Here is a 54,082-nt window from a genome sequence, read left to right on the forward strand (position 1 = left end):
GAGCGGGCAGAATGTCACGGTGCAGCAGGTGACCACTTGACCCGCCCCCTTCCCCCCCGCGAGGGCCGCGACGCCCTGACGCCCCGGCCCCTCAGCGTGCAGCGCGCCGTCAATCCGCACGCGCCCGGCAGCGCCCACCTCAAGCTGGGCCGCACCGAGATTCTCGCCACCGTCAGCGTGGAGGACAAACCCGCCCCGCACATGCGCGGCAAGAAGGAAGGCTGGCTGACCGCCGAGTACGCCATGCTCCCGCGCGCCACCACCGACCGGCAGGCCCGCGAGCGCAACCTCCAGAATGGCCGCCGCCACGAGATTCAGCGCCTGCTGGGCCGGGCGCTGCGGGCCAGTATCGACCTGCGGCACTTTCGCAACCAGACGCTGTACGTGGACTGCGACGTGCTGGTCGCGGACGGCGGCACGCGCGTCGCCAGCATCCTGGCCGGGTACGCCGCGCTGCACGACCTCGCCGACCGGCTGATCCACGCGGGTAAGCTCACCGAGTGGCCGCTGACGCACGTGGTGGGGGCCGTCAGCGTCGGTCTGGTCGGCGACGAACTGCGCGTGGACCTCGACTACGCCGAGGACAAGGTCGCCCGCGCCGACCTGAACGTGGTCGCCACCGACGCGGGCCTGCTGATCGAGGTTCAGGGCGGCGCGGAGGAAGGCCCCATCACCCACGCCGAGTATGTGCGGCTGCTCACGGTGGGCGTGGAGGCGACCGGGGGCCTGCTGCGCGAGTTGAACCGGCAGTTGTAGGCGCGTGGAAACGGGCAGAGGCGGCGGGAGACGCGCTAGTCTTTTCAGGCCGCCCCGGCCCGCCTCATTCCGTGAGGTACACTTCCCCCACCCAAAGGAGGCAGGCATGAGCGTGACGGGATTCATTGGACGGGCGCTGCTCGCGAGCATCTTCATCAGAAGTGGACTGAATCACCTTCAGGACCCTGACCCCATCGTGCGGGCGGCCAAGGGTGCGGAGATTCCCGAACCCGAACTCGCCGTGAAGGTCAACAGCGCCGTGATGCTGGGCGCGGGCGCCATGCTCGCCCTGGGGGTCGCGCCGCGCCTGGCCAGCACCGCGCTGGCGGTGAGTCTGGTGCCCACCACCGTGATCGGCCACCCGTTCTGGGACAAGCAGGGGCAGGAACGGCACCATCAGCAGACCCACTTCATGAAGAATCTGGCGCTGTTCGGGGCATTGCTGGCGCTCGGCAGCCGGAAGTAAACCCGCAGCGCCTCTGGACCCCCGGCCCCCACCGGGGGCTTTTTTGGTCTGGGCCTGGGAACGGTCCCGCTGTGCCGGAGGTTACTGCGCCGGAGGTTAAAGGCAGATGGGGAAGGGCAGGCCGTCCGCCTCACGCGGGACGGGGAAGATGGGGCATGTCTGATCCCAAACGCGAGGAACACCTGGAGCAGCCTGACCTCGACCAGCACGACGTGATCGAGGAAGGGATGCAGGGCGGCACGGGCGACATGGACGCCAACGGCCTGGAAAAGAACTTCGACCGGGAGGAGAAGCTGGGCGAGCTGCGGGACAACCTGGCGGACGTGACGGCTCCGGGGGAAGGCCGTCAGGACAGCCCCTAACCCGTTTCTCCGCACCGCCACACAGCGCCGTCACGCCGGGTTCCGCTTCCAGGGTGTGGCGGCGCTTCTCTGGAGAGGGCCGCCCTCCCTCAACGCTCCAGCCCTCAAAGCTCCAGGCCGCCCGGCGTGGTCAGGCTCGCCGGAATCGCCGTGACCAGCACCTCGTATTTGCCCGTCACGAAGACCTTGAAGCCGTGTTTCTGGAGACCCCGGCGGGCGGCGCTCACGTCGGCCATCAGCAGGCTGAGGTCGGGGCGGGCGAAATTGCGCATGCGGGCGCCGTAGCTCAGGTGCCCGCCCAGATAGCGGGCGTTCGGGAAGCCGAGAATCAGGCCCCCCGCAGGTGTCAGATGCTCGCGGCGCAGGGCGCGCAGCAGCAGATCCTGGCGGACTCCGGGGCTTTGCAGCAGGCTGAGCGCCAGCACCAGATCGAAACGGCCCAGGTCGGGGGCGGGCAACGTGTTCACGTCCAGCGCGAGAAACGTCGCTTCCGCATGGCGGGCGCGGGCTGCGGCCAGGGCCGTCTCGTCCAGGTCGAGGCCCACCACCCCGAACGTCCTGTGCGGAAAGGCGAGCGGCAGTGCCCCCAGTTCCCGGCCCGTGTTCACCCCCAGCGCCAGCACACGCCCGCCCGCCGGGGGGTTCACACGGCGCAATGCCTCGACCAGCGTGACCAGGAAGACGGGGTCTTCGAGCTTGTCCACCCGCGCCCAGTCGCCGCCCGCGCCGTACCCGCCGGCATCGGGGGCAGGCGCAGGCGCGTAGGACCGCAGGCGCACGGTGACGCGTCCTTCCCCGGCCCGTTCCGGCGTGAGCAGGTGCGCGCCCAGCAGGTCCGCGAGGTCGGCCCAGGCCTGCCAGGGGCGGTGAAGGCCCTGCGGGGTGCTTTCGCCCGCGTAGAGGCCCAGCCCCAGGTCGGGGTCGGGCACCGTGAAGGCGACCTCGCCCACTTCGGTGAGGGCGGCGCGCACGGCGGCGAGGATCACGCTGAGGGGTTCGTGGGTGAAGTGGAGGGGGGTTGGCGGCATGGAAGGGGAACAGCGCGGGAGTCAGTAACCCCGGTGCGTGACCTGTGCCCCCTGGCCCGCCAGCCAGTCGGTGACTGCGCCGACCGCCGCCTTCACCCCCGGCGTGATGATCGGGCCGCCGAAGCGCGAGAGCCGGACGAGGTGGCGGCCGTCTTCCCGCGCGGTGATGCCGATCAGGACTTCCTGCGTGAGTTCGCCCTCCACCACATGCGCCAGCATCACCCAGCCGTCTTGCTTGAGGCTGCGGCACAGGTCCAGCAGGACAACCGTCCAGCCCGCCGCATCTTCGCGGGTCTGGCCGCCGCGTGCCGTCTGTTTGTGAAAGGCGGTGGGGTCGAAATGGGGGGGCAGGGTCAGGATGGCGTGGGGCACGGCGGGGGAATCCTCCGGGTCAGGGTAACGGGCGATGGTGCCGTGCGGCACGTGGGGGTGCCGGGTAGGCACGAAGCGGGCATGGTTGGCGCCCAGGCCGAGGTCGCGCCACTTCAGGGCGTACTTGGTTTCGAGCGCGGCGGGCGGGGTGCCGGTGCGTTCGGTGCGCATGACCCCGCTGGCCTCCGCCTCCCGGCAGGCGAACTCGAAATATTCGTCGTGGTCGGTGGTGAGCAGCACGGCCCCGCCGGGTTTCAGGCGGCTGGCGGCCAGCCGGAAGAAGGGCGCGCGCAGCAGGCGGTGTTCCTCGTGCCCGGCCTTGGGCCAGGGGTCGGGAAAGTTCACCACAAGGGCGTCCAGGGCACCTTCCGGCACCACCTCCCGGATCAGGGGCAGGGCGGGCAGTTTGGTCAGCACGGCGTTGGCCAGCCCCGCCGCGCGCAGCCGCCGTTCCGCCTTCAGCAGCGAGACGCCGCTGAGTTCCACGCCCAGGTAATTCGGCGCTTCCGGGAAGGTCGCCGCGTGGTGCGGCCAGAAGCGGCCGTCGCCAAAGCCCACCTCCAGCACCCAGGGCCGCCCGGGTGTAGCGGGGTACAGGCGCGCGGCGCTGTCGGGAAAGTGGAAGTCCGAGAGGCGGAAGATCACGCGCCCCCTCCGCACAGTTCGTCCGCGAGGCGCGCGGCGTCGGTCAGCACCGAGGCGTAGGTGTGGTCGCCGGGCGTGCAGCGGCCCAGGGCATACACCCGGTCGAAGCGCAGCAGGCGAAAGCCGCCGAGTTCCGCGGGCGCGGGCGTCAGGAAACGCACGTCGTACGGCGGTGCCCCCTCCACGCCGGCCGCCGTCTGTTCGCCGCCGATCAGCCATACGCCCGCACGGGCCAGGTCGTCGGCCAGGAAATCGTAGGCGACTTCCGAGAGCCGTCCGGCGTCCTCCAGGGTGTCCCCGATCAGGAGGCGGCCTTTCAGGAAGGCACCGACCGCCAGCACGGCTGCGCGGGCGTGCAGCGCCGGTCCCTCCCAGGTCGCCAGGGTCACCTGGCCGTCCGCCTCGTCGAGGGCCGTGACGGTGCTTTGCAGCAGGTGAATGCCCGCCGCCCCCTCCAGGGCCGCTTTCAGGTGCCGGTGAAAGGTCCAGCCGTCGGTGTCGGGCGCGATCTGCCGGGCGACCTGCGCGAACATGCTGCCCGCCGGAAACGCCGTCTCCCGGAGGGTCGGCTGATACAGGTTGCCGAGGTGATCGAGCGCCTGGGACACCAGCAGCACGTCCCGCCCGGCCCGGGCGAGCCGCCACGCGAGTTCCGTGCCGCCGAGGCCCGCGCCGATCACCGCCACGTCGTACAGGTGCCCCGGCTGCGGCTGGCTGCGGGGCTGGAGAGGTCCGAACATCAGAGGCGAAGTTTAGAGCATTTGTCCGAATGACACCGCCCTGGGGAAAGCGCCTCCAACGGTTCCCCAACTCTCCTTCGGAGCTTGGCAAGTCCCAAACGCTCTCCCTCTTGCACTCGCTGTCTTGGGCATCGTCGTGAACGGACGCGCAGGAGCACGCCACGCCTCCAGAACGGACGGTCGGTCAGAACGGACGCGCTTGAGCCAGCCTGCCCTCCCCTTGAGGACGCCTTCTTGGGCAAAACGGCACCCGGATGGGGCCTGCCCGCTGCCCGCCCGCTCGGTCAACAAGAAGCTCTCTTTTTGACAAATGCTCTAACGCAGAAGAACGTCGGCGCAGGGCCGTCAGGACGCCGCGGCGTCCTGAAGCAGGTCTTCCAGGGCGGCCACCACCCGGGGATCGAACTGCGCGCCGGCCTGCGCCCGAATCTCCTGAAGCGCTTCGGCCAGGGTCCAGGCCCGCTTGTAGGGCCGTTCGCTGGTCAGGGCGTCCAGCACGTCCGCGACGGCCACGATGCGCCCACTCAGGGGAATGGCCTCGCCCGCCAGGCCCCGGGGGTAGCCCTGGCCGTCCCAGCGTTCGTGGTGGGTCAGGGCGATCTCCTGCGCTGCCCGGACCAGCCGGGAAGCCCCTTTGGCCAGCAGGCTGGCCCCCAGTTCCGTGTGGGCCTGGACCACCCGGAATTCCTCCGCCGTCAGGCGGCCCGGCTTCAGCAGGACGGCGTCGGGCACGCCGATCTTGCCCACGTCGTGCAGGGGCGCGGCCCGCTCGATCAGCGTGACCTCGTCCTCGGCCAGCCCCAGCCGCCGGGCGAGGCCCGCCGCGGTTGTGGCCACCCGCTGCACGTGCTCGCCGGTGTTGTCGTCGCGCAGTTCCCCCGCGCGGGCCAGGCGCGCCAGCACTTCCAGCTGCGCCTCCTCGACCTCCTGGGTGCGCTGCCGGACCAGGGCTTCGAGCGCCGCGTTCTGTTCCCGGATGGTGGCTTCCGCCGCCTTGCGGTCGGTGATGTCCAGCACGGCGCCGATCAGTCCCTGAATCTGGCCCTGACTGTCGCGGTACACGCTCTTGGCCGACAGGAACGTCCGGTGGCTCCCGTCGGGCAGCAGGTCCGTGACCTCGTAGCTGAGCGTTTCCCCGGTGGTCAGGACGTGTGTGTCACGCCTCAGGGACGTCTGGGCCGTCATCGCCGGAAAGAGTGCCGCGTCGTCCTGCCCCAGGATCTCCTGAACCGGTCGGCCAATGCGCGCGGCCCCGGCGGCGTTGATCATCACGTAGCGGCCCGCCGTGTCCTTGACGAAGATGCTTTCCGGCACCCCGTCCACCACGGCCTGCAAGAGGTTATGGCTGGTGATGAGGGCTTCCTGGGCCGCCTTCTGCGCCGTCAGGTCCCGCAGGTAGGCCGTGAACAGGCGGTCCCCCTCCAGCCGGAAGGGCGTGATCGCCAGCTCGCAGGGAAATTCCTCGCCGCTGCGCCGCCGCGCGGGCACCTCCAGCCGCTGTCCCAGGACCGGCCCCTCTCCGGTGCGGAGATAACGCGCCAGCCCCTGCCGGTGGCCGGTTCTCAGGCGTTCGGGGATAATCAGGTCGCTGAGGTCGCGGCCCAGCACCTCGTCCCGGGTGTACCCGAACAGCCGCTCGGCGGCCGGGTTCCACTCCTCGATCAGCCCCCGGACGTTCATGGTGATCACCGCGTCCAGCGCCGAGGTCAGCACGGCTTCCCGGAGCTGTTCGCTGCGGCGGCGTTCGTTCAGGGCGCGCCGCAGTTCGAGTTCACTCACCACCCCAGCCGCCAGGTCGCACAGGATGCCGCATTCCTCCGGCGTGAGGGGCGGGCGGGGCAGGGTGTCCATCACGCACAGGGTGCCGAGCGCGTACCCGTCCGGCGTCAGCAGGGGCGCGCCCGCATAGAAGCGCAGGTGGTGCGGTCCCGTGACCAGGGGATTTTCCGCGAAACGCGGGTCGCGCGAGGCGTCCGGAACCACCAGCACCTCGCCCAGGGCGACGGTATGGGGACAAAAGGACACCGAGCGGTCTGCCTCACGCAGATCGGTGCCGATGCAGGCCTTGAACCACTGCCGGTCCTCGTCCGTCAGGGACACCATGGCGATGGGGGCACGCAGCAGCTGGGCCGCCAGCCGCACAACGCGGTCGAAGGCCGCTTCGGGAGGCGTGTCGAGGACCGCGTAGCGCCTCAGCGCCTGGAGCCGCCCGGCCTCCCGGATGTCCCCGGGTGCACTCGCCGTGAATGGGCTTGAGGGAGAGCCAGCCATGCTGCCGTTAGCCTACGGGGCCTCTTCTTGCCGAACCCTGACAGGCGTCCGGTCCCGGACTGGCCGGGCTGCCGGACAGAGAAGGGCAGGTAAAGACGGGGGAAGGCGGGTTGCGCGCTCCGGGAAAGCCGGTTCACCGGTCCGTCGTCACCGTGTAGGTCCCGTCCGCGCTGCCCGTAAAGGTCACGGTGCCCTGCCGGTCGGTGCGGTAGATGCGGACGCCGTTGTGCTTGTAGAGGTCCAGGGCCGTCTGCGTGGGGTGGCCGTAGTTGTTCTCGCCCACGCTGATGACCACATTCTCGGGGCGCACGGCGGCGAGCCAGGCCGGATGGTCCCCGTTCGCGGCCCCGTGGTGGATGCTCTTGTAGACCTGGAACGGTCCCTCGACCTCGGGACGGCGCTCGGCCAGCCAGGCCTGGGTTTCGGGCTTCTCGCTGTCGCCGGTCATCAGGGCGCGGAAATCGCCGAACTCGATCCGCACGCCGACGCTGTTGTCGTTCTGGTCGTCCCCCATTCCCGCAGGCGGCGCGATCACGCGGACCTTCACGCTGCCCAGCTTGATGACCTGATTGTTGGCCTTCTGGAAGGTGGTCCCGGCGTCCTTGAGCGCCGTCACCAGCCGGTCCCAGGTCTGGGTGGTCCCGGCCAGGCCGTTGTTGATGAAGAGCCTGGGCCGGGCCTGCTGCGCGGCGGGAACCAGGCCCGCGATGTGGTCCGCGTCGGCGTGGCTGGCGATCATCAGGTCGAGCCGGTCCACGCCGTAGGTCTGGAGGTAGCCTGCCAGCCTGGAGGGGCTGCGGCCCCCGTCGTACAGCAGCGTCTTGCCCTCGGGGCTGCGGACCAGGACCGCGTCGCCCTGCCCCACGTCCAGAAAGCGGATGACGACCTGCCCGGCGGGGACCTCGGTCTTCCCGTCCCCGCCTTTCTTGTCCCCCCCACCGAAGAGGCCGCCCCCGGCGCAGGCCGCGAGGCCGGTGGTCAGCGCCAGCACCAGCAGCCCCAGCAGGTCCGAGGGGCTGGGGCCGCCCCGGCGCGCATTCCCCCCGGCCTGTGCCCCCCTGGCCCGGGACCCTTTGGAGGCAGGGGCTTTGGACGGGGAGCTTTTGGACCCCCTGGCGGAGGCCGCGCGGGGGCGGGCCGCAGTCTGGCGTGCGGGGGCCTTGCGGGAGGAAGGCTTTTTCTCACTCATAGATTGATCTCCTCACCGTCCTCGGGGAGCCGGTTCAGGGCCTCCAGACGTTGCTGGGCACGCTCGCGGCGGGCGCGGGTCTCGGCGGGCAGCACCTGGACCGTCACGCTGCCAGGGCCGTCCAGAAGGGCCAGCACGTCCCCCTCCCGCACCCCTGGCGGCAGGACGTGCAGCGGCAGGTCGAAGGTGAGGCCGCCCTCCCGTTCTATGCGCGCCACCCGGCCCTGTGGGCCGTCCTCGATGCCGTCCACCGTCCAGCGTTCCCGCGGTCCTTGCTCGCCGTCCTTCACGCCCCCAGCGTAGCGCGCTGCCGGCCCAGCTGCTGCCGTGCCACACTGCGCCCATGCGGCACGACCTGACCCTGCAAGACGGTGACCTGACCCTGCGGCCCCTGACGGAAGCGGACATTCCGGCCCTCTGCGCGCTGGCCGGGACCTGTGCGGACGAGCTGCGCCTGATGGGATCGCCCCCGCACCAGGCGGCCTACTACTGGGCGGCGCTGGACGCCCCCGACCAGTTGCCCTTCGTGGTGGAGGTGGGCGGCGAGCTGGCCGGCAGCACCCGTTATGGCGACATCCGCACCGCGCACAGCGGCCTGGAAATCGGGTGGACCTGGCTGCACCCGCGCTGGCACGGCTCGGGCGTGAACCGGCGGATGAAACGGCTGCTGCTGCAACACGCCTTCGGGGACCTGGGGATGGCGCGCGTGCAGATCAAGACCGACAGCCTCAATGTTCGCAGCCAGCGGGCCATCGAGAAGCTGGGCGCGGTGCGGGAAGGCGTGCTGCGCGCGCACATGCGCCGCCCGGACGGCAGCCTGCGCGACACGGTGATGTACTCGGTCACGCGGGAGGACTGGCCGGAAGTTCAGCGCCACCTCGGCGGGGACGGAGACGCTGGGGACGGCGGGGAACGCTGAGGGCGGCCCTCAGGGCAGGGGCGGCACATGTTCTTGCAGCAGGGCCGTGATGACCCGGCAGAACTCGGCGAACCTCACGGGTTTCATCAGGTAGGCGGCGGCGCCCAGGGCCAGCGCGCGCCGCCGGTCGCCGTCGTCGCCGGAGCTGGTGAAGATCACGGCGGGGACCTCCAGCCGCTCCGCGCGCAGCGCCGCCAGCACCTCCAGCCCGCTCAGGCGCGGCATGTTCAGGTCGAGAATCACCAGCCGGGGCTGAGGCGCGTCCGCGTGCAGCCCCTCGCGGCGCAGGAACAACAGGGCCTCCTCGCCGTCGCGCACGAAATGCAGGTGGTGCAGCAGCCCGCAGTCCTCCACCGAGGCGCGGACCAGTTCCACGTCGGCGGGGTTGTCCTCGACGATCAGGACGTGGCCGGAGCGGTTCAAGCGTCCGCCCCGGCAGGTTGCCGGTCGCTGGGCACGGGGGCCGACGGCAACGTGAAGTGGAAAGTGCTGCCCACGCCGGGGGCACTCTCCACCCACATCCGCCCCCCGTGCTGCGCCACGATCTTCTGGCAGATGGCGAGGCCCAGCCCGCTGCCCTCGTAGCGGTCGCGGCCATACAGCCGCTGGAACATCTCGAAGATGCGCCCGAAGTACGCCTCCTCGATGCCGATGCCGTTGTCGCTGACCGTGAAGTGCTGCCAGTCCCCCTCGCGCACGGCGCCGACGGTCACCTCGGGCGCGACCCCCTCGCGGCGGAACTTCACGGCGTTGGCGATCAGGTTCTGGAACAGCTGCACCAGCCGGGGGGCATCGCCCTGCACGGTGGGCAGCTCCCCGACCACGACCCGCGCGCCCGCCTCCTGCAACGCCGAGTCCAGCCGCGCCAGGGCCTCCCTCAGAGGCGCGCCCATCTCCACCGGCTGCAGGGGCGCGAGGGCGGCATTCAGGCGCGAGAACACCAACAGGTCGTCCACCAGCGTCTTCATCCGCAGCGCGCCCAGTTCCACCGTGTGCAGGTACTGTTGCCCGCGTTCGTCCAGCACGTCGCCGTAGCGGCGGCCCAGCAGCCCCGCGAACGAGCCGACCGTGCGGATCGGTTCTTGCAGGTCGTGCGACGCGATGTACGCAAACCGCTCCAGTTCGGCGTTGCTGCGCTGCAACTCCTCGTTGGCCCGCCGCAGGGCGTCTTCTGCCCGCCGGCGCTCGGTCACGTCGCGCACAAAGCCGACCATCCGCAGGACGCGGCCCGCTTCGTCGCGGGTGAAGTAGCCGTCGTCCTCGACCTCCAGCACGCTGCCGTCCTGGCGCACCACCCGGAATCCCAGCCCGAAGGCCTCGCCGGTGTCCAGCACGCGCCCGATCTCGCGCGCGAAGGCGGCGCGGTCGTCGGGGTGGATCAGCCGTTCGGTCCAGTCCTCCAGGCGGCCCAGGAGTTCGCCCGCGCGGTAGCCGGTGATGTGTTCCAGCGCCCCGCCGTACAGGATCTCGTTCGTCGCGGGGTTCCAGTCGTAGATCAGCGCCCCGGCCCCCTGCACCGCCACCTCGTAGCGGTCGCGCCACTGCACCACCTCGCGGGCACGCTCGGCCACCCGCGTTTCCAGTTCCGCCGAGTACGCCTGTTCGCGTTCCAGGGCCGCGCGCCGCATCCGCGAGAGCGCCAGGTTCGCGCCCACCTTCGCCAGCAGTTCGCGGGCGCTGAAAGGCTTGACCAGGTAATCGTCCGCGCCCGCCGTCAGCCCCTGCACCCGCGCCTCCTCGCCCGCGCGGGCCGAGAGCATGATGACCGGCAGCTCGCGCGTGCGGGGGTCTTCGCGCAGCGCCCGCAGCAGCCCGAAGCCGTCCAGCCGGGGCATCATCACGTCGGTGATGATCAGGTCGGGGAGGCTCTCCGCCAGGGCCTCCAGCGCCGCCTGGCCGTCGGGCACCACCTGGACGTCGTGCCCCGGCGCGAGCAGCCGGGCGATGTACTCGCGCAGGTCGGCATTATCGTCCACCAGCAGCACCCGGCCCCGCTCGCCGGGAAGCGGCGCACGGTCCGGCCCGGCCAGCCCCTCGTCCGCCACGTCACGGTCGGGCGGGTCGGGCAGCCAGCGCAGGGCCTCTTCCACATACGGCAGGGCACCCACGGCGGTGGAGGTCTGCGAGCGCTCCGCCCCCAGCCGTTCACCCGGCAGGTGCGCCGTACCCAGCGGCAGGCGCACGGTGAAGGTGGTGCCCTGGCCTTCCACGCTCTGGGCCTCCACCCGCCCGCCGTGCAGTTCCACGATTTCCCGGACCAGCGCCAGGCCGATACCGGTGCCCTCGAAGGAGCGGCCCCGCTGGCCCTCCACGCGGTGGAAACGCTCGAAAAGCCGGGGCACCTCGCCCGCCGGGATGCCCACGCCGCTGTCACGCACCCGCAGCACCGCCTCACGGCCCTCCTGGGCCAGCGTCACGCGGATGTGGCCCGAGAGGGTGAACTTGAAGGCGTTGGACAGCAGGTTCAGCACCACCTTTTCCCACAGCTCCGGGTCCAGGTAGACGGGTTCGGCCAGGGGCGACACCTCGACCGTGTAGCCCAGCCCGGCCCGCTCCACCGCCGAGCGGAAGCTGCTCGCCAGGTCCGCCGTGACGGTGGCGAGGTCGGTGGGCACGTAGCTCGCCTGCGCGCGCCCGGCCTCCAGCCGCGAGAAGTCGAGCAGGGTATTGACCAGCCTCAGCAGGCGCAGGCTGTTGCGGTGCGCCATGTCCAGCACGCCGCGTTGCGCACCTGTCAGCGGCCCCGCGTCCCCGGTCAGCAGGTCTTCGAGCGGCCCCAGCATCAGCGTGAGGGGTGTGCGCAGTTCGTGGCTGGCGTTGGCGAAAAAGGCGGTCTTGGCGCGGTCGAGTTCGGCCAGGGCCTCGGCGCGCCGCCGCTCTTCCTCGTAGGCGTTGGCGTTGGCGAGGGCCGCCGCGATCTGTCCCACGAACAGGTCCAGAAACCCCCGGTAGCCCTCGTCCAGTGGCCGGTAGGGATTCAGGGCCGCGACAAACACGCCTGCCGGGCGCGTCTGCCCCGCCTGCGCGAGCGGCAGCACCAGCGCCTGAGTGGGGGGCCGGTCCCAGGGGCCGGGCGGCAGGGCGTCCGGGGCCGCGAGGTCCGTCAGGCGCGGCGTCAGGTCCAGAAACACGTCACACGCGGGGCAGGTGCCGCCCTGCTCCTCCAGGTTCAACACGCCGGGCGTGTGGCCCGTGCCCTCCCTGAAGCCGGGTGCGGCGGCCAGGCGCAGCGTCCCTTCCTCCCCCGGCAGGTAGACGAGCGCGAAGGGCAGGTCGTGGGTCCCCGGTCCCAGGCTGGTGCTCAGGGCGGCCAGCACCTCGTCCGGGGTCCGCGCCTCGCCGGTCCCGGCGGCCAGGTCGCGCAGCACGCGCAACCTCCGCTCGCCCACCACCCGCTCGCTTTCCTCGGTGACCACGCACAGCATGCCGGTCACCCGGCCGCTGTCGTCCGCCAGCGGACTGTAGGAGAAGGTGTGGTAGGTCTCTTCCGGATAGCCGCTGCGTTCCAGAATCAGGCGCAGGCCCTCGTCCCAGGTGGCCTCGCCGGTGTCCAGCACGTGCTCGATGCGCGGCCAGATGTCCTTCCAGATCTCGGCCCAGACCTGATCCGACGGGCTGCCCAGCGCCCAGGCGTCCTTGACGCCCAGCGTGGGGCGGTAGGCGTCGTTGTAGAAGAAGGTGAGGTCGTCGCCCCACAGCATCCACATCGCGAAGCGCGAGGTGAGCATGATGCGGACGGTGGTCTTGAGACTTTGCGGCCAGGTGTCCGGCGAGCCGAGGGGCGTGGCGGACCAGTCGAAGGTCCGCATCCGGGCGCTCATCTCGCCTGTTCCTGCAAAAATCTCGCGCGCGGCGTCCTGATCGGCTTGGGCAGGGTGCGACATTCCCCGCCAGAATAACGGGTCCGGGCGCGGCCTCCCCCAATGGGGGCAAGCGGGCACGGCACCTCAGCGAAATGGCCTACCCGCAGGCATTCCCCGCTCTTTTTCACCCTGAGCGCTTCCCTTTGAAAGGGGCGCGCGTCACAGTAGAGAGAAGAGAACCGTAGAGAGAGACGCCCCCATGCCCTTTGTGGTCCGCCGCTTCCCCCTCTCCCCGCTGGGCGATCCAGACCCGCCGCTGCCCAGACTGGCCGCTGCTCGGGGACACCCAGCCGAAAGGCCCACCCATGCTGAATGAAACGTTGGCCGCCGAAGTTCTCTCCCTCGCCCGCAGGGGCGGGGCCGACTTCGCCGAACTGTTCGTGGAAGACGCCGTCTCGACCACCCTGCGGCTGCACCAGGGCGAGGTGAAGGACGCCGGGGGCGGCAACCTGTTCGGCGCGGGGTTGCGGCTGCTGTACGGCCCCCGCGTGGTGTACGCCTACACCAACGACGTGACCCCGGCGGGCCTGCGCGACCTGGCGGATCAGGTGGCCCGTGCCCGCAGCGGCGCCGGCGAGGTGGGCCGCGAGGGAACCGGGGGCCTGGATTTCCGCCGGGTGGACGCCCCGCCGCTCTACGTGGCCCGTGAGCATCCGTTGCACACGGCCAAACGCGACAAGCTCGCCCTGATGCGCCGGGCGCACGGCGGCGCGGCGGGCGTCGGCTTTGTCGCGACGGTGGACGTGAACTACCTCGACCGGGTGCAGCGCGTGTTGATCGCCAACTCGGACGGCGTGTGGGCCGAAGATGAGCGGGTCTGGTCCCGGATCACGGTCAGCGCCATCGCCCAGGACGGCACGCTGCGCGAGACGGGCTTCTACGGGCCGGGGGCGGGGCAGGGCCTGGAGTTTTTCGATACCGTGACGCCCGAGAGCATCGGCGCGGAGGCGGCCCGCATCGCCAACGCGATGTTGCACGCGGGCTACGCACCCGCCGGAAAACTTCCGGTCGTGATCGGCAACGAGTTCGGCGGCGTGATCTTCCACGAGGCCTGCGGACACATCCTGGAGACGACCGCCGTCGAGAAGAACGCCAGTGTGTTCGCGGACAAGCTGGGCGAGAGCATCGCGCACGAGTCCGTCACCGCCATCGACGACGGCACCCTTCCCGGTGCCTGGGGCATGGTCACGGTGGACGACGAGGGCATGCCCGGCGAGCGCACCGTGCTGATCGAACGCGGCGTGCTGAAGGCCTTCATGGTGGACCGGGTGGGCGAACTCAAGACCGGCTACGCCCGCACCGGCAGCGGGCGGCGGCAGAACTACACCTTTGCCCCCGCCAGCCGCATGAGAAGCACCTTTATCGACAACGGCCAGGAGACGCCCGAGAGCCTGATTTCCAGCGTGGGGCACGGCATCTACGCCCGCAAGATGGGCGGCGGCAGCGTCACGCCCGGGACCGGCGACTACAACTTCGCCGTGCAGGAGGCGTACCTGATCCGGGGCGGGCAGATCGCTGAACCGTTGAAGGGGGCCTCGCTGGTCGGCAACGGCGCGCAGGACCTCAAGAACATCGTGGGTGTGGCGGGCGACCTCTCGCTGGGGCAGGGCATGTGCGGCAGCGTGTCCGGCTCCATCCCCACCGACGTGGGCCAGCCGCACATCCTGATTTCGGAAATCACCGTGGGAGGCCGCGCATGACCGAGATGACCGACACGCAACTCAGCCTCGAAGGCGCCCGCGCCTACCTGCTGGACCGTGCCCGTGAGCGCGGCGTGACGCTGGAGGTGTATGGCGAACGCCGCACCGCCACCGAGGTCGAGGCCTTTGGCGGCGAGGTGAGTGAATTCAAGCTCTCGGCGCGGCAGGGCGTGGCGCTGCGGGCGCTGGTGGGCGGGGCCTGGGGCCACAGCTTCACCGAGAACCTGTCCACGCCTGCGCTCGACCGGGCGCTGGACAGCGCGGTGGAAAACGCGGGGCTGGTCGCGCCGGAGCCGGGCGCGGGCCTGCACCACTGGCCCGCACCGCCCGCACTCGACCTGTACGGCGAGGGCCTCAGCGGCGTGACCGTCGAGCAGAAGGTGCAGGTGGCCCTCGACCTCGACCGCGCCGCGCGGGAGGCCGATCCCCGCGTGGTCAGCGTGCCCTACGGCGGCTACCAGGACGCCGACATGCAGGGCCTGGTGGGCAACACCGAGGGCCTGGACCGCGAGGCCCGCCAGCTCTACGCCCTGCACTACACCGCCCCCCTGGTCAGCGAGGACGGCCAGAACAAGATGAAGCCCGACTGGCAGTTCACCCGCGAATTCACCGAACTCGATCCCACCCGCACGGCCAGGGCGGCGGTCGAGAAGTCGCTGGCCCTGCTCGGCGCGAAACCGGCACCCAGCGGCACCTTTCCGGCCCTCATCGGCGGCGAGTGCCTGGGCGAACTGCTGGCCCTCTTTTCCGGCATCTTCAGCGGCAAGATGGTCGAGGAGGGCAAGAGTCCGCTGGCGGGCCGCCTGGGCGAGCAGGTCGCCAGCCCCCTCGTGACCCTGACCGACGACCCCACCCTGGTGCGCGGCCTGAACTCGCGCGCCTTCGACGCGGAAGGCTGCCCCAGCGTGCCCCTCACCCTGATCGCGGGGGGCCGACTGGCCGCCTTCATGCACAACGCGCAGACCGCCGCCCGCGCCGGGACGGTCAGCACCGGCCACGCCTCCCGCCAGGGTCTTCAGGGCACCGTCGGCGTGGCCCCCAGCAACCTGCGGCTGGAAGCGGGCGGGACGGACGCGGCGGCGCTCGCGGCAGGCCTCACGGGTCTGCACCTGACCGGTGTCTCGGGTGGGCACGCGGGCGCGAACCCCATCACCGGCGACTTCTCCCTTCAGGCCGAGGGCTTCTGGCTGGAGAACGGCGAAACTGCGCACCCGCTCGACGTGTTCACGGTCGCCGGAAATATCCTCGACCTGCTCGCGGGCATCGAGGCGGTGGGCAGCCACCTCCATGAAACGATGTACGCGGTGAGTGCGCCGGACGTGCGGGTGGGGGCGCTGGCGATGGGCGGGGCGTAGTGGCAACGCTCCAAAGTGAACGCCGCGCCCAGTCCGGGGGCGCGGCGTTGCTCTGCCGGTGTGGGATTCAGCCGCGCGTGTCTGCCCCGTCCCGCTGGGGCACCGCGCACTGCCCGTCCTCGCAGCCCTCGGCGGGGGTGCTCTGGCCCAGCAGGGTCAGGGGGGCGGGGTGGGTTTCGTTCCAGACCTGCTCCAGCGCGCCGCGCAGCACCTCGGCGGGCTGCGCGCCGCTCACGCCGTACTTGCCGCCCAGCACGAAGAACGGCACGCCGCTGATCCCCAGAGCCTGCGCCTGCGCCTCGTCCTGCCGCACGGCGTCGGCGTATTTGCCCGAGTCCAGCGCCGCCCGCACCTCGTCCGCGTCCAGGCCCACGTCCGCTCCCAGCCGCACCAGCACCTCAGGGTCGCCCAGGAACTCGCCTTCGGAGAGGTAGGCGCGCAGCAGGCGTTCTTTCATCGCGTCACCCAGGCCCCGCTGGGCCGCGAAGTGAATCAGCTGATGTGCCGCAAAGGTATTCGTCAGCTTCAGGTTCTCGAAGTGGTAGTCCAGGCCGTCCGCTGCCGCCACCCCGGTCATGTGGTCCATCATCTCCTGCGCCTGGGCCGCGCTGCGCCCGTACTTGCGGGCCAGACCGTCGCGCATCGTGACTGGACTCTGCACCGGGGCCGAGGGGTCCAGCTCGAACGAATGCCACACGACCTCCACCTGATCGCGCTGGGGAAAGGACGCGAGCGCCTGCTCGAAGTGCCGCTTGCCGATGTAGCACCACGGGCACGCGATATCCGACCAGATGTCCACGCGCAGCTTACCGGGGGCTGAAGGATCGAAAAGGGTCATGACGTTATTCTAAACCGGTTTAGAAAATAAAGCAAAACGGAAGCACATTTGCCGGGGAGGGGGCGAGGTCCCATTCCGCCGCCCCGCCGCCGCCTACACTTCCCGCATGACCCGCCACTTTGTCAAGCCCAGCGACGCCGAACTGCGCCAGAAGCTCACGCCCGAGCAGTACCGCGTGACCCAGCACGAGGGGACCGAACGCGCCTTTACCGGCAAATACTGGGACCACGGCGGGGAAGGCATCTACGTGGACGTGGTGTCCGGCGAACCGCTGTTCAGCTCCCTCGACAAGTACGACGCGGGCTGCGGCTGGCCCAGCTTCACCCGCCCTATTCCCGACGTGAACCTCACCGAGAACACCGACTACAAGATCGGCTACGCCCGCACCGAGGTCCGCTCCGGTCAGGCCGACTCGCACCTCGGCCACGTCTTCCCCGACGGCCCGCAGGAACACGGCGGCCTGCGCTACTGCATCAACTCGGCGGCGCTGCGCTTCGTGCCGCTGGAAAAGCTGGAAGAGGAAGGGTACGGCGAGTACCGGGGGCTGTTTAAGGGGGTCTGACGGTCAAAAGGTCCAACCGTCTAACGGCGCAACCCCCTGTCCTGCTTGGATGATCGAGCGGTCAGACAGTGAGACGGTCAGACCCTCTTCAGCGCCCCGGCGTGTGCTGGTCGTCGGGGATCGGGGAAGGAGCGACCTGATCGCCCTCGTCGGGAATCGCCGCGCCCGCTTCCTCGTTGCCGGGGGTGCCCGTCTGCCCCGCCCCGCCCGCGCCGGTGATGCCCGTCTCCTGCCAGCGCTCCTGCTGCTCGATGTAGCCTTCCTGCATCTGCTCGGCCTCGTTGCCGCCCTTCCGGTTGTCGGTCATAGGCCGAGGGTAGGGGAGAGCCGCGCGGGGTGGGTGTGCCGCCTGTCAAGCCGGCCTTTATCCGGGTCAGGCTTTTGCCGCCGAGGAATGCCGGACAATCGCGGGACGAGGTGACACCCATGACGGAAAGACGCGGAAGGGAGAACGCGGACCGCCTCACCGCGCGGCCCCGCCCACTGGAGCAGGTTCCGGGTGAACGCGGCCTGCATTCCCTCAACTTCGGGGGGCAGCGGGACGGCCTGCTGTACGTGCCCGATGCCGACCTGTCCCGTCCCCTGCCCCTGGTCGTGATGCTGCACGGCGCGGGGGGGAATGCCCAGCACAGCCTCGCGCCGCTGCTGGAGCGCGCCGACGCGCACGGCCTGCTCCTGCTCGCGCCCGAATCGCGCTCATCCACCTGGGACGTGATTCACGGCGGCTTCGGCCCGGACGTGGCCTTTATCGACCAGGCCCTTGACCTGGTGTTTGGGCACTACCCGGTGGACCCTGCCCGCATCGTGCTGGAGGGCTTCTCGGATGGGGCCTCCTACGCGCTCTCGCTGGGACTGGGCAATGGCGACCTGTTCACGCACATCCTGGCCTTCTCGCCCGGATTCATGGCCCCCGCCGGGCAGGTTGGCGCCCCGCGCATCTTCATCTCGCACGGCACCCACGACCGCGTTCTGCCCATTGACCGTTGCAGCCGCGTCATCGTGCCCCAGCTCCGGCGGGCCGGGTACGACGTGACGTATCTGGAGTTCGACGGGCCGCATACGGTGCCGGGGGAGATGGTGGAGGCGGCTCTGGGATGGCTGGAGGGTGGGGAATAGAAAGCTTTTGTTTTCTGCTGTATCTATGCGTAGACTCTCCACATGACCATCCCTTCACCCGCCCCGCGCTCCATGCGTCGCGGGCTGGCAGCCTGAACCGCCCCACCAGATAATTAGGGGTCTGTCCAGCCCAACTTCACCCGCGACGCGTGGGGTGAATCCATCAAGAGGAAACGGCATTCGAGGGCCAGCATCCGGCACCAACGCCAGCGCGTGATTCGGCGCCGATTGCAACGGGCTTATGTGGATGGGCGTCCTGCCAACCCGATTTGGGGCTGGGTCTACAAGGCCCGCGGGCAGGCCAGCAAGAACAACACCGTCTGTAGCTGCGGCCTGTGCCGCGCCGAGAAGTACCGCGACAGGCCGAGAAAACGGCGGTGGGGCGAGGAGTAAGGGAGAGGGGAGGGCGCGGAAATGGCTGCACCCTCCCCTCGTCACGGAGCTTCAGCTTTCCACGGTTTCCCGCGCCTGCCACTCCTGCAAGCTCTTGACCCCCAACTCTTCCCCCTGCGCCGCCGCAATCGCCTTCGCCGTCCACTCCGCGCCTTCGCGGGTGCTGACGATGGGCTTGCCGCGTTCCAGGGCGAGGCGGAGGAGGGGCGAGCCGGTCACGTCAATCAACAAGTCGGGCAACTCTTCGCCGTCCTGCTCCCGAATCACCTTCAGGCCCGCGCCGTCCAGCGTGGCCGCCACGTCGTCCAGCCCATCACCGAGGAGGAGCGCCGTGCCCGAGAGCGGCAAGTTGCTCTTGGCCCCGAGTTCCGCACGGTAGAAGGCCAGATACGGATCGGTGTCGATGCCCATGCTTTCGCCTGTGCTTTTCATCTCCGGGCCGAGGATGGGGGAGACGCCCGCGAATTTCAGGAAGGGCAGGTGGACTTCTTTCACGCTGTACATGCCCGGCATGGGCGTCTCGGTGAAGCCGATCTGCTCCAGCGTCTGCCCCACGGCGATGCGGGCGGCACTCTTGGCGAGCGGGTGGTTCACGGCCTTGCTGACGAAAGGCACCGTGCGGCTGGCGCGCGGGTTCGCTTCGAGGATGTACGCCACACCGTCCTTCACGGCCCACTGCACGTTCATCAGGCCCTTCACGCCCAGTTCCAGCGCGAGGCGTTCCGTGTCGGCCTTCACGCGGGCGAGCAGTTCGGGCGAGAGGGTGACCGGGGGCAGCACGCAGGCGCTGTCGCCGCTGTGAACTCCGGCGGCCTCGACGTGTTCCATGATGCCCGCCACCACCGCCGTTTCGCCGTCACAGAGGGTGTCCACGTCCAGTTCCAGCGCCCCTTCGAGGAACTGATCGAGCAGGATGCTCGGTTGCCCTTCGACGGCGGCATACACCTCGTCCAGATAGGTGGTCAGCTCCTCCATGCTCCGCACCGTCCGCATGGCGCGGCCCCCCAGCACGTAGGAGGGGCGGGCCATCAGCGGGAAGCCGAGTTCGGCGGCGAGTTGCACGGCCTGCTCGGGCGTCTCCGCCACCTTGCCCTTCGGCTGCGGCAGACCCAGGCGTTCGCACAGCGCGTTGAAGGAGGCGCGGTCTTCGGCCTCGTGAATCGTCTCCGGGCTGGTGCCGATGATGGGCGCCCCCGCGTCCGCCAGCCGCTTTGCCAGCTTCAGCGGCGTCTGACCGCCGAGCTGCACGATCACCCCGACGGGTTTCTCGTGTTCGACGATGTTCATCACGTCCTCGAAGGTCAGCGGCTCGAAGTACAGGCGGTCGGCGGTGTCGTAGTCGGTGCTGACCGTCTCTGGGTTCGAGTTGACCATGATCGTCTCGTACCCAGCCTCTTGCAGCGCCCAGACCGCGTGAACCGTCGCGTAGTCGAACTCTACCCCCTGCCCGATGCGGTTGGGGCCGCTGCCCAGAATCACGACCTTGGGTTTGTCAGTGGGCGTCACCTCGTCTTCCCACTCGTAGGTCGAGTAGTGGTAGGGCGTGTAGGCCTCGAACTCGGCGGCGCAGGTGTCCACCGTCTTGTAGACGGGGGTGGCCTTCGCGGCCTTGCGAAGCGCGCGCACTTCCGGTTCCGGCAGGCCCACCAGTTCGCCCAGCCGCGCGTCGCTGAAGCCCAGCCGCTTGACCTCGCGCCAGAGTTCGTACTTCCACTCTGCGATGGGGCCGAGTTCGAGGATTTCCTTCTCGGCGTCCACGATCTCCTGAATCTGCGACAGGAACCAGGGGTCGATCTTCGTCGCGTCGTGGACGGCGGCCACACCCTCGCCCCGGCGCAGCAGTTCGATGACGGCCTCGATGCGGCGGGGGTTGCCGTACAGCAGGCCGCGCAACTCCTCGTCACTCATCTCGGCAAACGCGCCGCGCACGTCCGCCTCGATGCTCCGCAGGGCCTTTTGCAAACTTTCCTTGAAGGTGCGGCCAATCGCCATCACCTCGCCCACACTGCGCATCTGGGTGCCCAGCGCATCCGGTGTGCCGGGGAACTTCTCGAAGGCGAAGCGCGGAATCTTCGTCACCACGTAGTCGATGCTCGGCTCGAACGAGGCGGGCGTGCTGCGGGTGATGTCGTTCGCCAGCTCGTCGAGGTGGTAGCCCACCGCCAGCAGCGCGGCGATCTTGGCAATCGGGAAGCCCGTCGCCTTGCTCGCCAGCGCCGAGGAGCGGCTGACGCGCGGGTTCATCTCGATCACGATGACGCGCCCGTCTTTAGGATTCACCGCGAACTGAATGTTGCTGCCGCCCGTATCCACCCCGATCTCGCGGATGATGGCGAGCGACTGGTCACGCAGACGCTGATACTCCACGTCGCTGAGGGTCTGCGCCGGGGCGACCGTGATGCTGTCCCCGGTATGCACGCCCATCGGGTCGAAGTTCTCGATGCTGGTGATGATGACCACCGTGTCGGCGTGGTCGCGCATCACTTCCAGCTCGTATTCCTTCCAGCCCAGGATGCTTTCTTCGAGCAGCACGCTGGTCACGGGGCTGTCGCGCAGGCCGCCTTCCGTGATCTTCAGGAAGTCCTCGTAGGTGTGCGCGATGCCGCCGCCCGTGCCGCCGAGGGTAAACGATGGACGGATCACGATGGGCAGGCCGATTTCCTTCTGGTACTCCACGGCCTCTTCCATGCTGTGGACCATCTGGCCGCGCGCCGTCTCCACGCCGATCTTCTTCATCGCAGCCTGGAAGGCTTCGCGGTCCTCGCCCTTATGGATGGCTTCCGCATTCGCGCCGATCAGCTCCACGCCGAATTCCTTCAGCGTGCCGTTGGCGTTGAGTTCCATCGCCAGGTTGAGCGCGGTCTGACCGCCCAGGGTGGGCAGCAGGGCGTCGGGGCGCTCCTTCTCGATCACCTTGCGCACGAACTCGGGCGTGAGGGGTTCCAGGTACGTGGCGTCGGCCAGGTCGGGGTCGGTCATGATCGTCGCCGGGTTGCTGTTGACCAGTACGGCGCGGTACCCCTCCTTTTTCAGTGCCTTCAAGGCCTGCGTGCCCGAATAGTCGAACTCGGCTGCCTGCCCGATCTGGATGGGGCCGCTGCCGAGGATGAGGATCGTCTGGAGGTCGGTACGCTTGGGCATTCCGAGTCCTGAGCCTATCACGTGGGGATGGGGGGAACGTGACGGCGGCCTGCAAGGTTATGCAGACGAGTGGTCCATCGGAAGGGCGCAGATGTCCCACGTCACTCCCAGCCGCGTCCCTCAGGGTGATGTGGCGCGGCCTTCAGCAGGTGCGGTCACTTCTTCTTGCAGGTCAGGTCGGATTCCATGTTGTAGACCTTGGCGAGGGGCAACTGGGCGTCCCGGAGTTCCTTGATAAAGCTGGCACCGGGGCGGATGAGCAGGCGCGTGAAGTCCCTGATGTTGGTGTTGCCGGTCGAGGGCCTAACCGTCACATGGGTGCCCGGCAGCAGCCTGTCGAACCAGGGGCCGTCGTAGTTGTTGGTTTCCACGGCATTTCCGGCCCTGTTCACGGCTTTCACGTCGGCGGGATAAAACAGCATGAAGTTTTGCAATTCTTTCTTGCTGGCGTTGGAAACCTTGAGGACGGCCCCGAAGCGCTCGCCGTTCTGGGCCACGCTCAGGAGTTGTACGGTGTAGACGCCGTTGAACAGGGTATCGCCCACACAGCCCTTGACGGCCTCGATGTTCGGCGTGACGCCCCCGGCTGTGATGGCGCCGACCCGTTTCAGGTCACTGGCCCTGAGCTGGTAGTACGTTTCGCCGTTCTTCTGCACGGGCGTGGCTGGCAGGGCGACCCCGTTGATAAACACCGTCCGGGTCTGGGCACCGACCGTTCCAGTCAGCAGGGCTGTCAGCAAGAGGAACTTGTTCACAATTGGCGCTACGCAGGAAAGGTGGGGCAGGTTCCCTGTTGTCAGGAGAACCCCGGGCAACCGGAGCGGGAGGCGGCGGCCTGGCCCTGCCGGTGGAAGGTTTTGAGGGGGCGCTGACGGAGGAAGCGAAAAGCCTACTAAGGCCGCACCATTCCCCTCACCAGCCCCGCCGCCACTGCCCACATGGTCAGCCCCACCAGTACGTCCAGCACCTGCCACGCCCGGGGCGAGCGCATCAGCGGGGCAAGCTGCCGCCCGGCGAGCGAGAGGCCGAAGAACCACACCCATGAGGCCAGAATCGTCCCCAGCAGAAAGGCGCGGCGGCCCTCCCCGCTCAGGCCCGCGCTGGAACCGCCGATCAGCACCACCGTGTCCAGCAGCGCATGTGGATTCAGGAGACTGAAGGCGGCAGCAGTGGCGATCACGGCGCGGGGAGAGGCGAGGCTCTGCCCACCTGTGTCCAGCGTGCTGGGTGTCCTCGCCGCCTGGAAGGACCGCCATCCGTACCACAGCAGGAACGCCGCGCCCGCCAGCGTCCCCACCCCCGTCAGGGCCGGATGCCGCGCCAGGAAGGCCCCCACCCCCAGCACCCCGACCGTGACGAGCAGCGTATCTGCCAGCGAGCAGACCAGCGCCGCGAGCAGCGCGTGCCGCCTTGCCAGCCCCTGCCGCAGCACGAAGGCATTCTGCGGCCCGATGGCGACGATCAGCGTGAGGCCCAGCGTCAGGCCGCGCAGGAAAGGAGACACGGGGGAGAGGATAAGCTGGTGGCCTGTCGATGAGTGGAAGGCTGAAGCAAAGGCTCCAGCCTCCACCGCCCACCAGCCCTATTGCCGACCGTCGTCAAGTCCCCGGGGTGTGTCCATGAGTCGCGTGCGTGAGTTGCTGACGGTCAGCCCGGCCCGGCGGGATCATCTGCCTGCCGGGCGGATCGCGCTGGGGGTGGCGGTGCCCCTGGGGTTGCTGCTGTGGCTGGGGCGCATCGACCTGACCATTTACGCCGCCTTCGGGGCCTTCACCGGGATTTACGCGCGGCATGAACCGTTCGGGTCGCGGCTGGCGCATCAACTGGAAAGCGCCGTGCTGCTGGTGGCCTGTGTGGCGCTGGGCCTGGGGCTGTCCCATGGGGGCGCGGGACCGTGGGTGATGGTAGGCGCAGGCTCAGTGGTCGCCGCCTCGGGAGCGGTGCTGGCCGCCCTGCTGCGGCTGCGGCCCGCCGGTTCGCTCTTTTTTATCTTTGCGACGACGGCCATTGCCAGCATTCCCCAGGCGGCTCCCTTCGGGCTGGGCGTGGGGGTCGCGGCGGCCTCGGCGGGCTTCTCGGTGCTGCTGGGCGTGCTGGGGGCGCTGTTTTCCGAGCGCCTTCGCCCCGGTGAACTGGCTCCCCCGCCGCCCGATCCCCTGGAGGGAACGGAACTGGCCCTGCATGGGCTGCGGTATCTGGTGGCGGCGGCTCTGGCGGGTGCCCTCGGCCTCCTGTCCTCGTTCGGGCACAGTTACTGGGCGATGGTGGCGGCGGCGGCCCCGCTGGCTCTCTCCGGCCACCGGGCGCGGGTGCAGCGGGCCATTCACCGCATCGTGGGAACGCTGGGCGGGGTGGGCGTCACGGCCTTCCTGCTGGCCTTTGGACTGCGGCCCTGGCAGACGGCGCTGCTGGTGGTGGTCCTGCAATTCCTGGCGGAGCTGTTCGTGGGGCGCAACTACAGCCTGGCGCTGCTGTTCATCACGCCGCTGGCGCTGCTGATGTCCCAACTGGCGCACCCGGTGGAGGTGGCGGACCTGCTCACGGCCCGCGCGGTGGAAACGGTGATCGGCGCGGCGGTCGGTTTGCTCGTGGTGGTGGTCCTGCGTTCCCCCGAAGGGCGCCAGGAAACGGGGCCACCGCGTCCGCCCACCCCGGAAGACGAGGAAGAGACGGGGTGACGGTTCTCCTGCCTAACCCGCCCCGCCTGACCGCGCGCCTTGGGCGCCCAGACTGCCCCCATGCCTGAACTGCTGCCGCGTGCCCGGTCGTCCCAGGAAAGCGTCTTTGCGCGGATGAGCCGCCTCGCCGGGCAGTACGGCGCGGTCAACCTGGGGCAGGGCTTCCCGTCGGACGCCCCGCCCGCCTTTCTGCTGGAAGCGGCGCGCCGGGCGGTCGGTGTGGCCGATCAGTATTCGCCCCCGGCGGGCCTGCTGGCCCTGCGGGACGCCCTCGGCGCGGACCTGGGGGTGGACGGCGCGGACGTGGTGGTCACGGCGGGCGCGACCGAGGCCCTGCATCTCCTGGCCCAGGCCCTCTACGGCCCCGGCGACGAGGTGCTGATGCTCGAACCCGTGTTCGACATCTATCTGCCCCAGGCGCGGCTGGCGGGCGCGACCCCCGTGACGGTGCCCCTGCGGCGGACCGAAGCGGGCCGCTGGACCCTGGACCTCGGAGAAGTGCGGGCGGCCGTCACCCCCCGCACGCGGGCACTGCTGCTCAACAGTCCGCACAACCCCACCGGACGGGTCTTCACGCGCGCGGAGCTGGAGGCGCTGGTGGCCCTGGCGCGGCAGCACGACCTGTGGCTGATCAGTGACGAGGTGTACGACGAGCTGTATTTCGGGGAACGGCCCCCCAGCCTGCGGACGCTCGCGCCCGAGCGGACCTTCACGGTGGGCAGCGCCGGAAAACGGCTGGAGGCCACCGGCTGGCGCATCGGCTGGGTCGCGTGCCCGCCGGGTCTGGCGGGAAATCTGGCGGCGCTGCGGCAGGTCACGTCCTTCTGCGCGCCCACGCCGCTTCAGGCAGCGGTCGCGGCGGCCTTGCCGGTGGCGCGGCGGACGGGCTTTTACGAGGGCCTCCGGGAAGGATATGCGGCGCGGCTGCATCTGCTCGCGGCGGGCCTGCGTGCCCTGGGGGCAGAGGTCGACCTGCCCGGCGGCACCTACTTTCTGATGGCCCGCCGGCCCGGCTGGACGGCGGCGGCCCTGGTCGAACACGCGGGCGTGGCCGTGATTCCTGGTGACGCCTTCGCGGCCCGTCAGCCTGCCCCCGGGGGCCTCTTCCGTTTCGCCTTCTGCAAGGCCCCGGCCCAACTGGAAGAGGCCCTGGAGCGGCTGGGGCGCTTCGGCCAGACCTCGCCCGTGCATGAATGAAACCTCAAAGACAGGCGGGCAAGCTGTAAAGAAGCGCCCCCTGTTTAAGCGGCTCTCCTTTGTTTATGCTCACGCCATGAAGACTGCCCTGCTTGGACTCATGGCCCTGACCGCCGTTTCCTCCGCCTCTGCTGCCTCGGTGGGTGGGTACGCCGGGACTGACGCCGGCCTGTACTACCAGACGGACCTGTCCGGCACCTCCGCCATGCGCTACAGCATCAACGCGCTCAACCTGTTCAGCGGCGGCTCTATCGGCGTGGGCGGCGAGGTGGCCTACCTCAACAACATCAGCGGCCAGAGCCTGGGCGGGCTGGCCCCCTACTACGGCCTGGGCCTGGGCGCGGGCGTATCGCTCGGGAGCAGCACCGGCGTGAGCCTGTACCCCCACGGCCTGCTGGGCCTGCGCTACAACGTCGCCGGACCCTTCAGCGTCTTTGCCGAGGGGAACGCGGGGGTGCGTGTCGGCATCGGCACGGGTGGGGGCGTCCGTGTGGGCGCAGGTGCCCGCATCGGCCTGGACTACCGGATTCGCTGAATCCTCCCCCTTTCCCGTTCCTTCCCCGGCCCGAGTGGTCGGGGACTTTGTTTGCGCGCCGCCCTTGACCCCCCCGCCCGGCCCTGCTACCCTTTTGCATAGCTATACGCAAAAAGCGTATATCCATACAGACATGCTGACCCTGACCCCCCGACGCTGACGCCCCGGCCTTCCCTTTCGCGGACAGGCCGGGCACGTCACGCCGGGAGCGTCTGCATGTTTCAAAGCCCCCTACCCAGGAAACCGGAGAGAATAGAGAACATGGCGAACGAACAGCAGGCGCAGAACCGGGAAAAGATCGTGCTCGCGTACAGCGGCGGCCTCGACACCTCGATCATCCTCAAGTGGCTCCAGACCGAGAAGAATTACGACGTGGTGGCCTTTACCGCCGACCTGGGCCAGGGCGACGAGGTGGAAGAAGCGCGCGTCAAGGCGCTGAACACCGGCGCGGTGGCGGCCTATGCGCTGGACCTGCGCGAGGAGTTCGTGCGCGACTACGTGTTCCCCATGTTCCGCTCCGCCGCGCTGTACGAGGGCTACTACCTGCTGGGCACCTCCATCGCCCGCCCCCTGATCGCGAAGAAGATGGTCGAGATCGCCGGGAAGGAAGGCGCGGTGGCCGTCTCGCACGGCGCGACCGGCAAGGGCAACGATCAGGTGCGCTTCGAGATGACCGCCTATGCCCTCCAGCCCGACATCGTGACCGTCGCCCCCTGGCGCGACTGGGACTTTCAGGGCCGCGCCGACCTCGAAGCCTTCGCCCGTGAACACGGCATCCCGGTGCCCACCACCAAAAAGGACCCCTGGTCCACCGACGCCAACATGCTGCATATCTCCTACGAGGGCGGCATCCTCGAAGACCCCTGGGCCGAGCCGCCCGCCCACATGTTCAAGCTGACCGTCAGCCCCGAGGACGCGCCGAACGATCCCGAATACGTGGAGATCGAGTTCGAGAATGGCGACCCGGTGGCGATCAACGGCGAACGCCTCACCCCGGCGGCGCTGTTGGAGAAGGCGAACGAGATCGGCGGGCGCAACGGCGTGGGCCGCATCGACCTCGTCGAGAACCGCTTCGTGGGCATGAAGTCGCGCGGCGTGTACGAGACGCCCGGTGGCACGCTGCTGTACCACGCCCGCCGTGCCGTCGAGAGCCTGACGCTGGACCGCGAGGTGCTGCACCAGCGCGACGCCCTGGCGCCCAAGTACGCCGAACTGGTCTACAACGGCTTCTGGTTCGCCCCCGAACGCGAGGCGCTTCAGGTCTACATCGACCACGTCGCCCGCTCGGTCACCGGCACAGCCCGCCTGAAGCTCTACAAGGGCAACTGCATCGTGGTGGGCCGCAAGGCCGAGCGCAGCCTCTACGACAAGGACCTGGTGTCCTTTGAGGCGGGCGGCGACTACAACCAGCACGACGCCGGAGCCTTTATCAAGCTCAACGCCCTGCGGATGCGGGTGCAGGCGCGGGTGGACGCGAAGGCGGGGCAGAAGGCAGTCGAGACGGTCTGAGGGATGCCGACGCTTTCCGAGGTGGTCACCGCTGCCCTGCCTGGCCTGCACGCGCTGACGGAGGCGCAGGCCAGCCGTAAGCCTGCGCCGGACGTGTGGAGCGCGCAGGAGATTCTGGGGCACCTGATTGACAGCGGTGTGAACAATCATGAACGTTTCGTGCGGGCGGGCGCGCAGGACGGCCTGGAGCTGCCCGGCTACGATCAGAACACCTGGGTCCAGGTGAGCGGCTGGCAGGCGCGGCCATGGTTGGAGGTTCTGGCGCTGTGGGAGGTGTATCAGTCGCACCTCGCGCACCTGATCGCGCATCTACCGCCCGCCTCCCTGACCCATAACCTGAGAATTGGTGGGGGAGAACCGGTCACGCTCGGCTTCGTGACTGAGGATTACGTGGCACATCAACTTCATCACCTCGCGCAGATTCGGGAGCGGGTGGGCGGATGACGCTGCCGGACGGCTATACCCTGCGCCGGGCGACTGCCGAGGACGCGCCGACCATCGCCCGGCAACGTGGGCAGATGTTCGTGGACATGGGCGAGCTGACGCCGCAGGATGCGGCAGAGCAGCACGCGCTCTGGACCGACTGGCTGCGCGGCGCACTCCCGGCAGGTGACTACGTCGGCTGTCTGGCGGACGTGGGCGGCGCAAGCGTGGGCGGCGTCGGGCTGATGTTCCAGCCGAAGATGCCGAGCGCGAAGGACCGCGCGCCTCTCAAGGCGTATGTGCTGAATATGTACGTCGCGCCGGAGCATCGCCGCCGGGGGCTGGCGGAGGCGCTGATGCGGGCGATCCTGGCGGAAGCTGGAACGCGCGGGCTGCGGAGCGTGGGGCTGCACGCCGCGCCGCTGGGCCGCCGGATTTACGAGCGGCTGGGCTTCGTGGAGGCGGACAACCCGGAAATGCGCCTCACGCTGGAGCCGTCGCCGTGATCCGCCCCGCTGGTCCCGCCGACGCCCCCGCCTTCCATGCCGTGATGATGGCGGCGGGCATGAACCCGCGCAGCAGTTGGAGCCGCACGCGCGTGGAGGACGTGGCCTGGAGTCTGGAACAGGGCGGCGGCTTCCTGGCCTGGCGTGGAGCTGAGGCGGTCGGCTGCGTGGGCTGGCGGCCAGATGGCCCGGACACCCTGACCCTCAACAAGCTCGCCACCCGCCCGGAAGCGCGAGGCCAGGGCCTCGGCCTCGCGCTGGTGCGGGCGGTGGAGGAGGTGGCCGCCCGGGACGGCTCTGCCCGCCTGCTGCTGGCCGTGAGCCAGCACAACCTGGAAGTCATTCCGTTTTACGAGCGCCTGGGCTACCGGGTGGACGAGGGGGCGGTGTACGCCCACGCGCACCCGCAGAGTCCGCCGCCGGTGGTGCTGGTGAAGGCAGTACGGTGATTCGCCTCTCGCTCCTGATCGGTTTGCCCGCGTTGGCTTTGCTGGGGCTTCTGGGTTTCCGCCTGAGATGGATGGCCCCGGCCCTCTGGCGCGGCATGTTCGCCGTCGGCTCTGTGCTGGCTGGGCTGTACCTCGTCTGGGCAGCCTGGAAGACCTTCAGCGTGGTTTAGCTGTCCTTTTCGTGGAGACCCGAATGATTCAACCCAAACAAGACAAGAAACTCTGGGGTGGCCGCTTTGCCGAAGCCACCGACGGCCTGGTCGAACTCTTCAACGCTTCGGTCGGCTTCGACCAGCGCCTGGCCGAACAGGACATTCGCGGCTCGCTCGCGCACGTGGCGATGCTGGGGCAGGCGGGCATCCTGACGGCGGAGGAGGTCGCGCAGATTCAGGAAGGCTTGCAAGGCGTCCTGGCCGACATCCGTGCCGGAACCTTCGAGTGGCGCCTCGACCGCGAGGACGTTCACATGAACGTCGAGGCCGCCCTGCGTGACCGCATCGGCCCGGTGGCGGGCAAGCTGCACACCGCCCGCAGCCGCAACGATCAGGTGGCGGTGGATTTCCGCCTGTTCACCAAGGAGGCCGCGCTCGACCTGGCCGCGAAGACGCGGGTGCTGCGGGCCGTCATGGTGGCCGAAGCGGAAAAGCACCTCACCTCGGCTGGGGGAGAGGCGGTCATCCTGCCCGGCTACACGCACCTTCAGGTCGCGCAGCCCATCTTGCTGAGTCACTGGTTCATGGCCTACGCCGCGATGCTCGAACGCGACGAGGGCCGTTTCCGTGATGCGGCAGAACGCATGGACGAGTCGCCGCTGGGGAGTTCGGCGCTGGCAGGCACACCCTGGCCGATAGACCGCCATGCCACCGCCGCCGCCCTCGGCTTCGCGCGGCCCACCGCCAACAGCCTGGATGGCGTGGGCAGCCGGGATTTTGCGCTGGAGTTCCTCTCCGCCTGCGCGATTCTCGCCGCGCACCTCTCGCGCCTGTCGGAAGAACTGATCCTGTATTCGACCTTCGAGTTCGGCTTCCTGACGCTGCCGGACAGCCACACCACTGGCAGCTCGATCATGCCGCAGAAGAAAAACCCCGACGTGTCCGAACTCGCGCGCGGCAAGGCGGGGCGCGTCTTCGGCAACCTGATGGGCCTGCTGACGGTCGTGAAGGGCACACCGCTGGCCTACAACAAGGATTTGCAGGAAGACAAGGAGGGCGTGTTCGACAGTTACGACACCCTCTCTACCGTGCTGCGGCTGTATGCCGACATGCTCCCGAAGACGGCGTGGCACGCGGCGGCGACGAAGGCGGCGGCGGCGCGCGGCTTTTCCACCGCGACCGACCTGGCCGACTTCCTCGCCCGCGCGGGCGTCCCCTTCCGCGAGGCGCACGAGGTGGTCGGCGGGCTGGTGGGCCTCGCCAGCCGCACCGGGCGGCAACTCTGGGACCTGACGGACGAGGAGGTGCGCGCCGCCCACCCGCTGCTGACCGCCGAGGTGACCCGCTCGCTCACCGTCGAGGAAAGCGTGAAGGCCCGGCAGAGCTACGGCGGCACCGCCCCCGAGCGCGTGCGCGAACAGGTCGAGGCGGCAAAGGCGGCGCTCCCGTGAACGTCACCGTGCGGCTGGACGGCACCCTGCTGCAAAAGCGCGAGGAGGAATGGGCGCACTGGCTGGCTCATCCGGCCGAGAATCCGCTGTCCACCCGTGAGACGTTCGGCGGCGCGGAAGTCGTGCTGGAAAACGAGCTGTGCGTGTACGTGCAGGACTCGCGCTACGGCGATGGGCTGCGGCACGCCGGGTACATCGTCACGAAGGCCGTCCGGCAGACCGTCTTCGACCTCACGCCGGAAGAGGCCGCCGCCACCCACGCCCTGCTCGCTGAGGTCCGGGCGCACCTCGCCGCCACCGTGCAGCCGGACGGATACACGGTGGGCTGGAATGTCTTGCCTGCGGGTGGGGCACACATCCCGCACGTTCACCTGCACGTCATTCCGCGCTGGAACACGGACGCGAGCGCTGGAGCGGGCCTCCGCTCTTTCCTGAAGGCGGCGCGGGAGGCGGAGCGACGACGCCCACCCGAACCGTTCGCCCAGCCCACACCCACCTGAATCCCGCCCCTCTGAAGGAGGCCGCCCCATGACCCTCACACCCGTGCCCCTCAGCGCCATGCACGTCAAGCTGCGGCAGGCCGCGCCCGCCGATTTCCCCCTCATCCTCGACCTGCTGGCGCGCTGCGGTCTGCATACCGGCAGCGTGACGCCGCAGGGCAGCACCTACTGGCTGGCCGAACTGGACGGCGTGCCGGGCGGCTGCATCGGGCTGGAGCATGGCGAGGGGGCCTCGCTGATCCGCTCGGCAGCCGTTGTCCCGGAGGCCCGTGGGCAGGGCCTGGGGCGCGCGCTGGTGTTCTCGGCCCTCACGCAGGCCACGTTGCGCGGTGACCGGACGGTCTATCTGTTCAGCCAGGAGGCGGGGAACTACTGGCGGCGCTTCGGCTTCGTGCCGGTCAGCGCCGGGGAAATCGCCGCGGCCCTCCCCGGCACGCCCCAGGTCGAAAGCGGCCTCCTGAAAGGCTGGATCGCGGGCGAGCAGGCCTGGAGGCGGGATATGTACACCCAGGCCGGGGCCGTGCCGCCGGGGGGAGGCGGCCGGTGACAGCCCACGTTCCGATGTGCGCCCGGGCCATGTTGCGCTATGCTGCGCCCACCCAAAATCCAGCCGTGTCAGACGCCCGCGTGGGTGATCCCGGCACGACCGAACCCGGAGGGCATACCCATGACCGACTCGAACGTTCAGATTCGCCTCGCTGGACCCCAGGACAAGGACACCGTGACTCGCGTCTTTCACGACGCCGGGCTGGACACCGACGCCGCGCTCGCGGAAGGCACCACCTACTGGGTGCTGGAGCGGAGCGGACAACCGCTGGGCGCCATCGGCCTGGAGCATGGGGACGGCGCGTCCCTGCTGCGCGGCGCGGCCATCGTCCCCTCGGCGCGTGGGGGTGGCCTGGGCCGCCGCCTGGTGATGAGCGCGGTGGAGTACGCGCAGGGCCGGGGCGACCGCGCCATCTACATGTTCAGCAAGGGGGGCGACTGGGGGTCGTTCGGCTTCCAGCAGGTGCCCCTGGCTGTGGTGATGGGCGAACTGCCCGACGCGCCGCAGATCCGGGCCTACCGTGCCCGCAGCGAGCGCCCCGGCGGCACCACCTGGATGCGGCCCCTGGATCAGAAGGTCGGCAAGGCCTAAGGGGGGCAGTGGGTGGTGGGCGGTGGGTTAGCGGAAAAGCTCTTCCCACCGCCCACCCCCCACCCCCCAGCACCGGGGGGCACCCATGACCCTCCTCACGCTCGACTCCATCGCTGTCCCGGACATCCACCCGCAGGCTCCCCTCGTCAGCCGCAAGGCCCGCCTGTCGGACATCGACGCCATTCATGAACTGATCGGCTACTGGGCGGCGCGCGGCCTGATGCTGGTGCGCTCCAAGGCCCTGCTGGCCGAGACCATCCGCGATTTTCACCTCGTGCTGGCCCAGGCGCATGAGGGGAAACCGGGGGGGCTGGCGGGCGTCTGCGGTCTGCACATGCTGGCCCCGGACCTCGCGGAGGTGCGCGGCCTCGCCATTCATCCCCACATGCAGGGGCGCGGCCTGGGCCGGGAACTGGTGGCCGCCTGTGAGGCCGAGGCGCGGGCGATCGATCTGCCGGCCCTGTTCGCCTGGACCTACCAGCAGGGCTTTTTCGAGAAGTGCGGCTTCGTGCGGATCGAAAAGACCAACCTTCACCCGAAGGTCTGGAGCGAGTGCCAGCGCTGCGCCTTTTTCGAGAACTGCAACGAGATCGCGATGTTCAGGGAACTTTCAGCCGGGCGTTCTGGTGGCTGAGTTCCGTCTCCTCGCGGCCGGGCAAAAGGCACATGCCTTGACGCGGGCGGTCTCCCGTGTCGGCAGCGCCCTCCCGGCAGAGGAACGGTCTGGGCGGGCTTGCCGTTGCTGCTGGCCCACACCCGAAAGGGCAAGCGAATGCTGAGCGTCTTCACCGCGCGCCTCCGCCCACCCTGCTAAGCTCTGTGGCTGAAAGCTGACGCCTGACCGCTGACAGCTTCCGCCATGAACTGCGTCCCGTGAGGCGCGAATGGAGGTTCCCCCTATGATCAGAAAAGAACGCGCGATCCTGGCGCTGGAAGACGGCACGGTGTACCGCGGCTACGCCTTCGGGCACCGCGGCGAGACAGTGGGCGAGGTGGTGTTCAACACGTCCATGACCGGCTACCAGGAGATCATGACCGACCCCAGCTACAACGGGCAGATCGTGACCATCACGTATCCGCACGTGGGCAACTACGGCGTGGCGATCTACGACATGGAGAGCAACAAGCCGTATGTGCGGGGCTTTATCAGCCGGGAGTTCTCGGGCGACTACTCCAACCACCGCGCGCAGCAGTCGCTGGAAGCCTTTATGCAGCAGTACGGCGTGGTGAGCATCCAGGGCATCGACACGCGGGCGCTGGTGCGGCGGCTGCGCTCGGGCGGCGTGGTGAAGGGTGTGATCGCCCACCGCTCCTACACCCACCCCGAAGACCCCTACGGCGAGTTCACGCCCGCCGAGGAGCAGGTCTATGTGCAGCGGGCACGCGACCATCAGGACATCGACGGGCACGACATGACCCGCGAGGTCACCACGCCGCTACCCTACGCTTTCCCGACCCTGCGCCACGGCAAGCGCGTGGTGCTGATGGATTTCGGAATCAAGCACACCATCATCGAGCGGCTCTCGGAAGTGGGTATCGAACCCATCGTGGTTCCGGCGCACACCACCCCGGCGCAGATTATGGCCCTCCAGCCGCACGGCCTCTTTCTCAGCAACGGCCCCGGCGACCCCGCGCCGCTGGAGTACGCGCACAAGACCGCCTGGGAACTGATGGGCCTCCTGCCCACCTTCGGCATCTGCCTGGGGCATCAGATTCTGGGGCTGGCGGCGGGCGGGCAGACCTTCAAGATGAAGTTCGGGCACCGGGGCGGCAACCAGCCGGTCAAGAACCTGCTGACCGGGAACGTGGAGATCACCTCCCAGAACCACGGCTACGCGGTGGACATCGACTCCATCCCGAATGGTGCCTTTGTCGCCACCCACGTCAACCTCAACGACCAGACGCTGGAAGGCATGGCGCACAGCCGCTACCCGGTCTTCTCGGTGCAGTACCACCCCGAGGCGTCCCCGGGACCGCACGACAGCCGCTACCTCTTCGACCGCTTCATCGAGGAGATCGACGCCTTCGACGGCGCGAACGGGACGCCGGTGGAGAAGGCCTCGGCGGGCCGCCTGGGTGTTTAGCCTGAACGCTTAGTTCACCCTGCGCCGCAGCAGGTCGCCGGTCACCGGGTGGCCTGCTGCTCTGGCTTGAGCGTTCCTTGAGCGGAAAGGGGGCAGCTGCGCCGGCAGGGGGAGACTGCGACATGCCGACCAGCGACCCTGCCCCCCTGTTCGAAGCGGACGCCGCCCCCCCGGTCCATCTCCCCGACAGCTGGGACAAGGTGCTGGAAGGGGAAACCAGCCGACCCTATTTCCGCGACCTCACCGCCTTCGTGGCCCGTGAGCGTGCCGCTGGCCCGGTGTACCCCGCGCCCGAGGACATGTTCAGCGCCCTGCGCCTGACGCCCTACGACGAGGTGAAGGTGCTGATCCTGGGCCAAGACCCCTACCACGGCGCGGGGCAGGCGCACGGCCTGAGCTTCAGCGTGCGGCCCGGCGTGCGTATTCCCCCCAGCCTCCAGAACATCTACAAGGAGTTGAAGGCGGACGTGGGGTTCAAGCCGCCGAAGCACGGCTCGCTGGTGTCGTGGGCGCGCCAGGGCGTGTTGCTGCTCAACGCCGTGCTGACCGTTCGGCAGGGCGAGGCCAACAGCCACGCGGGGAAGGGCTGGGAACAGTTCACCGACGCGATCATCCGCGCCGTGAACGACAAGCCCGAACGGGTGGTGTTCGTGCTGTGGGGCGCGTATGCCCGCAAGAAGGCCAAACTGGTCACGAATCCGCAGCACGTCATCATCGAATCCGCCCACCCCAGCCCCCTGAGTGTGGCGAAGTTCCTGGGGACGCGGCCTTTCAGCCGGGTGAATGCGGCCTTGGAGGAAGCGGGCGAGACGCCGATCGACTGGCAATTGCCCGAGAAGGCGGAAGAATGACAGAAGTTTTTGTTGTGCAGCATGTTCACGAGTTCGAGGACGGCAGCGAGGACGTCAAGATGATCGGTGTTTATCCTGACCGCGCTTCGGCGGAAGCTGCCGTGGAACGCTTGAGCTTGCAGCCAGGTTTTAAAGACTGTACTGAAGGATTCCATGTGGGTGCCTTCCGTTTGGGAGAGGACCACTGGACGAGCGGCTATGTCAATGCGTTCGATGGTGGAGAGGACGAGGCCCGCTGATGCCGGGCCGCACCGACCTCCTGCAAGACGAGTACCTGCACCGCGAGGGCAGCAAACCCGACGAGTTCCGCTACTTCTGGCCGGACGGCGAGGAGTACACCGACCCGGAGGGCCTTGCCCGCATCGCGTCGCTGGCCGTGCCACCCGCCTATGCGGACGTGTATGTCTCTCCCGACCCGGATGCGGAATTACAGGCGTTTGGCCGTGACGCCGCCGGGCGACTCCAGTACCGCTACCACCCGGACTTCGTGCAGGCGGGAGCCTTGAAGAAATGGCAACGGCTGGCGCGCTTTGCGGACGCCCTGCCTACCCTCCGCACCGTGACCGCCGCCGATCTGCGCCTGTCCGGCCTGCCCCGCCGCAAGGTGCTGGGCGTGATGACCCGGCTGCTGCACGTGGCCCACTTCCGGGTCGGCAGCGACGCCTATGCCCGCGCACACAAGACCTACGGCCTCTCGACCCTGCGCCAGCGGCACGTGAAGGTGGAGGGCAGCGCCATCACCTTTCATTTCCGGGGCAAACACGCCATCGAGCAGCACAAGACGGTGCGCGACCGCACGCTCGCCACCAACATCGGGCGGCTGCTGGAACTGCCCGGCCCCTGGCTCTTCCAGAGCGTGGACGAAGAGGTCCGCACCCGGGTGCGCGCCCCCGACCTGAATGCCTATCTGCGCGAGGTGATCGGCCCCTTTACCGCCAAGGACTTCCGCACCTGGGGCGGCACCCTGGTCGCTGCCGAATTCCTGGCCGAGGCCGGAGCGCCCGGGTCCGAGCGGGCGGCCCGCAAGACGCTGGTGGAATGCGTCAAGTTCGTGGCGGATGACCTGGGCAACACGCCCGCCGTCACGCGCGGCAGCTACATCTGTCCGGTGATCTTCGACCGCTATCAGGAAGGCAAGGTGCTCGACGACTACGAACCCCGCGCGGGCCGCACCGAACCCGAGTTGGAGGGGCTGTCCCGCAGCGAGGCCGCGCTGAAGCGGATGCTGGAGAGTGAAAAGGCGCTGCGGACACGGCGCAGCCGGAAGAAGGAGGCGAAAGAGGCGGCCTGAACCGTCGGTGGACCTGTCGCTCAGGGCTGCGCGGCTCCGCCAGACTCCTCCGGCACCGTGACCCACTGCACCAGTTGCACCATCACGCCGTTGGGGTCCGACACCTGAAAGTACCGCTCCCCCCACGGCTCGGTTTCGATGGGAGTGACGACCGGTACACCTTCCGCCTGAAGGCGCGTGTATTCGGCGTCAATGTCGTCCACCACGAACACCACCAGCAGCCCCTGCCCGGCGTTGCCGGCGATCTGGGGCGGCTTGAAGGTGGACAGGCCCGTCTGGAGGAAGATCAGGTTGAAGCCCGCGTCCGCCCGCGTCAGGGACGCCACGCCCTCATGGTCCATCTCCTGCACGAAGCCGAAGTGCCGTTTCAGAAACTCGGCGGAGGCGCGGACGTCCGGCACGTTGAGCGAAATGGCCGACTGGGTGATGTGCATAAGCTTTCCTCCTCTGAAGGGGGGCGTCAGGTCGCCGGGGGCATCTCCCGCTCCGTTCCCCGCTCCAGGCGTTCACTCAGCGCACGCAGCGTCTCCAGCGCCGCCTGGAGCGCCTCGGGGGGAGCTGCCCGGCCGATGTGGTTGGCCCACTCCGTCTGGACTGGAATGAGGCTTGCGGCGGCCTCCTTTCCTTTCTCGGTGAGCTGCACCCATCGGGCGCGGCGGTGCCTGGGGTTGTCCACGTAACTCAGAAAGCCTTCCCGTTCGAGGGCGTCGGTCTGCTGCTGCACGCTCTGCCGCGCAAGCCCCATGACCCGGCTGATCTCCGACACCGTGCTGGGACCATGTTCCACCACGCCCAGCACCTGCCAGCGGGCGCTGGTGAGGCCCAGGGGTTGGGTCAGGCGGTCGCCTGCGGCCAGGAGCAGACCATGCAGACGAAAGGCCTCCAGCAGCAATTCCGTGAAGGCGGCTCCCTCCGCCGTGAGGTGGGTCATGGGAAGCAAGTCTATCCTTTTGACAGGTACCTGTCAAATGAACCAGAAGCCCTAGGGTGGTACGAACTGTTCACCTACACCCGCACCAGGTCCCGCCCCACCTGCCCGATGTTCTGCTTCCCGCACAGCGCCAGCGCCAGCCGCACCTCGTCGTGGAGGAGGTCCAGCGTTCGCCGCACACCCGCTTCACCGCCGGCCGCCAGGCCCCACAGCGCGGCCCGGCCCAGGAAGACGGCCCTGGCCCCCAGCGCCACCGCCTTCAGCACATCCGTCCCGCGCGTCACGCCGCCGTCGAGGTAGACCTCTGCCTGGCCCTGCACGGCGTCCACCACTTCGGGCAGCGCCTCGATGCTGCTCACGGCGGTATCGAGTTGCCGCCCGCCGTGGTTGCTGACCCAGACCTGCGCGCCGTGGTGGGCGGCCAGCCGGGCGTCCTCGGCGGTCAGGATGCCTTTCAGCACGATCGGCAGGGACGTGACCGAACGCAGCCAGGCGAGGTCTTTCCAGCTCAGGGTCTTGTCCACCAGCCCCTGGAAGTAGTTCACGAGTTGCGACCCGGCCTCCGATTCCAGCGCGTGCAGTTGCTCGCGGCTGCCCGCATTCGGCACGCTGAGGTGCGGTGGCAGGGCAAAGCGGTGGCGTTCGTTCGGCTCGCGGCGGCCCAGGAAGGGCGCGTCCACCGTCAGGACCAGCGCCCGCGCGCCCGCCGCCTCCGCCCGGCGCACGACCTCCGCGCTTACTTCCCGGTCGGTGTACAGGTAAAGCTGGAACCAGAAGCGCCCGGCTGCCGCCCGCGCCACGGCCTCGATCGGCGTGTTGCTGAAGGTGCTGAGGGTCATGAGGCTGCCCGCCGAGGCCGCCGCGCGCGCCGTGCCGAGTTCGGCGTCGGGGTGCGCGAGGCCGTGAAAGGCGCTGGGGGCGATGCCCACCGGGCAACTCAGCGGCAGGCCCAGCACCTCCGTTCGCGCGTCCACGTTCGACACGTCCACCAGCATCCGGGGCCGCAGGCGGAGGGCGCGGAAGCCGGCGCGGTTGGCCGCCAGCGTGACCTCGTCGTTCGCGCCGCTCGCGTAGTACTCCAGGGCGTTGCGGTCGAGCCTGGAGCGGCCCAGCGCCTCGATGTCCCCGAGGTTCACGGTCCCGTCCAGTTCGGGACCGTCCAGCTTGGGAATGGTCGCTTCCGGCAGGTTGGGGGTGGTCATGGGTCAGGGTAACAAGCCGGGCCGTCCGGCATGCCGCTATCCTGCCCCGGATGCTCCGTCGGCTGCCCGCGTTCCTGATTGCCCTGCGTGGCCTGCTGGGGCCGCTGCTCTTTGCCCTGGCGCTGGGCGGGCGGGTGCCCTGGCTGTTTGCGGCGGGCCTGGGGCTGGCGCTGCTGTCCGACATTTTCGACGGCGTGCTGGCCCGGCGGCTGGGGGTGGCTTCCCCCCGCCTCCGCTGGGCCGACAGCGTGGTGGACGGCTGGTTCGTGCTGTGGGTGGCCGCCGCGTTGCTGCTGACCCATTTCGAGACGCTGCGCCCGGGCTTCCCCCTGCTGGCCGCGTATCTGCTCACCGACGTGGCCGGGTGGCTGGCCGACCTGGGCAAGTACGGGCGGGTCGCGGCCTACCACGCCTATTCCTCCAAGCTGACCGGGGTGCTGCTCTTCGCGGCGACGGTGCCCCTCAGCCTGCGAGACGACCCCGCACTGCTGTGGGTGGCCCTAGGCGTTGGCGTCCTCAACCACCTCGAACGCCTCGCCATGACGCTGGTGCTGCCGCACTGGACGCCCGACGTGCCGACGCTGTGGCACGCGCTGCGGCGGCGGGCGGCCGGGGGGTAGAGTTCAGCCCTGCTGCATCCCGGAACCCTGCCGCTGACCCGCGCTTTTGCCGACGCGGGCGTGACTGTCGCCGGGGAGAGGTGGGCGAGGTGCTGGTGAACCCTGGTGCCTGTCCGGGACTAGCCCAGGCCGTTTTGTCGAAGCCATTCCTGATCTGGTGGAATCTGTTGCAGCACTTCGACAATGACGTCATCCGGGGCCTGTAGTTGGAGTCGCCGCTGTCCCCAGGGTTCGTCAGTAGGGTTCATGAGGAACGTCAGTCCGGCATCCTGGAGGCGTTTTGCTTCGGCGTCGAGGTCCCCGACGACCAACGCGAGCATGACCCCCGAGGTCCTCTTGCCCTGAAGATGGCGGCCCGCCGCTGCGTGGTCCTTGTTCAGGAGATCAAAAAACAGGCCGGAATGGTCTGGATGTTGCAGGCTGACGAACCACGGCAACTCCGCCGTAGGCTCGAATCCGAAGTGCTGGATGTAGAACTGCGCGCTTTGCAACGGGTGGTCGCTCAGGACCATCAGACTGATGGCTTTGGTTTGCATCGTCCTTCCTCCATTTCACTACGACTGTACCGGTACACCTGGAGTAACGTCAAGCCATGCGCCAGAACGCTGCCCGCCGAACGCTCCTGCTCGATACCGCCATTCACCTCCTGGCCCGCGAAGGAGCGCGCGGCCTGAGCTACCGGGCCTTGGATAACGCCGCCGAGTTGCCTACCGGAACGGCGTCGAACTACTTCCGTCACCGTGCCGATCTGCTGCATCAAATCGCGCTTCACATTCACGAGCGCCTGATGCCTGATCCACAGTGGCTGGAAGAAACCTTGCAGCAAAGAACGGGGCAGGAACTCTACACGGCCCTGCTGGAAAATCTCGTGGAACGTGTCCTTCAGGAGCAACACACCTCCCTGGCCCTGATGGAACTCCGGCTGGAGGCCACCCGGCGTCCTGAATTACGTGCTTCACTTTTCAGCACCGTCAGGCACAACATTGGGTGGAACCAACGGTTCAGCGAGGAACACGGACTGGCTCTACGTGCCGAAGACTTCGTGCTGATGTACCTGGCCATCAGCGGATTGCTGGTTGAAGAACTGACTGTGCCGGGCGTGCTGGCACCGTACACCAGAACGGAGCTGGTCCAGTCTCTGGTCGCGCGATTCCTGCCGATCCAGACCGGGGAAGGCGGAATCCGGTAGACCAGTCCCCGCGTGGAATGGCGGCAGGACCGGGCGGCCCCCGCCGCGCTTGCTACCCTCTTGCCATGACGACTTCCGATGCCCAGGTCCGGCAAAAGCTCACGGCCCTCGCCCAGAGCCTGCGCGCCTTCCACTCGGCGCTGCTGGACTTCGCCAAGGGCGAGTACGAATTTCTGCATGGCCCGGTGAAGGGTCCCTTCGCGCTGTACTCGCTGGTGATGAACGACCCCTCGTTCCAGTGGCTGCGGCCTCTCTCCGGCCTGATGGCGACGCTCGACGAGGTGCTGGATCAGAAGGACACCACGCTGACCGAGCGCAACGTGGCGGACGTGCGGCAGGCGCTGGGACTATTGTTTGCCGACACGGACACCCGCTTTGCCGACTTCCGCGCCGGATACGCCCGCGCCAGGGGGGACGCCCGCGTGCGCGAAACCGAGGTCCGCTGGCGCGAGACGCTGGGCAGTCTGGAGGCTTGAGCGCCTATGAAACTGGTCGTCGGCCTGGGCAATCCGGGCAGCCAGTACGTCCGGACCCGCCACAACGTCGGCTGGCTGGTCGTGGACGAGGTGGCCCGCCGCTGGGGGGCTGTCTGGCGGAGGGAAAAGGACGCGGAGGTGGCCGAGGTGCGTGTGGGAGCGGCGCCCGGCGCGAAGGTGCTGCTGATCAAGCCGCAGACCTTCATGAACACGTCGGGCAAGGCGGTGGGGCCGCTCTACGCCTTCTACAAGCTGGACGGTGACGCATTGCTGGTCGTGCAGGACGACCTCGACAGCCCCTTCGGCCTGCTGAAGTTCCGGCTGGGCGGGCGGCACGGCGGGCAGAACGGCGTGCGCGACATTATCCGGGTGCTGGGCACGCCCGACTTTCCGCGCCTGAAGGTGGGCATCTCGCGGCCCCCGGCAGGCTGGGACCCCGCCGACTGGGTGCTGAGCAAGTGGCGCACGGAGGAGGCAGCCACGCTCGCGGAACTGGTGCGTCTGGGGGCCGACGCGGTGGAAGTCTGGGCACAGCGGGGACTGGCCGAGGGGCAGGGGCGCTTCAACGGCACGGACCTGCGCCCGAAACCGGCACCGGAACCTCAGGCCACGCCCCGGCCCGAGGGGTCGGACGCGGCGGCCTCTGCCCCAGCAGACGCGGCGTATGCTGACGCCCGTGACCCCCACTGAGCTGCGGCTGGACCTCCTGTGCCAACTCTCGGACCTGAACGGCGTCCCGGGCAACGAGGACGCGGTGCGTGACTTCGTGCTGCGTGAACTGGACGGCCTGGCCGACGAGGTCCGTGTGGACGCGCTGGGCAACGTGATCGCCCTGAAGCGTGGACGGGACGCAGCCAGTGAGGGAGAACACCGCCGCGAGCGCATCATGCTCAGCGCGCACATGGACGAGATCGGGTTCCTGGTGCGCTTCGTCGACGACCAGGGCTTCCTGCGCGTGCAGGCGCTGGGCGGCTTCGACACCCGCAACCTCTTTGCCCGCAACGTGACGGTGCAGACGCGCGGGGGTGCGCTGCCCGGCCTTCTGACGCCCGGCGGCAGGCCCGTCCACATCGCCACCCCGGAAGACCGCAAGAAGGTCCCCGAGGTCAAGGAATTCTTCGTCGATCTCGGCCTGAACGCAGAGGAGGTCAAGCGCCGCGTGCGGGTGGGCGACATGGTCACGCTCGACCAGACGGCGCGGCAGGTCGGGCACCTCGTCGTCGGCAAGGCGATGGACGACCGCGCCAGCGTCTTTTTGCAACTGGAGGTGCTGCGTCACTTCCGCGAGGAGCGCCCCCGGCATGACGTGGTGGCCGTCTTCAGCGTGCAGGAGGAAGTCGGGCTGCGCGGCGCGGTGGTCGCGGCCTACGGCGTGGAACCTACCCTGGGCATCGGCCTGGACGTGACGCTGGCGGTGGACACCCCCGGCGTCGGCCCCGACGAGGCGGTCACGCGCCTGGGCGAGGGCATCGGCATCAAGGTCTTCGACTCCTCCATGATTTCCACCCGCTGGCTGGTGGACGCCCTGGTGGACCTGGCCGAACAGGAAGGCACCCCGTACCAGCTGGAGGTGCTGGCGCTGGGCGGGACCGACGGCGCAGCGATCCAGAAGACGCGTGCGGGCGTGCCCTCCGTCACGCTCAGCATTCCCACCCGCTATATCCACACCATCGTCGAGGCCGTCCATGTGGGCGACCTGCGCGCCGGGGTGGACCTGCTGGTAGCCTACCTGCGCTGAAGTCCTGGCGGCTGGGCAAGGCTCGGGGGCTGCCGGATGGTGGAGGTCCAGTAGCCGGGGAGTGGGGGAGAGGCCAGCGAGCTTCTCCCCTTCCCAGTGGTCGCCGTGCAACATGTTCTGTTTTTTCTGGACAGCCAACCTAGTTGGAGAGGAAACTGGAGGTATTTACCCTGTCATCCTGCATTTTGTCTTCCTGAATCTGGACATCTGTCAATCTTTTTGTTGACGCTTGGTCGTGTTCGGCCTACCCTTTGCACAGGTGGGGGACGTTCTCTGCACCTTGTCCCAGAAAAAGGAGACGGCATGAAACTGATCACGGCGGTGGTGCGCCCTGAGCGGGTGCAGCAGATCAAGGAGGCGCTGTTTCAGGCGGGGATCAGCGGCCTTACGTTGGCGCGGGTGTCGGGGCATGGCGGCGAGCAGGAGATCGTCGAGCATTACCGGGGCACGCGCGTGATGATCGAGTTCCGGGACAAGGTCGAGTTCCGCATGGCTGTCAGCGAGCCGTTCGTGGACACGGCGATCCGCGCCATCTGCCAGGGCGCATGCACGGGCGAGGTCGGTGACGGCAAGATTTTCGTGCAGCCGCTGGAACGCGTGGTCCGCATCCGTACCGGCGAGGAAGACAATGCCGCCCTCACGCCCGTCACCGAGACGAGACTCGCGCCGGGTCAGCCTTCCGGGCGTGCCCCGTGAAGCTTGTGCCTCTGCTGGTCCTGCTCGGCGGCGCGGCCCTCGCGCAGCCGGCCCCGCCGACGCCGGGCGTCCCTGGGCTGAACGCCGGCGACACCGCCTGGATGCTGGTCGCCGCCTCGCTGGTACTGCTGATGACGCCCGGCCTGGCTCTGTTCTACGGCGGCCTGACCCGTGCCCCCAGCGTGCTGAACACCATGATGATGAGCGTCGCGTCGACCGGTGTGGTGGGCGTGCTGTGGACCCTGGCCGGGTACACCCTGGCGTTCGGGCCGGGTGGGAACGCCCTGATCGGCGGCCTCTCGAACCTCGGGCTGGGGGGCATGACGGACGCGCTGACCGGCACCGTTCCCACCTCCGTCTTCGCGGCCTTCCAGGCGATGTTCGCCATTATTGCCCTCGCCTTGATCAGCGGCGCGGTGGTCGGGCGGATGCGCTTCGGGGCGTTCCTGCTTTTTGGCGGCTTGTGGAGTCTGCTGATCTATGCGCCGCTGGCGCACTGGGTCTGGAGCGCGGACGGCTGGCTCTACAAGTCCGGCACGCTGGATTTTGCGGGCGGCACCGTGATTCATATCGCGGCGGGCGTGAGTGCGCTGGTGGCCGCCGCCGTCCTGGGGCCGCGCCTGGGCTACCCCCGCGCCGCGCACGTGCCGCACAACGTTCCCTTCGTGCTGCTGGGGGCGGGCCTGCTGCACTTCGGCTGGATGGGCTTCAATGCCGGGAGTGCCCTGGCCGCCAACCAGACCGCCGCGCTGGCGCTGCTCACCACGCTGGTCGCCCCCGCCGCCGCCCTGCTGACCTGGCTGGCCTGGGAGAGTCGGGGCACCGGCAAGCCCACCGCCGTCGGGGCCGCCACCGGGCTGGTCGTGGGTCTGGTCGCCATCACGCCCGCCTGCGCCTTCGTGACGCCCTGGGCCGCCACCGTGATCGGCGGGCTGGGGGCCACCGCCAGCTTCTGGACCGTGCAGGTCAAGCCGCGTCTGGGGGCCGACGACGCCCTCGACGTGTTCGCCTGCCACGGGGTCGCCGGAATCGTGGGCGCGCTGCTGACCGGGGCGCTCGCCTGGACGACCGGCAGCGGCGGTCCGGTAGGTGGGCAACTGGTCATCCAGCTTGTCAGCGTGGCCGTCAGTGTCCTGTACACCGGGCTGGGCAGTTTCGTTCTGCTGAAGCTCGTCAGCCTCGTTCTTCCGCTGCGGGTCACGGCCCGGCAGGAGGTGGGCGGCATGGACCTCAGCGCCCACAGCGAGCAGGGGTACACCGAGCAGGAAGGGGGCCTCAGCGCCCCGGTCTTCGTCGGCGGTGACTGAAGAAGGCCTCCTCCGTCCGGTCCTCTGTGCGGCCCCGCCCGGCGACGTCTCCAGGGGGGGCCGCCCCAGGATCCGGCCGGACCGGACGGCTCCGCCGGGACGCTTGCCCTCCGGGGCGTGAATAAAGCCTGTGTTAGGATGCTGCACGAGTCTGACGCATACCAACACGGGTCGGGCCATCTCAGCAGCTCAGCGCACCCCCCGGACACCTCGCCCTCACGGACGGGGCTTTTCAAGAGGGGTGCTCCTGAGTCACGAAGGGAAAGGAGGAGGGATTTGGACGTCTCAAGTCGAGTCTTGAGTGAACTGGCCAGCCGCGAGGCAGCCCTGGACGCGCAGATCGAAGCGGCCCGCGAGGAAGCCAGGCGGTCGGTGGAGGCTGCCGAGGCCGAGGCCGCCCGCATCCTCGCGCAGGCACAGACGCAGGCGCAGGCCCTGCAGGCCGAGCATGACCAGCAGCTGGCTGCCGAAACCCAGCGCATCCGCGACGAGGCCCGCGCCCGGGCAGAGGAAGGCGCGCAGGCCACCCGTGCGCGCGCGGGGTCACGGGTGCAGCAGGCCGCCGAGTACATCCTGAGGGCGGTGCTGCCGTGATCAACCCCATGCAGCAGGTCGTGATCGCCGTGCGCAAGCGCGACAGCGAGGCGGTCATCGCGGCCCTGCAAGACGCCGGGGTGCTGCACCTGACGCCCATCACGGGCGGCCCCCTGGGCACCGGCTCGCTCGCCGGGCAGGACGCCCAGGCCCGCCGCGACGACGAGCGGCTGCTGGCCCGCGCCGAAAGCACCATCGCGGAACTGGGCGCCTACCGCCCCGCCCCCGCCCCCCTGCCCGCCCAAAACGAGTGGGAACGGGTGGTGGAGGGTGCGGCCGTGCCCGTGTCGGCCCTGGCCCGTCAGCGTCAGGAGCTTCAGGCCGACCTCGACGCCGAAGCCGCTTACGGGGACGCCGTGCGTGCCCTGGCGCGCCTGAGCGGGGGCCTGGACCGCAGCCGCCGCCTGACTCTGGTGCCTTTCCTGCTCCAGGCCGGCGACAACCTCGGCGACCTGGACGCGGCCCTGGGGGCGGCGTTGCCCGAGCGGTATGCGCTCGCCACCGAGGCGGTCGGGCAAAACCGGGTCGGCCTGGTCGCGGCCCTGCGCACGGACCGGGACGCGGTGCGCGCGGCACTCTCGCGGGTGCGCTTGGGCGAACTGCGGTTGCCGGGCCGTTTCGACGGCCTGCCCCTGTCCGAGGCCGCCCGCGAGCTGGACGCCATCCGGCAGGGCGGCGCGGAGCGGCAGCGGCAGCTGAATGCCGAGCGCGAGGGCCTGGCCCGCACGCATGGCCCCGCGCTGTATGCCGTGCGTGACGCCCTGAAAGACCGCGTCGCCATTCACGACGTGCGTGCCGTGTCCGCGCGGGGCAAGTACAGCCTCGCCATGCAGGGCTACTTGCCCACCGACCGCGTGCCCGCCCTCACGGCGGCGTTGGGAAGCTTCGGTGACGCCGTCAGCTACGAGCTGCACGACGTGGACGAACACCACGACGCGGCCATCCCGGTGCAGCTCAAGAACAACAGCTACGTCAAGCCCTTCCAGGTCGTGATGGGGCTGATGAGCCTGCCCAAGTACGGCACCTTCGATCCCACCTGGATCATCGCGCTGTTCTTCCCCCTGTTCTTCGGCATCATCATCGCGGACGTGGGCTACGGCCTGCTGTTCCTGTGGTTCGGGATGTGGCTGCTGGGCAAGGCGCGGCGGAACGAGGGCTGGGACCTCAGCTTCTTCGGCGCGTTCATCCCGCCCGCCACGGTGCGCGACCTGGGCTACGTCACCAACGTGATGGCGCTGTGGTCGATCCTGTGGGGCTTCCTGACCGGCGAACTGTTCGGCACGCTGGGCGAGCACCTCCACCTCTTCTACGTGGACCCCGATCTGGTCAACCGCCTGTGGGGCTGGACCGGCATTCACGCCAGTCACGCCGGGGGCACCGAGGCCGTCGCCCACAGTGGCCTGATCCCGACCGTGTTTCCCCGCCTGGAGACGAGCTACTTCAGCAACGTCGCGCTGGTGTTCGCGCTGCTCTTCGGCATTCTGCAAGTGCTGTGGGGCTGGGGCATCCGCATCCAGCAGGGCATCAAGCACAAGGACCCGACCCACACCTGGGAGGGCCTGGCCCTCTTCGGCAGCACGGCCGCGCTGATCTGCCTGGCCTTTGCGACCCGTGCGGGCAAGGACTTCGGGCAGCTGACCAACTTCGCCAATCCGCTGATCCTGGTGATGTACGTGGGCTTTGCCCTCTTCCTGGTGGGCTGGATTCGCGTGATTCGGCACTTCCCGCTGCTGCCCATCGAACTGATCTCGCAGGGCAGCGCCGTTCTCAGCTACGCCCGTATCTTCGCGGTCGGCTTGGTGAGCGCCATTCTCGCCAAGCTGTGCAGCGACATGGGCTGGAGCCTCGCCGAGCGCATCGGCTTCCTCGGGATCATCCTCGGCCTGGTGGTCGGCGCGCTGCTGCACTTCTTCGTGCTGGCGCTGACCTTGATCGGCCACATCATCCAGCCGCTGCGTCTGCACATCGTCGAGTTCCTGAACCCGACCGGCTTCAACGCCGAGACCAGCCCGGCCTACAACCCCCTTCGCCGCCTCAGCCCCGCCGCCCACGCGGTCAGCGGGCCGGGCAAATAAGTTCTCAGGAGTGTCCGCTATGACCAAGTACAACAAGATCGTTCTCGCGTCCCTCGTCCTCGCTCTCGCGACCAGCGGTCTGGCGCAGACGGCCAACACCGTCGGCGGCCCCGACGATATGTACCGTGGCCTGCGTGCCCTGGGTGCAGGTCTGGCGCTGGGCCTGGGTGCGGTCGGCACCGGCATCGCGCAGGCCCGCATCGGCTCCTCGCTCGTGGGCGCGGTGGCGGAAGACCCCAGCAAGGCCGGCAGCCTGCTGCTGTACTTCCTGATTCCCGAAACCCTCGTGATCTTCGGCTTCCTCGCGCTGTTCATCCTGAACTGATATGGCGCTCGACAAGCTCCTCGAACACGAAGCGCAGGCGGACATCGAGCGCATCCGCGCCGAGGCCTCGGGCCGCGCGCAGCAGATTGTCGCGGACGCCCGGGAACGCGCCCAGGCCCTGATCGAGAGCCGCACCCGCGCGCTCGAAACGCAGCGCCAGGCCGGGCTGGTGCGTGCCCGCAGCGCCGCCGACCTCGAACTGAGTGCGGCGCGGCTGACGGCCAGCGAGCAGGGCATGACCGAGGTGTACGGCCTGGTCGAGCAGCAGCTGCGCGACATCACCCGCCTGCCGGAATACCGCGAGATCCTGGGCCGCCTGATTCAGCAGGCCCGCCAGGCCATCCCCGATGCGGAAGCCGTCGAGGTTGGCCCCGCCGAGGCTGCGCTGGCCCGCGAACTCGTCACCGACCTCCCCGTGCGCGAGAACCCTGGGCTTCAGGGGGGCGTGCGCGTGGTGGCCCGCGGCGGCAAGAGCGGCATCACCAACACGCTCCCGGGCCGTCTCGAACGGGTGCGGGGCGAACTCGCGCCGCAGGTCAGCCGCCTGCTGGCCGAGTAAGGCCGGCGAAGGAGAATTGGCCGAAGATGCCCGACGACTACGCTTACATCAACACGCGCGTCCGCGTGATGCGGACCAAACTGCTGGGTGGGCGCGCCCTTGACTCGGCGCTCGCGGCGGGCAGCTACCAGGAATTCCTGCGCGTCCTCGCCGAGACCGACCTCGCGCCCGATATGCGCGAGACGACCGCCGAGGGGGCGGGCCTGCCCGAACTCGACCGCGCCCTGTCACAAAACCTCTTCGCCACCACCCGGAAGGTGCTGGGCTTTGCCGACGGTGAGGCCAAGCGGGAGATTCAGGCCCTGCTGATGCGCTGGGACCTGGTCAACCTCAAGACCGTCGCCCGCGGCATCGTCAGCGGGCGGGGCAGCGAGGCGATCCTGGAGAGTCTGATTCCCGGCGGCACCATCAAACCCGCCGCCCTCCAGACCGCCGCGCAGAGCACCGACCTCGCCAGCGCGGCCGCCACCATCGCCGTCAGCGGGCACCCGCTGGCCCAGGCGATGCGCGACGGGGCGGCGGCCTACAACGCCAGTAACCGCCTGCTCGATCTGGAAGTAGCGCTCGACCAGGGCTACTACCGCTACGCGCTGAGCGTGGCCCGGAACACCAGCCTGCGCCGGTTCCTGGGCCGCGAGATCGACGTGACCAACGCCCTGATCGCCCGCAGTGGCCGGGGGCAGGCGCTCGATCCCAACCTGTTCGTGCCGGGTGGCCGTCTCGACGCCGCCGGGTACAGCCGCCTCACGGGCGGGGACGCGGGCGGCGTGCCGGACGTGGCCGCCATTCTCGACGCCCCCACCCTGGAAGACGCCGAGGTCGCGGCCCGCACGGCGCTCGACAACGCCGCGCGCAACGTCGCGGCGGGCGATCCCGAGGGGGTAGGTATCATCCTCGACTTCCTGCGCCGCAAGGAGATCGAGATCGCCAAGCTCCGGCTGATCGGTCGCGGCAAGTTCTACGACCTGCCCACCGAACAGATTCGCCGTGAGGTGCAGGCATGACCCAGGCCAAGGCAGCACCGGGCGCGGGCAACCAGACGCAGCATGTCGCCGTCCTCGCCGACGCCGAGACCGCCACCGGCTACCGCCTGGCGGGGGCCGAGGTGATCGAGGCGACGCCGGAGACGGCAGTCCGCGAACTCGAACGGCTCATCCAGGAAAACCGCTATGGCCTCGTCGCGGTGGACACCGGCCTCATTCCCGACCCCATGACCGCCACCGCCCGCGTGATGCGTGGGCGTGACCTCCCCATCCTGCTGCCCATTCCCAGCCTGCGCGACGCTTTTTCCGCCGACACGGTGGACGCCAAGGCCTACATGGGCAAGCTGGTGCGGGACACCATCGGGTTCGATATCAAGCTTTGAGGTTCAGGGTCTAACGCTTCAACCTTCGAAACGGCCTGAGGCACAAATGTCGTCCTGGGCATCTTTTAGACTGGTTGACGGTTAGACCCTAGACCCTTAGACCTCTCCCAAGGAGACCAAATGACGCAACAGCAAAGAGGCGTCGTGCAGAACATCGCCGGTCCCGCCGTGATCGCAGGCGGCATGTACGGCGCGAAGATGTACGACATCGTGCGCGTGGGCCAGGAGCGCCTCGTGGGCGAGATTATTCGCCTCGACGGTGACACCGCCTTCGTGCAGGTGTATGAGGACACCAGCGGCCTGACCGTGGGTGAGCCGGTGGAAACCACCAACCTTCCGCTCTCGGTTGAACTCGGGCCGGGGATGCTCAACGGCATCTACGACGGCATTCAGCGCCCGCTTGACAAGATCCGCGAGGCCTCGGGCGACTTCATCGCGCGCGGCATCGAGGTCAGCAGCCTTGACCGCCACCAGAAGTGGGCCTTTACGCCCACCGTGCAGGCCGGCGACACCGTCACCGGCAGCGCCATTCTGGGCACCGTGCCGGAGTTCAGCTTCACGCACAAGATCCTGACGCCGCCCGACAAGAGCGGCAAGCTGGCCTGGATCGCGCCCGCCGGTGACTACACCATCGACGACACCATCGCGCGCCTGGAAGACGGCACGGAACTGCGCATGGCCCACTACTGGCCGGTGCGTGCGCCGCGCCCGGTCGCGCAGAAGCTCGACCCCAGCCTGCCCTTCCTCACCGGGATGCGGATTCTCGACGTGCTGTTCCCGCTGGTGATGGGCGGCGCGGCGGCGATTCCCGGCCCCTTCGGTTCGGGCAAGACCGTGACCCAGCAGTCGGTCGCCAAGTACGGCAACGCCGACATCGTGGTGTACGTGGGCTGCGGCGAGCGCGGCAACGAGATGACGGACGTGCTGGTCGAGTTCCCGGAACTGGAAGACCCCAAGACCGGCGGACCGCTGATGCACCGCACCATCCTGATCGCCAACACCTCCAACATGCCGGTGGCGGCGCGTGAGGCGTCGGTGTACACGGGCGTCACGCTGGCCGAGTACTTCCGCGACCAGGGCTACAGCGTGTCGCTGATGGCCGACAGCACCTCCCGCTGGGCCGAGGCACTGCGCGAAATCTCCTCCCGCCTGGAAGAGATGCCCGCCGAAGAAGGCTACCCACCCTACCTGGGTGCCAAGCTGGCCGCTTTCTACGAGCGTGCGGGTGCGGTGAAGACCCTGGCGGGCGAGGACGGCGCGGTCAGCGTGATCGGCGCCGTGTCCCCGGCGGGCGGCGACATGTCCGAACCCGTCACGCAGGCGACCCTGCGCATCACTGGCGCGTTCTGGCGTCTGGACGCGGGTCTGGCCCGCCGCCGTCACTTCCCGGCGATCAACTGGAACGGCTCCTACAGCCTGTTCACGCCGATCCTCGACAGCTGGTACCGCGAGAACGTCGGCCAGGACTTCCCCGAACTGCGTCAGCGCATCGGCAACCTGCTCCAGCAGGAAGCCAGCCTTCAGGAAGTCGTGCAGCTCGTCGGTCCCGACGCGCTTCAGGACCAGGAGCGCCTGGTGATCGAGGCCGGACGCATGCTGCGCCAGGACTTCCTCCAGCAAAACGGCTTCGACCCGGTGGACGCCTCGGCTTCCATGCCCAAGAACTACGGCCTGATGAAGATGATGCTGAAGTTCTACGACGAGGCCGAAGCGGCCCTCAAGAACGGGGCCACCATCGACGAGATCATCCAGAACCCCGTGATCGAGAAGCTGTCGCGCGCCCGCTACGTGCCCGAGGCGGACTTCATGGACTACGGTGAAAAGCTGATGGACGAACTCGACACCACCTTCAAGGGAGTGAAAGCGTGACCCTTCTCCAGAAGGAATACAACGACGTCGCGTACATCTCCGGGCCACTGCTGTTCGTGAACGCGGCTTCCGATCTGGCGTACAACGCCATCGTGAACATCAGGGACGGCTCGGGCCGCGTGCGTGGCGGGCAGGTCATCAGCGTGTCCGACAAGAACGCCGTCATTCAGGTGTTCGAGGAAACGCGCGGTCTGGACCTCGCTACCGCCAGCGTGAGCCTGGTGGAGGACGTGGCCCGCCTGGGTGTCTCCAAGGAAATGATCGGTCGCCGCTTCGACGGCCTGGGCCGCCCCATCGACGGGCTGCCCCCGGTGGTCGCGGAGAAGAGGCTGAGCATCAACGGGCAGGCCATGAACCCCGCCGCCCGCTCCAAGCCCGAGGAGTTCATCCAGACCGGCATCAGCACCATCGACGTGCAGACCAGCCTGATTCGTGGGCAGAAGCTCCCGATTTTCAGCGGCTCGGGCCTGCCGCACAACGAACTCGCCGCGCAGATCGCCCGTCAGGCCAAGGTGCCCGGTCACGAGGGCGACTTCGCGGTGGTGTTCGCGGCGATGGGCCTGACCCAGCGTGAAGTCTCGTTCTTCACGCAGGAGTTCGAGCGCACCGGCGCGCTGGCCCGTTCGGTGCTGTTCCTCAACCGCGCGGACGACCCTGCCGTCGAGCGTCTGCTGACGCCGCGCATGGCGCTGACGACCGCCGAGTACCTCGCGTTCGAGCACGGCTATCACGTGCTGGTCATCCTGACCGACATCACCAACTACTGCGAGGCGCTGCGTGAAATCGGCGGCGCGCGCGAGGAAATCCCCGGACGCCGCGGCTTCCCCGGCTACATGTACACCGACCTGGCGAGCCTGTACGAGCGCGCGGGCGTGGTGGAAGGCAAGCCCGGCTCGGTCACACAGGTGCCGATCCTGTCCATGCCCGACGACGACATCACCCACCCCATTCCCGACCTGACCGGCTACATCACGGAAGGGCAGATCGTGGTGGACCGTGGTCTGAACGCCAAGGGCGTGTTCCCGCCGATCAACCCGCTGCCCTCGCTGTCCCGCCTCCAGGGCAACGGCATCGGCAAGGGCAAGACCCGCGCGGACCACAAGAACGTGTCCGACCAGCTGTTCGCCGCCTACGCGAACGGCCTGGACCTGCGCAAGCTCGTGGCGATTACCGGTGAGGACGCGCTGACCGAGACCGATAAGCTGTACCTGCGCTTTGCCGACGACTTCGAGAACTACTTCATCGGCCAGGGCGGCCAGGACCGCAGCATCGACGACAGCCTGGGCGTCGCCTGGGGCATCCTCTCCAAGCTGCCCCAGAGCCAGCTCACCCGTCTGTCGAAGGACTCCATCGACAAGTACTACGGGGCCAAGATCGACGAGATGTGGCGGGGGAACCGGATCTGAGGTTGTAGGCTGTGGGGTGTAGGCGCAGGTTTGTTCCCACACCCTACAGCCCACACCCCACAACCCCACCGGCAAAGGAGGTGGAATCATGGCAGGACAGATCAGTCCCACCCGCAGCGCCCTGCTGGCCAGCAAGGCCAGCCTCAAGACGGCGTCGGGCGGCGCGGACCTGCTCAAGCGCAAGCGTGACGCGCTGATCGGCGAGTTCTTCGCGCTGGTCAAGGACGCCCTCGCGGCGCGCGAACAGCTCGGCGGCGTCAGCAAGGGCGCGTACACCAGCCTGTTCGGCGCGAAAGCGTGGGACAGCCCGGAAGCGGTCGAGAGCCTCGGCATGGCGGGTACGGGTGACTACGCCGTCGAGATGCAGATCGAGAACCTCTACGGCGTGAAGGTGCCCCGCATTACCGTCCCCGAGCGCACGCAGCAGGCGAGCTTCAGCCCCATCAACGTCGGCGCGCGCACCATCCAGGCCGCGACCGATTTCGGGGGCGTGATGGAAGCCATCGTGAAGGTCGCCGCGACCGAGACGAAGCTGCGCCGCATCGGTGAGGAGATCAAGAAGACCTCGCGCCGCGTGAACGCGCTGGAGCAGGTCGTGATCCCCGGGATTCAGGACGACATCCGCTTCATTCGCGGCGTGCTCGACCAGCGCGAGCGCGAGGAAAGCTTCCGCCTCAAGAAGATCAAGGCGAAGCTGGAACGCGAGAAGGACGAGGAAAACGCCCAGGCGGGTCAGCACGGCACCGCTGCCGACTGAGCGCCAGGCCAGAGAAAGCCGCCTCCCTGTGGGGCGGTTTTTCTATTCCAGGCGGGCCAGTTCCAGCTGGGCCAGTGCCGCCGTCAGGTTCGCCCGCGCCTGCCCCTCCAACGCCGCGAACTCTGGCGTCACATAAAGCTGCTCCCGTTCCAGAAAGCCCCGCAGCACCCGCGCCCGCCCGGCCCGGTAGTCCGCCTCCGGGACGAAGACGTATTCCTGGCGGATGGCCGCGTCGTAGGCGGCGAAGGTGTCCACGTCCGCGCCCAGGATGCTCAGGTCGGCATCGACCAGCACCGCCTCGGCCCGTGTCCGGGGAGGCGAAGTGTGACGGGTGGCGAGGATCAGCGCCGTGACTTCCTGCACCAGCTCGGCTTCGGCCCCCTGCGCAGCCAGCCACCCGCCGAACACCTCCGCGCTGCGTCCCTCGTTGTCGGGAGCCTGCGGATCATAGATCAGGTCGTGGCCCCAGACGGCCAGGGCCAGGGCTGGGGT

Annotated in this window: 60 protein-coding genes (2 of these 60 running past the window's edge); 42 read left to right on the forward strand and 18 right to left on the reverse strand. The window is 68.9% G+C overall.

Annotated features, from left to right (window positions below; translation table 11 throughout):
• The 4 genes from murI to DEIPH_RS01170 all read left to right on the forward strand — a co-directional run.
• Window positions 1-40, forward strand: partial view of a glutamate racemase gene (gene murI, locus DEIPH_RS01155; protein ID WP_034352503.1) — the final stretch only. 773 nt of this gene lie to the left of the window's left edge; only the last 40 of its 813 coding nucleotides appear in the window; the start codon falls outside the window, past its left edge; the stop codon is at window positions 38-40.
• Complete coding sequence (gene rph / locus DEIPH_RS01160; protein WP_034352506.1) at window positions 37-756, forward strand: ribonuclease PH; 720 nt, start codon at window positions 37-39, stop codon at window positions 754-756. The genes murI and rph overlap by 4 nt, the downstream gene beginning before the upstream one ends.
• A gap of 106 nt (window positions 757-862) precedes the next feature.
• Window positions 863-1,222, forward strand: a complete 360-nt coding sequence (locus DEIPH_RS01165; protein WP_034352508.1) for a DoxX family protein — start codon at window positions 863-865, stop codon at window positions 1,220-1,222.
• 155 nt (window positions 1,223-1,377) lie between these two features.
• A complete protein-coding gene (locus DEIPH_RS01170) occupies window positions 1,378-1,584 on the forward strand; it encodes a hypothetical protein (RefSeq protein WP_034352510.1) in 207 nt (68 codons plus the stop codon).
• A 104-nt stretch (window positions 1,585-1,688) separates the two neighbouring features.
• Here DEIPH_RS01170 and DEIPH_RS01175 read toward each other — a convergent pair whose 3' ends face one another.
• From DEIPH_RS01175 to DEIPH_RS01200, 6 genes are all read right to left on the reverse strand, one after another.
• Complete coding sequence (locus tag DEIPH_RS01175; protein WP_034352512.1) at window positions 1,689-2,612, reverse strand: methyltransferase; 924 nt, start codon at window positions 2,610-2,612, stop codon at window positions 1,689-1,691.
• Window positions 2,613-2,633: 21 nt separating this feature from the next.
• Window positions 2,634-3,629 carry a tRNA (guanine(46)-N(7))-methyltransferase TrmB gene (trmB, locus tag DEIPH_RS01180; RefSeq protein ID WP_034352515.1) on the reverse strand — a complete coding sequence of 332 codons (996 nt, stop codon included), beginning with the start codon at window positions 3,627-3,629 and terminating at the stop codon, window positions 2,634-2,636.
• Window positions 3,626-4,369: an FAD-dependent oxidoreductase gene (locus DEIPH_RS01185; RefSeq protein ID WP_034352519.1), complete on the reverse strand. Its 744-nt coding sequence runs from the start codon at window positions 4,367-4,369 to the stop codon at window positions 3,626-3,628. The genes trmB and DEIPH_RS01185 overlap by 4 nt, the downstream gene beginning before the upstream one ends.
• A 345-nt stretch (window positions 4,370-4,714) precedes the next feature.
• The gene (locus DEIPH_RS01190) at window positions 4,715-6,640 is read right to left on the reverse strand and encodes an HD domain-containing phosphohydrolase (protein ID WP_051517057.1); all 1,926 of its coding nucleotides are present in this window, start codon (window positions 6,638-6,640) and stop codon (window positions 4,715-4,717) included.
• A 133-nt stretch (window positions 6,641-6,773) separates the two neighbouring features.
• On the reverse strand, window positions 6,774-7,829 hold the full coding sequence (locus tag DEIPH_RS01195) for a ComEC/Rec2 family competence protein (RefSeq protein ID WP_034352522.1): 1,056 nt from the start codon (window positions 7,827-7,829) through the stop codon (window positions 6,774-6,776).
• Entirely contained in the window at window positions 7,826-8,119 is a 294-nt protein-coding gene (locus DEIPH_RS01200; RefSeq protein WP_034352526.1) for a DUF3006 domain-containing protein, read from the reverse strand. The genes DEIPH_RS01195 and DEIPH_RS01200 overlap by 4 nt, the downstream gene beginning before the upstream one ends.
• Window positions 8,120-8,172: 53 nt before the next feature.
• Here DEIPH_RS01200 and DEIPH_RS01205 point away from each other — a divergent pair, with 53 nt between their 5' ends.
• Window positions 8,173-8,748 (forward strand): GNAT family N-acetyltransferase, encoded by a 576-nt coding sequence (locus tag DEIPH_RS01205; protein ID WP_051517058.1) that lies wholly within the window; start codon window positions 8,173-8,175, stop codon window positions 8,746-8,748.
• A 9-nt stretch (window positions 8,749-8,757) separates the two neighbouring features.
• On the opposite strand, the gene DEIPH_RS01210 is transcribed toward DEIPH_RS01205, so the two are convergent.
• On the reverse strand, window positions 8,758-9,171 hold the full coding sequence (locus DEIPH_RS01210; protein WP_034352528.1) for a response regulator: 414 nt from the start codon (window positions 9,169-9,171) through the stop codon (window positions 8,758-8,760).
• The gene (locus DEIPH_RS01215; RefSeq protein WP_051517059.1) at window positions 9,168-12,632 is read right to left on the reverse strand and encodes an ATP-binding protein; all 3,465 of its coding nucleotides are present in this window, start codon (window positions 12,630-12,632) and stop codon (window positions 9,168-9,170) included. The genes DEIPH_RS01210 and DEIPH_RS01215 overlap by 4 nt, the downstream gene beginning before the upstream one ends.
• Before the next feature lie 284 nt (window positions 12,633-12,916).
• Here DEIPH_RS01215 and DEIPH_RS01220 point away from each other — a divergent pair, with 284 nt between their 5' ends.
• Window positions 12,917-14,311 (forward strand): TldD/PmbA family protein, encoded by a 1,395-nt coding sequence (locus DEIPH_RS01220; protein WP_034352531.1) that lies wholly within the window; start codon window positions 12,917-12,919, stop codon window positions 14,309-14,311.
• Window positions 14,308-15,666: a TldD/PmbA family protein gene (locus tag DEIPH_RS01225; protein WP_051517060.1), complete on the forward strand. Its 1,359-nt coding sequence runs from the start codon at window positions 14,308-14,310 to the stop codon at window positions 15,664-15,666. Before DEIPH_RS01220 ends, DEIPH_RS01225 begins: the two co-directional genes overlap by 4 nt.
• Window positions 15,667-15,733: 67 nt before the next feature.
• On the opposite strand, the gene DEIPH_RS01230 is transcribed toward DEIPH_RS01225, so the two are convergent.
• Window positions 15,734-16,504, reverse strand: a complete 771-nt coding sequence (locus tag DEIPH_RS01230; RefSeq protein WP_034352534.1) for a DsbA family oxidoreductase — start codon at window positions 16,502-16,504, stop codon at window positions 15,734-15,736.
• A gap of 106 nt (window positions 16,505-16,610) precedes the next feature.
• Between DEIPH_RS01230 and msrB the strand changes: the two genes are divergently transcribed.
• The gene (msrB, locus tag DEIPH_RS01235; RefSeq protein WP_034352537.1) at window positions 16,611-17,066 is read left to right on the forward strand and encodes a peptide-methionine (R)-S-oxide reductase MsrB; all 456 of its coding nucleotides are present in this window, start codon (window positions 16,611-16,613) and stop codon (window positions 17,064-17,066) included.
• Between the two features lie 88 nt (window positions 17,067-17,154).
• Here msrB and DEIPH_RS20330 read toward each other — a convergent pair whose 3' ends face one another.
• A complete protein-coding gene (locus DEIPH_RS20330; protein ID WP_034352541.1) occupies window positions 17,155-17,373 on the reverse strand; it encodes a hypothetical protein in 219 nt (72 codons plus the stop codon).
• A gap of 119 nt (window positions 17,374-17,492) precedes the next feature.
• Between DEIPH_RS20330 and DEIPH_RS01245 the strand changes: the two genes are divergently transcribed.
• Window positions 17,493-18,182, forward strand: a complete 690-nt coding sequence (locus tag DEIPH_RS01245; RefSeq protein WP_034352544.1) for an alpha/beta hydrolase — start codon at window positions 17,493-17,495, stop codon at window positions 18,180-18,182.
• 444 nt (window positions 18,183-18,626) lie between these two features.
• Here the strand turns inward: DEIPH_RS01245 and carB are convergent, their stop codons facing one another.
• The 3 genes from carB to DEIPH_RS01260 form a co-directional block, all read right to left on the reverse strand.
• On the reverse strand, window positions 18,627-21,716 hold the full coding sequence (carB, locus tag DEIPH_RS01250; RefSeq protein WP_034352548.1) for a carbamoyl-phosphate synthase large subunit: 3,090 nt from the start codon (window positions 21,714-21,716) through the stop codon (window positions 18,627-18,629).
• Between the two features lie 155 nt (window positions 21,717-21,871).
• Window positions 21,872-22,471 carry a hypothetical protein gene (locus DEIPH_RS01255; RefSeq protein ID WP_034352552.1) on the reverse strand — a complete coding sequence of 200 codons (600 nt, stop codon included), beginning with the start codon at window positions 22,469-22,471 and terminating at the stop codon, window positions 21,872-21,874.
• Between the two features lie 137 nt (window positions 22,472-22,608).
• Window positions 22,609-23,220, reverse strand: coding sequence for a LysE/ArgO family amino acid transporter (locus DEIPH_RS01260; protein WP_034352555.1), 612 nt, complete (start codon window positions 23,218-23,220; stop codon window positions 22,609-22,611).
• A 115-nt stretch (window positions 23,221-23,335) separates the two neighbouring features.
• On the opposite strand from DEIPH_RS01260, the gene DEIPH_RS01265 reads away from it, so the two are divergent.
• From DEIPH_RS01265 to DEIPH_RS01340, 17 genes are all read left to right on the forward strand, one after another.
• On the forward strand, window positions 23,336-24,394 hold the full coding sequence (locus tag DEIPH_RS01265) for an FUSC family protein (protein ID WP_161636013.1): 1,059 nt from the start codon (window positions 23,336-23,338) through the stop codon (window positions 24,392-24,394).
• Window positions 24,395-24,454: 60 nt separating this feature from the next.
• Complete coding sequence (locus DEIPH_RS01270; RefSeq protein ID WP_034352558.1) at window positions 24,455-25,591, forward strand: pyridoxal phosphate-dependent aminotransferase; 1,137 nt, start codon at window positions 24,455-24,457, stop codon at window positions 25,589-25,591.
• 76 nt (window positions 25,592-25,667) lie between these two features.
• Window positions 25,668-26,126, forward strand: a complete 459-nt coding sequence (locus DEIPH_RS01275; protein WP_034352561.1) for a hypothetical protein — start codon at window positions 25,668-25,670, stop codon at window positions 26,124-26,126.
• 261 nt (window positions 26,127-26,387) lie between these two features.
• On the forward strand, window positions 26,388-27,635 hold the full coding sequence (locus tag DEIPH_RS01280) for an argininosuccinate synthase (protein ID WP_034352564.1): 1,248 nt from the start codon (window positions 26,388-26,390) through the stop codon (window positions 27,633-27,635).
• A 3-nt stretch (window positions 27,636-27,638) separates the two neighbouring features.
• Window positions 27,639-28,079, forward strand: a complete 441-nt coding sequence (locus DEIPH_RS01285) for a DinB family protein (protein ID WP_034352567.1) — start codon at window positions 27,639-27,641, stop codon at window positions 28,077-28,079.
• Window positions 28,076-28,564 (forward strand): GNAT family N-acetyltransferase, encoded by a 489-nt coding sequence (locus DEIPH_RS01290; RefSeq protein ID WP_034352570.1) that lies wholly within the window; start codon window positions 28,076-28,078, stop codon window positions 28,562-28,564. Before DEIPH_RS01285 ends, DEIPH_RS01290 begins: the two co-directional genes overlap by 4 nt.
• Window positions 28,561-29,013, forward strand: a complete 453-nt coding sequence (locus tag DEIPH_RS01295) for a GNAT family N-acetyltransferase (RefSeq protein ID WP_034352573.1) — start codon at window positions 28,561-28,563, stop codon at window positions 29,011-29,013. Before DEIPH_RS01290 ends, DEIPH_RS01295 begins: the two co-directional genes overlap by 4 nt.
• A complete protein-coding gene (locus DEIPH_RS20060) occupies window positions 29,010-29,183 on the forward strand; it encodes a hypothetical protein (protein WP_161636014.1) in 174 nt (57 codons plus the stop codon). Before DEIPH_RS01295 ends, DEIPH_RS20060 begins: the two co-directional genes overlap by 4 nt.
• A gap of 23 nt (window positions 29,184-29,206) precedes the next feature.
• On the forward strand, window positions 29,207-30,616 hold the full coding sequence (gene argH / locus DEIPH_RS01300; RefSeq protein WP_034352576.1) for an argininosuccinate lyase: 1,410 nt from the start codon (window positions 29,207-29,209) through the stop codon (window positions 30,614-30,616).
• Complete coding sequence (locus DEIPH_RS01305; RefSeq protein ID WP_034352580.1) at window positions 30,613-31,116, forward strand: HIT family protein; 504 nt, start codon at window positions 30,613-30,615, stop codon at window positions 31,114-31,116. Before argH ends, DEIPH_RS01305 begins: the two co-directional genes overlap by 4 nt.
• Before the next feature lie 28 nt (window positions 31,117-31,144).
• Window positions 31,145-31,663, forward strand: coding sequence for a GNAT family N-acetyltransferase (locus tag DEIPH_RS01310; RefSeq protein WP_152544722.1), 519 nt, complete (start codon window positions 31,145-31,147; stop codon window positions 31,661-31,663).
• A 120-nt stretch (window positions 31,664-31,783) separates the two neighbouring features.
• Window positions 31,784-32,254 carry a GNAT family N-acetyltransferase gene (locus tag DEIPH_RS01315; RefSeq protein ID WP_034352583.1) on the forward strand — a complete coding sequence of 157 codons (471 nt, stop codon included), beginning with the start codon at window positions 31,784-31,786 and terminating at the stop codon, window positions 32,252-32,254.
• Window positions 32,255-32,339: 85 nt separating this feature from the next.
• The gene (locus tag DEIPH_RS01320; RefSeq protein ID WP_034352587.1) at window positions 32,340-32,888 is read left to right on the forward strand and encodes an N-acetyltransferase; all 549 of its coding nucleotides are present in this window, start codon (window positions 32,340-32,342) and stop codon (window positions 32,886-32,888) included.
• A gap of 265 nt (window positions 32,889-33,153) precedes the next feature.
• The gene (carA, locus tag DEIPH_RS01325) at window positions 33,154-34,338 is read left to right on the forward strand and encodes a glutamine-hydrolyzing carbamoyl-phosphate synthase small subunit (protein WP_034352589.1); all 1,185 of its coding nucleotides are present in this window, start codon (window positions 33,154-33,156) and stop codon (window positions 34,336-34,338) included.
• A 122-nt stretch (window positions 34,339-34,460) separates the two neighbouring features.
• On the forward strand, window positions 34,461-35,189 hold the full coding sequence (locus tag DEIPH_RS01330; protein ID WP_051517062.1) for a uracil-DNA glycosylase: 729 nt from the start codon (window positions 34,461-34,463) through the stop codon (window positions 35,187-35,189).
• Complete coding sequence (locus DEIPH_RS01335) at window positions 35,186-35,428, forward strand: DUF7336 domain-containing protein (protein ID WP_034352592.1); 243 nt, start codon at window positions 35,186-35,188, stop codon at window positions 35,426-35,428. The genes DEIPH_RS01330 and DEIPH_RS01335 overlap by 4 nt, the downstream gene beginning before the upstream one ends.
• On the forward strand, window positions 35,428-36,480 hold the full coding sequence (locus DEIPH_RS01340; RefSeq protein ID WP_034352594.1) for a DNA topoisomerase IB: 1,053 nt from the start codon (window positions 35,428-35,430) through the stop codon (window positions 36,478-36,480). The genes DEIPH_RS01335 and DEIPH_RS01340 overlap by 1 nt, the downstream gene beginning before the upstream one ends.
• 20 nt (window positions 36,481-36,500) lie before the next feature.
• Here the strand turns inward: DEIPH_RS01340 and DEIPH_RS01345 are convergent, their stop codons facing one another.
• The 3 genes from DEIPH_RS01345 to DEIPH_RS01355 form a co-directional block, all read right to left on the reverse strand.
• The gene (locus DEIPH_RS01345) at window positions 36,501-36,914 is read right to left on the reverse strand and encodes a VOC family protein (protein WP_034352597.1); all 414 of its coding nucleotides are present in this window, start codon (window positions 36,912-36,914) and stop codon (window positions 36,501-36,503) included.
• A 26-nt stretch (window positions 36,915-36,940) separates the two neighbouring features.
• Window positions 36,941-37,411 (reverse strand): MarR family winged helix-turn-helix transcriptional regulator, encoded by a 471-nt coding sequence (locus DEIPH_RS01350; protein WP_034352599.1) that lies wholly within the window; start codon window positions 37,409-37,411, stop codon window positions 36,941-36,943.
• Between the two features lie 74 nt (window positions 37,412-37,485).
• Window positions 37,486-38,613 carry an alpha-hydroxy acid oxidase gene (locus tag DEIPH_RS01355; RefSeq protein WP_034352602.1) on the reverse strand — a complete coding sequence of 376 codons (1,128 nt, stop codon included), beginning with the start codon at window positions 38,611-38,613 and terminating at the stop codon, window positions 37,486-37,488.
• 50 nt (window positions 38,614-38,663) lie between these two features.
• Between DEIPH_RS01355 and DEIPH_RS01360 the strand changes: the two genes are divergently transcribed.
• Window positions 38,664-39,233 carry a CDP-alcohol phosphatidyltransferase family protein gene (locus tag DEIPH_RS01360; protein WP_034352606.1) on the forward strand — a complete coding sequence of 190 codons (570 nt, stop codon included), beginning with the start codon at window positions 38,664-38,666 and terminating at the stop codon, window positions 39,231-39,233.
• 119 nt (window positions 39,234-39,352) lie between these two features.
• Here DEIPH_RS01360 and DEIPH_RS01365 read toward each other — a convergent pair whose 3' ends face one another.
• Complete coding sequence (locus tag DEIPH_RS01365) at window positions 39,353-39,769, reverse strand: VOC family protein (protein WP_034352609.1); 417 nt, start codon at window positions 39,767-39,769, stop codon at window positions 39,353-39,355.
• Window positions 39,770-39,825: 56 nt separating this feature from the next.
• Here DEIPH_RS01365 and DEIPH_RS01370 point away from each other — a divergent pair, with 56 nt between their 5' ends.
• The 15 genes from DEIPH_RS01370 (at window position 39,826) to DEIPH_RS01440 (ending at window position 53,590) form a co-directional block, all read left to right on the forward strand.
• Window positions 39,826-40,422, forward strand: coding sequence for a TetR/AcrR family transcriptional regulator (locus DEIPH_RS01370; protein WP_034352611.1), 597 nt, complete (start codon window positions 39,826-39,828; stop codon window positions 40,420-40,422).
• Window positions 40,423-40,487: 65 nt separating this feature from the next.
• Window positions 40,488-40,898: a hypothetical protein gene (locus DEIPH_RS01375; protein ID WP_034352613.1), complete on the forward strand. Its 411-nt coding sequence runs from the start codon at window positions 40,488-40,490 to the stop codon at window positions 40,896-40,898.
• A gap of 6 nt (window positions 40,899-40,904) precedes the next feature.
• The gene (pth, locus tag DEIPH_RS01380) at window positions 40,905-41,588 is read left to right on the forward strand and encodes an aminoacyl-tRNA hydrolase (protein ID WP_034352834.1); all 684 of its coding nucleotides are present in this window, start codon (window positions 40,905-40,907) and stop codon (window positions 41,586-41,588) included.
• Entirely contained in the window at window positions 41,575-42,636 is a 1,062-nt protein-coding gene (locus DEIPH_RS01385; protein ID WP_235183137.1) for a M42 family metallopeptidase, read from the forward strand. Before pth ends, DEIPH_RS01385 begins: the two co-directional genes overlap by 14 nt.
• 303 nt (window positions 42,637-42,939) lie before the next feature.
• Window positions 42,940-43,332: a P-II family nitrogen regulator gene (locus tag DEIPH_RS01390; protein ID WP_051517063.1), complete on the forward strand. Its 393-nt coding sequence runs from the start codon at window positions 42,940-42,942 to the stop codon at window positions 43,330-43,332.
• Complete coding sequence (locus DEIPH_RS01395) at window positions 43,329-44,639, forward strand: ammonium transporter (RefSeq protein ID WP_034352617.1); 1,311 nt, start codon at window positions 43,329-43,331, stop codon at window positions 44,637-44,639. Before DEIPH_RS01390 ends, DEIPH_RS01395 begins: the two co-directional genes overlap by 4 nt.
• Before the next feature lie 297 nt (window positions 44,640-44,936).
• Window positions 44,937-45,233: a V-type ATPase subunit subunit G family protein gene (locus tag DEIPH_RS01400; RefSeq protein ID WP_235183138.1), complete on the forward strand. Its 297-nt coding sequence runs from the start codon at window positions 44,937-44,939 to the stop codon at window positions 45,231-45,233.
• Entirely contained in the window at window positions 45,230-47,308 is a 2,079-nt protein-coding gene (locus tag DEIPH_RS01405; protein WP_051517064.1) for a V-type ATP synthase subunit I, read from the forward strand. Before DEIPH_RS01400 ends, DEIPH_RS01405 begins: the two co-directional genes overlap by 4 nt.
• A 19-nt stretch (window positions 47,309-47,327) precedes the next feature.
• A complete protein-coding gene (locus DEIPH_RS01410; protein ID WP_034352622.1) occupies window positions 47,328-47,633 on the forward strand; it encodes an ATP synthase subunit K in 306 nt (101 codons plus the stop codon).
• Between the two features lies 1 nt (window position 47,634).
• Entirely contained in the window at window positions 47,635-48,192 is a 558-nt protein-coding gene (locus tag DEIPH_RS01415) for a V-type ATP synthase subunit E (protein WP_034352626.1), read from the forward strand.
• A gap of 26 nt (window positions 48,193-48,218) precedes the next feature.
• On the forward strand, window positions 48,219-49,196 hold the full coding sequence (locus DEIPH_RS01420; protein WP_034352628.1) for a V0D/AC39 family V-type ATPase subunit: 978 nt from the start codon (window positions 48,219-48,221) through the stop codon (window positions 49,194-49,196).
• On the forward strand, window positions 49,193-49,558 hold the full coding sequence (locus tag DEIPH_RS01425; RefSeq protein ID WP_034352630.1) for a V-type ATP synthase subunit F: 366 nt from the start codon (window positions 49,193-49,195) through the stop codon (window positions 49,556-49,558). The genes DEIPH_RS01420 and DEIPH_RS01425 overlap by 4 nt, the downstream gene beginning before the upstream one ends.
• A gap of 120 nt (window positions 49,559-49,678) precedes the next feature.
• A complete protein-coding gene (locus DEIPH_RS01430) occupies window positions 49,679-51,427 on the forward strand; it encodes a V-type ATP synthase subunit A (RefSeq protein ID WP_034352632.1) in 1,749 nt (582 codons plus the stop codon).
• Window positions 51,424-52,833 (forward strand): V-type ATP synthase subunit B, encoded by a 1,410-nt coding sequence (locus tag DEIPH_RS01435; RefSeq protein ID WP_034352636.1) that lies wholly within the window; start codon window positions 51,424-51,426, stop codon window positions 52,831-52,833. The genes DEIPH_RS01430 and DEIPH_RS01435 overlap by 4 nt, the downstream gene beginning before the upstream one ends.
• Before the next feature lie 88 nt (window positions 52,834-52,921).
• On the forward strand, window positions 52,922-53,590 hold the full coding sequence (locus DEIPH_RS01440) for a V-type ATP synthase subunit D (protein WP_034352638.1): 669 nt from the start codon (window positions 52,922-52,924) through the stop codon (window positions 53,588-53,590).
• A gap of 42 nt (window positions 53,591-53,632) precedes the next feature.
• Here DEIPH_RS01440 and DEIPH_RS01445 read toward each other — a convergent pair whose 3' ends face one another.
• A protein-coding gene (locus DEIPH_RS01445) for an HD domain-containing protein (RefSeq protein ID WP_235183139.1) crosses the window boundary here: on the reverse strand, window positions 53,633-54,082 show its 3' portion. The gene runs 159 nt beyond the window's last position; 450 of the gene's 609 nt are visible here — the last part of the coding sequence; the start codon falls outside the window, past its right edge; its stop codon occupies window positions 53,633-53,635.

Origin of the sequence: Deinococcus phoenicis (assembly GCF_000599865.1) — a bacterium.
In the GTDB taxonomy this organism is placed as follows: Bacteria; Deinococcota; Deinococci; order Deinococcales; family Deinococcaceae; genus Deinococcus; species Deinococcus phoenicis.

Coding starts and splice junctions, on each gene's coding strand:
- DEIPH_RS01430 (WP_034352632.1), top strand. CDS start 49,679: ATGACGCAACAGCAAAGAGGCGTCGTGCAGAACATCGCCGGTCCCGCC.
- DEIPH_RS01185 (WP_034352519.1), bottom strand. CDS start 4,369: ATGTTCGGACCTCTCCAGCCCCGCAGCCAGCCGCAGCCGGGGCACCTG.
- DEIPH_RS01265 (WP_161636013.1), top strand. CDS start 23,336: ATGAGTCGCGTGCGTGAGTTGCTGACGGTCAGCCCGGCCCGGCGGGAT.
- DEIPH_RS01275 (WP_034352561.1), top strand. CDS start 25,668: ATGAAGACTGCCCTGCTTGGACTCATGGCCCTGACCGCCGTTTCCTCC.
- DEIPH_RS01245 (WP_034352544.1), top strand. CDS start 17,493: ATGACGGAAAGACGCGGAAGGGAGAACGCGGACCGCCTCACCGCGCGG.
- DEIPH_RS01220 (WP_034352531.1), top strand. CDS start 12,917: ATGCTGAATGAAACGTTGGCCGCCGAAGTTCTCTCCCTCGCCCGCAGG.
- DEIPH_RS01425 (WP_034352630.1), top strand. CDS start 49,193: ATGACCCAGGCCAAGGCAGCACCGGGCGCGGGCAACCAGACGCAGCAT.
- DEIPH_RS01375 (WP_034352613.1), top strand. CDS start 40,488: ATGACGACTTCCGATGCCCAGGTCCGGCAAAAGCTCACGGCCCTCGCC.
- DEIPH_RS01285 (WP_034352567.1), top strand. CDS start 27,639: ATGCCGACGCTTTCCGAGGTGGTCACCGCTGCCCTGCCTGGCCTGCAC.
- DEIPH_RS01335 (WP_034352592.1), top strand. CDS start 35,186: ATGACAGAAGTTTTTGTTGTGCAGCATGTTCACGAGTTCGAGGACGGC.
- DEIPH_RS01420 (WP_034352628.1), top strand. CDS start 48,219: ATGCCCGACGACTACGCTTACATCAACACGCGCGTCCGCGTGATGCGG.
- DEIPH_RS01415 (WP_034352626.1), top strand. CDS start 47,635: ATGGCGCTCGACAAGCTCCTCGAACACGAAGCGCAGGCGGACATCGAG.
- DEIPH_RS01330 (WP_051517062.1), top strand. CDS start 34,461: ATGCCGACCAGCGACCCTGCCCCCCTGTTCGAAGCGGACGCCGCCCCC.
- DEIPH_RS01175 (WP_034352512.1), bottom strand. CDS start 2,612: ATGCCGCCAACCCCCCTCCACTTCACCCACGAACCCCTCAGCGTGATC.
- DEIPH_RS01280 (WP_034352564.1), top strand. CDS start 26,388: ATGGCGAACGAACAGCAGGCGCAGAACCGGGAAAAGATCGTGCTCGCG.
- DEIPH_RS01205 (WP_051517058.1), top strand. CDS start 8,173: ATGCGGCACGACCTGACCCTGCAAGACGGTGACCTGACCCTGCGGCCC.
- DEIPH_RS01365 (WP_034352609.1), bottom strand. CDS start 39,769: ATGCAAACCAAAGCCATCAGTCTGATGGTCCTGAGCGACCACCCGTTG.
- msrB (WP_034352537.1), top strand. CDS start 16,611: ATGACCCGCCACTTTGTCAAGCCCAGCGACGCCGAACTGCGCCAGAAG.
- DEIPH_RS01310 (WP_152544722.1), top strand. CDS start 31,145: ATGACCCTCACACCCGTGCCCCTCAGCGCCATGCACGTCAAGCTGCGG.
- DEIPH_RS20330 (WP_034352541.1), bottom strand. CDS start 17,373: ATGACCGACAACCGGAAGGGCGGCAACGAGGCCGAGCAGATGCAGGAA.
- carA (WP_034352589.1), top strand. CDS start 33,154: ATGATCAGAAAAGAACGCGCGATCCTGGCGCTGGAAGACGGCACGGTG.
- pth (WP_034352834.1), top strand. CDS start 40,905: ATGAAACTGGTCGTCGGCCTGGGCAATCCGGGCAGCCAGTACGTCCGG.
- DEIPH_RS01390 (WP_051517063.1), top strand. CDS start 42,940: ATGAAACTGATCACGGCGGTGGTGCGCCCTGAGCGGGTGCAGCAGATC.
- DEIPH_RS01350 (WP_034352599.1), bottom strand. CDS start 37,411: ATGACCCACCTCACGGCGGAGGGAGCCGCCTTCACGGAATTGCTGCTG.
- argH (WP_034352576.1), top strand. CDS start 29,207: ATGATTCAACCCAAACAAGACAAGAAACTCTGGGGTGGCCGCTTTGCC.
- DEIPH_RS01345 (WP_034352597.1), bottom strand. CDS start 36,914: ATGCACATCACCCAGTCGGCCATTTCGCTCAACGTGCCGGACGTCCGC.
- DEIPH_RS01270 (WP_034352558.1), top strand. CDS start 24,455: ATGCCTGAACTGCTGCCGCGTGCCCGGTCGTCCCAGGAAAGCGTCTTT.
- DEIPH_RS01190 (WP_051517057.1), bottom strand. CDS start 6,640: ATGGCTGGCTCTCCCTCAAGCCCATTCACGGCGAGTGCACCCGGGGAC.
- DEIPH_RS01355 (WP_034352602.1), bottom strand. CDS start 38,613: ATGACCACCCCCAACCTGCCGGAAGCGACCATTCCCAAGCTGGACGGT.
- DEIPH_RS01370 (WP_034352611.1), top strand. CDS start 39,826: ATGCGCCAGAACGCTGCCCGCCGAACGCTCCTGCTCGATACCGCCATT.
- DEIPH_RS01410 (WP_034352622.1), top strand. CDS start 47,328: ATGACCAAGTACAACAAGATCGTTCTCGCGTCCCTCGTCCTCGCTCTC.
- DEIPH_RS01195 (WP_034352522.1), bottom strand. CDS start 7,829: ATGAGTGAGAAAAAGCCTTCCTCCCGCAAGGCCCCCGCACGCCAGACT.
- DEIPH_RS01230 (WP_034352534.1), bottom strand. CDS start 16,504: ATGACCCTTTTCGATCCTTCAGCCCCCGGTAAGCTGCGCGTGGACATC.
- DEIPH_RS01315 (WP_034352583.1), top strand. CDS start 31,784: ATGACCGACTCGAACGTTCAGATTCGCCTCGCTGGACCCCAGGACAAG.
- DEIPH_RS01340 (WP_034352594.1), top strand. CDS start 35,428: ATGCCGGGCCGCACCGACCTCCTGCAAGACGAGTACCTGCACCGCGAG.
- DEIPH_RS01165 (WP_034352508.1), top strand. CDS start 863: ATGAGCGTGACGGGATTCATTGGACGGGCGCTGCTCGCGAGCATCTTC.
- DEIPH_RS01360 (WP_034352606.1), top strand. CDS start 38,664: ATGCTCCGTCGGCTGCCCGCGTTCCTGATTGCCCTGCGTGGCCTGCTG.
- DEIPH_RS01215 (WP_051517059.1), bottom strand. CDS start 12,632: ATGTCGCACCCTGCCCAAGCCGATCAGGACGCCGCGCGCGAGATTTTT.
- DEIPH_RS01290 (WP_034352570.1), top strand. CDS start 28,076: ATGACGCTGCCGGACGGCTATACCCTGCGCCGGGCGACTGCCGAGGAC.
- DEIPH_RS01320 (WP_034352587.1), top strand. CDS start 32,340: ATGACCCTCCTCACGCTCGACTCCATCGCTGTCCCGGACATCCACCCG.
- DEIPH_RS01440 (WP_034352638.1), top strand. CDS start 52,922: ATGGCAGGACAGATCAGTCCCACCCGCAGCGCCCTGCTGGCCAGCAAG.
- carB (WP_034352548.1), bottom strand. CDS start 21,716: ATGCCCAAGCGTACCGACCTCCAGACGATCCTCATCCTCGGCAGCGGC.
- DEIPH_RS01225 (WP_051517060.1), top strand. CDS start 14,308: ATGACCGAGATGACCGACACGCAACTCAGCCTCGAAGGCGCCCGCGCC.
- DEIPH_RS01170 (WP_034352510.1), top strand. CDS start 1,378: ATGTCTGATCCCAAACGCGAGGAACACCTGGAGCAGCCTGACCTCGAC.